The organism is uncultured Marixanthomonas sp., from assembly GCF_963974425.1.
In the GTDB taxonomy this organism is placed as follows: Bacteria; Bacteroidota; Bacteroidia; order Flavobacteriales; family Flavobacteriaceae; genus Marixanthomonas.
Window position 1 is genome coordinate 1 of the sequence record NZ_CAXBCK010000017.1, and the last position, 57,671, is coordinate 57,671.

Genomic DNA, 57,671 nt, shown 5'->3' on the forward strand with positions numbered 1-57,671 from the left:
AAGAGTACCTAAAACCAAAATTTGATCTTTCTGAATTTGCCGATTGGTATCAAGAGCGGAGGATAAATATAGAAGAAGAAGGCTACGATTTTATCCCAGAGGTAACTCAATACTTTCAAAAATTGCCCATACCCAAATCACTGGCCAAGTATGTTACCGAGATTAACCAAGATGGAGGGAATGATATATATTTTAACCTGTTGCATTTTCATGATGGAGAAGGAGACGGATTTGATATCGAATCTACGGAAGATGCTAAACACTTTCCTAACTTAAAAAAAGTGACGCTTTGTTATGCCAAAGCGGATACAAAAGAACAATTTAAGACTCTCGGGATTGAGGTTATTGAATTTTGAGAACCAAACAAGTAGAATAAAAATTAAAATCCCTGAAAACAGGGAATGCCCCTCTCTTTAATCCCCATAGGTTTGTACTAATAACACAAACCTATATCCTATGAAAAAACTAAACGCATTAATTTATGTTGCTTTGGCAATCCACCTTATTTTACTACTTCTTATTGGTATTGAAGGAAGCGATGATGAAGACGTTATAAAATTTTTAGCGATTTTTATTTCAATTCCGGTCTCTATAAATTGTATTGGCTTTTGTTTACTACAATTTACCAGTAATTCCAAGTTAGGGGCCAAGATTTTTATGTACTCAAGTTACGTTTTTGTGCCAATAGGGTTGATTGGGGTAACAGGGGCAAAAAAAATATTGGACGATATAAACAAAAAATCAATGACCAATGAAAACCTATAAAATCAAAGAAAAAGGACAAAAAAATTCTATGGTAGCCATTCTTGTTATAGGTGCCATTTTATTGGTGTTTTTTATAGCTACAGGCTACATATTGTTTCCTGTAGTGCCTGCATTAATACTATTGATTTTTTCATATTACTGGCATAAAAAAAATGATGTGCTGGTTTTTGATGTAAATCACCTAGAATTTAAATTTTCTCCATTTCAAAGTAAAAGATTCATAAAATATAAAACGATAACAGATCTTAAATATAGCTCCAAAAAAAAAGTAGCACTTCTTTTTACTGAAGGGAAAAAAGTGAAACTCCCTGTCGGAGGCTTAGAAGAGCAAGATGCAAAAGAAACCCTATCTTTTTTAAAAGAACAAGTGCAACAAAATACTATTGCAGCTTAAAATAAAGTCTATGAACAAATTATATTTAGCATTTGTTGTTATGTGTGTTGTTTTAATTTCCCAAGCGCAAACTAATGAAATTAATAAACGAGATTTGGAACAACTTACAGAACAAATTCTTAAAAAGCATTATAAAAAAGACTATACTTCTCACCAAGTGAGAAAATCTAAAAGTCTTTTAGATAGTATCTTTCTTCATACAAAAGCTTCCCATAGTATAGAAATAAAAGCAGATTACACTACTAAGACACCAAGTATTAAAACGGTAGTTTCGAAAGATAGAAATGTACGGGTAGTTATGGCTTACCCACTCAACCTACCCGAAATAAAGATTGTTCAATATTCAAAAAACAAAGAACAGTTGTTTCTTTTTTCAGATTATGTAGCACAATTAAAATTAGAAGGTGAGGTAAGAATGCAACTTGATGCTGCTTACAATCTAAAGGAAGATGCTTATCTATTTAGTTGTACCCGTTTTGGTTTTTGGACTAGCCCAGAAGATGTTCACGCCTTTGTAGTCAATTTAAGTTCTGGCGAATTTAATACTAATCCTAGCATGGTGTTTTCTGAAAAACTAGAGGCGAATTACACTCACTTTGCCCCAGAAATTGATACGAAACCCTATTTTAAGATAATTTATAATAAAGAGGATAATATTCTTACCACACCTATTCATATAAATGGGGAAATAAGAGGAATACAACTCTATGAATATGATGAAAAAAAGGAAAAGTTTACTTCTTTAGCAATGGAAGAAGCCCCAGCACAACAAAAAAAATAAAATATGAAAAAAATAGTATTGATACTTGTCGCCATCCAGTTCTTGACTTCTTGCTCAAAAGATAATGATCCTCGCCACGATTACCCTAAAAATATGAATATTGTCTTTCAATTAGATGCTACCGATGTGGATAGAAATATTCAAATTAAATCGTCTATTATTGGAAAGGATATAGAAATTATAAATAAATCTAACGGTAGTACAGTATTGCCCTATAAGAAAGAATACATTCATCAAAAAATCCCTTTTTGACACAAAGCTGGTTTTAGAATATCAGGATTATTCTACTGTAATGATAGGGGAGTCTTTTCAGCCCTATACCATCACATTATATATAAGAGTAAACAATAATATTGTTTCTCAAAAGGAAGTAGAGGTTCTTGAGTCTGGACAGGTTGAATATATCTTATTCGATATAGAATAACATAATTATGAGAGTTTTTTTTTTATTTAATTTATTTTTTGTTGTTCTTTTTTTAGGTTGTAAAAAGAACACTCCTACCGCAGAACAATTAAAAACATATAAAGAAGTAAAACATAGATTTCCGAATAAAGTTACCAAAAAGGAAAATGTTACGGGGTTGGGTTTAAACATCCCTTTTCATTACGTTATAGAAAACGTGAACGCTCGATTTAGAGAAGAGTTAAGAACAAATACCACTCCTTCAAAAATTTTTGGATTAGGATCAAACCTAACAACCTTTAACGGTTTTGATGGGAGTGTCTATTTAATTGAAAATAGTCAAGCTGATGCTTTTTCAATGGACAAAATCTTCAAAAAACATTCGTCTCGTATAAAATCCATAGAATATCAAGATGCAGAAAGTATCGTTTTTCGTGATCGATATATGGTGTACAAAACAGTATTTTATCGTTATATAGCAAAAGAAAGGGTTCACATTATCTTTGAGAGCACCAATGTCATGCAAGGAAACGATATATTTAATACAGACGGTACTAACCCATCATTATTATCCCAAGGGGTATATGATTTGCAGGTAGCTAAGACTTTGTTTAAAGAAAGAGCTCAGGTAAAATTGGATACGGTATCCTGGAAATCGTTTAAAAATGATTTAACCCGCAATCAACTTCAAACCTATAAAAATGTTGCCTCCCAAATAGCAACTGTTGCCGATACGATATCTTTAGATTGCGATATTGAAAGACCTTATGAGGATATAGTTCCTTATATAGGAATGATCAAGGTTCAAGAAAAAAGCCCTTTGCTAACAATTTTTAATACAACAAGCTCTGATAAAGAGATAAGCCGATTGCTTTCAAAAGAGGCTGAAATTATTGATTATTATACAGCCAGAGACTACGGCACACTACTAGTAAAGAAAGATAAAAAAAACGTAGTTATAGCTTTAAGCCCCATTTATTTATCGGCACCGAGTGATTATGTTTATGTTTCCCTTAGTTTATACACCAATAAAAGGGGAGAACAGGTTTTAATATATGTCTTTCCGCAGAATGAAGCCATGGCTTACTTTTATTCAAAGTTCTTCACAAGTATTAAAAATATAAATGTTGGTAATGATTAGTACTACTGACGAGGAATATAAAGTAGCTAAACAAGTAAAAAATGGAACCCTCCGCTTGAATGAAAAAATACCTTCCTTTTACAACTTGGATATATGAAACATTTGGGTTTAAACCGTTGCATATAATGACTTTTGAACTACCCGATGCCATTCGGTTAGAGATAATTTTTGAATATGAGAAAGAAATCCGGTTTTTTGAAAGTTTCGGTATTACCGATAGCTTGTACAATAAAGAATATGCAGCACAGATTAGCAATACGTTTTCTTCCATGTACCTGCCTAAGGGTCATAAAAGTCTCTTTGTTACTTTTAGCAGCTTTGCTCCGTTTGCTATTTCAGAAGCCAATCAAAAAATGACTGTTGGGGATATTCAAAGCATAGAATGCAAGTATAAAATAGTATGGAAAATACATAATGGATATGTATTGTTCTATACCATCTGGCAACAAAACGATAGTCGCAACAATGCCATAAAAAAACAAATTATAGAAGATTATTACAGATGTATAAAACCCTATGATGAGTTTGATTATATAAGCTTAGACAATGTGCCAATCCATTTTACCAGTAAAGAGCATTTTTACAAAAACTATGATGGTAATTGGTACAACTTATACAGATAAGTTGTTAAACTAGAAATTATGAAATCACTAACCAACCTGTTTCCAATAGTCGATGAAATAAGCAAGTTATTGTTTCGGGAACACTATCAACCAACAATAGCGATGCAGCTGTATTATTTGCTTACAGATACGGAAAAATCTGAATCAGAAAAAACAGATAACTTTACTTATGCGGTAATTGAACTGTTAAAAAACCTGAACCTTGCTTATGTCAACGATTTTTCACTTGATATATACGACGTATCTTCCATATCCATATTTTTTTTAGATGAGCCTATTGATTGTGATGAGGGTACTTGTGAAGATGAAGAACTTGACGATCTTTACTTAATTTTAGATGACCAATTTAAAAAGTACAATCAAAAAACACTTCTTATTCACACTTCTGGCTGTGAGCTTATATTTTTACCATTACCGATTGAGACTGCCAAAAAACTTCAAAAAATCTGTTTACATTTTGATTACTTCAAAGTATCGGATTATATTTATGATACCAGTATTGTTTTTAAAGACTCTTTCGAGGTTTTATCTATCATATACGACAAACAAGTTCCAGAAACACCTGTACTTTTTAAAGATAGAAAAATAACCTTCGATCTTTTTTTCAGGATTTTAGAAACCCCTTTATTATCAAGTGATACTCTTTTTTCAACTTGGAACACCTTGGAAGAGTCGGTTGAACTTTTAAAAGATGAAGGTGAAAATAGGTCATTTTTAGAAAAAATATTAAATAAAAGAAAAGCAAAAACGTACTCTATCTTTATTAACAACAAAGCCAAAGAGTTGTCATTGGTATGGTCGTCTAAAGACCCAGATGAATTGTTGGTGTTTTATACATCGTTAAAAGATGAAATTTCAGAAAAAACAGAACAGCCCTATTTTTTAACAAAAGGGACTACAGAAACCTACACCATACCAGAAAAACATCCTATGTATATTTTATGGGAGAGAACCTTAAAAGGCCTTGAGAATTTTGAGTACTATAAACCTCAAATAAATTATAAAGAGTTATGGCAATTAGTAAATAGCCCTAGATTTTCTGAAACTGATTACGAAACAGTTTTTAAACACCCTAGTAAACCCATTCAACACCACGTTCGTCACGTAGCACATACAAACCCTGAAAAAGAGCTTTATCCTATGCTGGCGATTCAGGTGGGGAGCGATTATTTTTATTATCGTGCTTATAAAAAGGGATATCATGCTTTTTTTAGTCCCGATGATGGTGACTATGAATTAATCTTGACACAACAAAATGAGCGCTATTTTTGGGCCGTTACGTTATTTACTGAAATATATACCCTAATCAAGTCAGAATCTATAATAGAATTTCCCTGTATATAGGGATATATGGTTTGCTTGATAAGTATAGTTTTGTTTTAACTTACTAAACCAATATCGATGAAACAAAACAACTACTTACTACTGTTACTTGTATTTATTGCTTCTTGTCAAGAAATGGACAAATCCAATTCGGCTGAAGCTTCAGATAAATCAACAATAACGACGACGCAGTATGACGAAGAAGGGAATATACGGGATATTAAGTATGATGATATGACCGATGAAGAATACAGGGAATATCGCCTTCAAATTCAAGAACAAAATGTCTTAAAACAACAAATAAGGGAAGCAGAAAAACAAATTACGTTTAGCATCTATACCTACAATGTCGGGGGCATAAAAAAGGTGACAGTTTTATTGGATCAAAAAAATAATAAAGGAGAGGTTTTAAAACGGGGCTCACTTGCGATTCCCGTAAAATGGGAGGAAAAGGATTGTATTATTACCATAGCTCCCATAGAAAACCATAAAACTCAATACAGAAAGTTTAAGCGCATAGATTATAAAACCATTCAGCACCTTCCCAACGATAGTACTGAAGGGAAATTATTTTATGGAGAACTTGGATATCAAGATAATTTGAAAATTTTGAACATTTTAGAAAAAATGGAGGCCGAAGTGGGTTCTTGATAAGGAAATTATAAAGTAAGCAGGGCTGATAAGAATATGTTTGGTCTTGTAAAACCTATCAAACAGATTTTTTTCAGTTTTAAATAAAAGCAATATCTTCGATTTTTTCTTTTGAAACGACTTAAAACAAATACCAGTTTTATATTATTTTTATTGCTAGCTGTGCAGGTATCCAAAGCGCAAACTGCAACAAAAGCAACCTCTTTATTTAAGAAAGGAATTTCATTAATCGATACGGACCAACAATATGAAAAAGGGATTAAACTCTTAGATTCGGCTTTACTCTATTCGCCCTCTAAGTCCATAGAAATCCAAATAAATTTTGCGAAAGGGGTTGCTTTAAACTCACAAGGGAAACTGTCGTTGGCAGCACTGAGTTTACAAAAAAATATTCCGCTTATAAATACATTTGGCCCAGGTTTAAAAAATAAATTCCATGCCAATAATTATAGGGTCTTGGGCGATATTTATAAAAGCAAGGGAGAACCAGTAAAGTCAATGGAATTTTATCAAAAAGCCCTTCGTTATGCCGAAAAGCACAACAAAGCGAGTAAGGCTATTGTGTTGCATCAAATAGCGGTTCTCTTATTAGAAAAAGAAGAATACACAGAGGCAGAACGCTATCTTAACCTTGCAACAGATCAATATTTAAATGAGTCGTTACGATTGGGTAAATACTTGAACTTAGGCGAAGTTTATGTAAAAACCAATAGGTATATAGAGGCCGAAAAACAATATGCGGCTGCGAAAGAATTAGCGATTAAAACCAATAACAATAATGCGTTGAGTTATGTTTATTTGGGGTTGGCCACCATACATTTTGAAGAAAAGGAGTACATCCAGGCGATACGGTTTTACGAGCAGGCCAATACTTTATCGGAGCAGTTAGGCACAAAACAAACAGAGGTTTCTTCTTTGTTGAATTTAGCACTTTCTTATGCTAAAACCGGGCAACACTTTAAAGCATTGCCTTATTTAAAAGATGCTGAAACTATGTTGGGTGAATCCTCTTCCAAAATGCTCCAAATGCATCTGAACGCTATTTTTGCTTCGGTTTATGAGAACATGGGTTCCTATGAAAAAAGTATTGTTCATTTAAAAAAAGAAGCTCAGCTAAAAGATAGTATTTTCAGTGCTGAAAAAAACAAACAGTTTGAAGAACTTAAAATAGCCTATGAATCAGAAAAGCAACAACAAGAAATCGAATTCCTTACGCTTCAAAAAAAGAAAAATGAATTAGAGCTTTTTAGGCAAGAAGAAGCTTTAAAAAACCTGACATTAGAAAAAGAATTGGAAGGGGCACGGCAGGAAAATACTATTTTACAACTGCAGCAAAACACGACCAAAAGTGAGAATAAAATTGCATTATTAAAGAAAAGCCAAGAAGTAACAAAGGCAGAAGCAGAACAGTCCAAACTTATAAAAAATGCTTACCTAATTGGTTTTTTTGTATTGTTAATTCCTCTTAGTGGATTGCTGTTTGTATATTATCAAAAACTGCATGCCGAACGTGAATTGTCTAAAAAACAGAAAGAATTAAATCAGCAACAGATAACCGAACTAGTGAAAGATCAGCAGCTTAATACAATTAAGGCATCCATAAAAGGACAGGAGTTAGAAAGAGAACGTATTGCCCAAGAATTACACGATTTTATTGGAGGAAACTTGGCTGCTATAAAGTTACAATTAGAAAATTTCAAATTAGATACCCCTAAGTTACAAACGGTCCTAACCCACTTAGATGAAACTTATGAACAGGTACGCCATTTATCACACGACTTATTATCAAAAAAGATTAAAGAAAATTTATTTACTGATTTAGCGGATGACTATCTAAAAAGTTTATCTGCCTCAAGTGATTTAAATATTAACTTCATACCCTTTAATGAACATCTTATTAACCAATCTGATATTAAAATTCAAACTACATTATATAAGATATTACAAGAATTAATTAATAATACAATTAAACATGCAAATGCCACCGTTATAGATGTAAATGTGAGTGCTTCAAGTAATTTTATCAATCTTCTTTTTGAAGATAATGGTGGAGGTTTTGAAAAAGAAAATTCTTTAAAAGGAGTTGGTTTAATTAATATTGAAAAAAGAGTGAAAAAAATAAATGGAACATTAAATATCGATACTGTTTTAGGTAGAGGAACCTTAATCGATATAACCATACCTTATAAATATGAATTATGAAGCATAAAATAATTCTTGTTGATGATCATAAAATGTTTTTAGATGGACTTCTCAATATTTTAGAAGAAATACCCTCCATTGAAATAGTACTAAAAACTGATAATGCTAAAACTGTAATAGCTTACTTAGAGAATCATAATCCTGTTGATTTAATTGTGTCAGATATTAGTATGCCAGATATAAGTGGAGTAGAATTGAGTGCATACGTCAAGAATAAAAAACCGGATACTAAAATGCTAATTGTAAGTATGCATAATAACCCTTCTATGTACCATAAATTGAAACAAATTAATGTAGATGGATATATTCAAAAAAATGCTTCAAAAACTGTACTCTTAGAAGCTGTAAAAACAATTTTAGGAGGATCTGTATATTTTTCTGAAATGATTAAACAATCATATAATGAAAGTTTGTTTCAAAGTCAAAAAATAAAAGATGCTCCTCTTAGCGATCGGGAATTAGAAGTACTTAAATTAATTGCTCTTGAAAACACAACTAATGAAATAGCAAAGCAACTCTTTATAAGTAGGCATACTGTTGAAACTTACCGAAAAAACCTGTTATTAAAATTGGACGCTAAAAATCTAGCAGGTTTAACTAAGCATGCGATTTACCTAGGCTTGGTATAAATATTATTACTGAAGAACTTATATTTAATTCTGATAGAGGAATTTACTATGCTAGTTATAAATTTACCAATATCTTAAAAATCTATAAGGGACTTATACAACAATCTATGAGCAGCAAAGTAAACTGCTGGGAAAATGCAGTAGCTGAAAGTTTCTTTAAAAGCTTAAAGGTAGAAGGGGTATATAAACACAATTACTGGCTTAGGTTAGAAGCTGAGTTATCTATTTGTCCACTTTTTTATTGCAAGTCCAGAGATATAATTCTCGTGTTTGGGCACTTGTTCCACGCATTTTGTTCGTCCGAGCATCCCATCTTTCAGGGTCAACTTTGCGTGAAATGCTTAGTCCGGCTCGCTTGCCATTTACAGTTAAACGCAAGTATATCGGGACTTTCAGGCCTTTATCGGTTTTTCTGGATTTCAAGAAAAATAGCTGTGTGAAGGAAGTGTTCATTTTAGGTGACTTTTTATAGGGTATTATTTGCCATTAAATGACATCAGTAAAAATGAAAAACCCTGTAAATCATAGACGTACAGGGTTTTTGGAATGACTTGGTAGTCAAAAAGTGGAGCCGGAGGGATTCGAACCCTCGTCCAAACGCGCAATTATACTGCCTTCTACATGCTTAGTTTCCATTTGAATTTTCGTGGGATTGCCGGTCGAAAACTACCAACGTACCCCTTATCTTCGCTTAAGTTTCGCAAGTGCATCAAAGCCCTACACAAGCTAGGTTTACTTTTACGAAGCCACTAAGTCAAACGCCGTAAACCAAGGCCTTTGAGTGACTTCCTGCATGCCCGTCTTACGGGCCGAGGCATATCCTACTATAATTCAGATTATGCTGCTAGGGCGTAGTTATTCTCGCCGTTTAAAAAAGTTTGAAACATGATATTTACGAGCTGTGTCCCGGCGCTCGGCATGCTTACAATACAATAAGACCCGCTGTCAAAACCAGTCGGCCCCTTTTTGTAGTAAACTGTTGCCAGTATGTAGTAATTTACAATCACATTCTACTAGCTACGAACTAACAAAGATACATGAAAATCCATATCTTTGAAGCTGTCTGTTCAAAAATGAAAAGACATTTATAATTATACAAAAAGCATTCCATATGGCAATAACCTTTGCACTTATCAAAGAACGTAAAAATCCACCCGACCGTCGTGTCGTTTTTTCACCAGAAATGTGTCAAGAAGTCATAAAAGAGTATCCAGATGCCCGAATTATTTCTGAAACATCAGATATTCGAATTTTTAAAGATGAAGCATATAGAAAAGCAGATATTGAAGTACAAGAAGATATTTCAGAAGCTGAAGTGCTATTAGGTGTAAAAGAAGTGCCAGTAGAGGCATTAATACCTAATAAAAAATATTTTTTCTTCAGCCACACCATAAAAAAACAACCCTATAACCGAGAGTTGTTGCAAGCCATTCTTCAGAATAAAATAGAATTATACGATCACGAGACCATTACTAAAGAAAATGGAAGTCGCTTGATTGGTTTTGGACGTTATGCCGGTTTAGTAGGTGCCTACAATGGATTTAGGGCCTTGGGTCTTCGAGATAAGCTTTTCAACCTAGAGAAAGTGGATGTCTTACCAGATTTGGATGCTGTAAAAAATGAATTGGATAAAATAGAAGTCCCAACCATTAAAATAGTACTCACCGGAAGTGGAAAAGTGGCTTATGGTGCTAAAGAAATTTTAGATTATTTAGAAATAAAAAAAGTAACCGTTACCGATTACCTTACCAAAGATTTTGACGAGCCGGTGTACTGTATGATTGATGTGCTAGATTATAATAAGCGTATAGATGGACTACCTGGTGATAAACATGAGTTTTACAATGACCCTTCTGGTTATGAAAGTGACTTTATGCGGTTTGCTACAGTAAGCGACTTCTTTATAGCTGGTCATTTTCATGGAGAAGGCGCTCCTTATCTATATACAAGGGAAGATGTTCGCCACCCACACTTTAATATTAATTTAGTTGCAGATGTATCTTGTGATATCGATGGTCCTGTAGCTAGCACCATACGACCTTCGACCATTAAAGATCCGTTTTATGGGTATGACCCAATTACAGAAAAGGAAACCTTTTACGATATTCCCGGTTCGATTACTGTGATGGCCGTAGATAATTTGCCCTGCGAGTTGCCAAAAAATGCAAGTGAAGGTTTTGGAGAGATGTTTTTAAAAAGTGTTATTCCTGCCTTTTTCAATAATGATAAAGATGGAATTTTAGCTCGTGCTAAAATGACTACCAATGATGGAAAGTTAGCCGAAAACTTCAGCTATTTACAAGATTATATAGATGGGAAAGATTAAACTTTCTTCAGGAGTATAGGATCTTGTTTTTGAAAATCGATCATCGCGGTGAAGAACTGTTTGATTCCCGGATATACATCAGCAATAAAATTAGATTCGGTTAGCTGAAAACTAAAGCGAATATTAATTTTCCCATTATTTTCGGTGTATATAACAGTACATTGGCCAATATTGTCAAAAAGATTTAAGGTTTTATTTTCAGGAAGCTGTTCCACTGTGTATTTGTCTTCTAAATCTATTGACATTAAATAAGTTGTTGTAATGGGATATCCAAAGTTGATAGGGAAATTTCTTTCGTCAGATTTGAAAGGATTTTCTGAAAAATAAGTATTAAAAAAATAAGGATTTATATATACCTTGTCTCCTATTAATTCAGTTTCTAAAGCAATATCGTAATCTATTTTTAGTGGTTTTTCTAGATTGGTTTTATTTTCTATGGTAAGATTACTTATTTTAATAGAAGCATTTTTCTCTTTTTGGTTGATGTAGTCTCGATAGTTAGAATTTTTTATATGCTTTCTTTCCTTAATTGCTACATAACCAGTTTGTATTTCATTAATTTTTCCAGTAAAAAGTCCTTCTTCTGAAGCTTTTAGTTGGGCGTTTATATAATACATATTTTTTTTATGAGGGGTTAATGGGTACCAATAGCTTCCGTTTTTAAAATCCATAACCCGTCCTTTTCCATTTAAATCCTGAAAAGGTATGATGCCAAAAGGTGTCTCTTGTTCAACCGCGTCTAAAAGTATTTTTTCATCATTAACAGTTAGTAGAACAATAGCATGATTAAAATCTGTTAATACTGGATACGTAAAGGTGGGTAGCCCATTCTCCCTTGTTGAAATGAGTACTAATTTTGCGTCTAGGTCTGCAGCTTGAAGGGCGTTTATGAGCGCTAAATTAATTTCGGAAGTATTTCCTACTTTGCTTTCAAAAGCATCCCGTACTCGAACATCATTAAAAAGGCGTTGTTTTTCGTTCCATTTAAAATGTCCTTGAATGAATGTGTAAATAGCTTTAGCTTTATTTAATTCATCAGAAATATTTAAGATGTTTTCAGGTAAGTTTCTTTTTAAGAAATTATTATTGTTCAGTTGGCGACCAATATCTTTATCTGTCTTAAACTCATCGTCTACATCTTCCCAGGTTTTTGTAAATTTATTGTTTAAGCCACTATAGTCAAGAAACTCTTTTAATTCATATTCAACACTGGCCAAATAATTGCTCTTAGCCAACATATAGCTTTCATTTTTAAAAGCAGGAATATTTTTCATAACATATATGGTAGACTCACAGTCGGCAGGGGTGTATCCCTCAATGTAAAAACAATTTTTTTTGATACTTGCTTCGTCGATATCTAATTTTCTGCCACCTTTTAAAACCCGATTATATTTAAAATTTCCAGGTATTTCGTTAAGAAATTCACTGTATAACGTTGGTATATTGTGTTGAAATTCCCACCCATTAAGATTAAAAAAGAAAGGGGATTCAATTACGTATTTATATTCTAAAATACTACCATCTTTAATATCTGGAAAAGTAAAACGCGTAAGTTTAATATCTTTAGATTGATTTATGTTAAAAACATCATTGGTAGATACATATTTTTTCAACTTATCATTGTGAGTAATGGCTTTTAATTCAGATAGTTTTTCTTCGTCCTTTTTGCCAATAAGTAAAGGAATCTCAATAGTAGCACCATCAAACTTTTTTGCATCTATTACTTTTATTTTTCTATGAACTTCTTTATAAAGTCTAATGTATCGGTTATTGACTTGCTTAAAAAAATACTTTCCTTGCTCAAACAAAATCACAGCAGCCGCTTCTATATCTTCTGGGAAGGAGGTCATTTGAAGTTCTTTATCTGTTGGCTCTCCAAATTCGGCTGTTTCACGTTCTTGTGCAGAAAGCACTAACATGTTTAATAAAAGTAAAAGAATACTGAGGCAATTTTTTTTGTACATATTTTTTATTTCTTTTTCAATACAATAGGTTGTTGGTTTTGAATGGTCACGACTTGGGTGAAAAATTCTTTTAATCCTTTATATGCTTCGGCGGGGAAGGAGTGGTTATTTAGTTTTAAGCTTAAACGTATATTTACTTTCCCACCTGCTTCATTGTAAACAATGGAAACCGCACCGTCTCCGTTTGGCAAGTTTAAAGCCGTATTAGTTGGCAGTTTTTCAACAGTATACAAATTGCTTAAATCTATAGATATTAAATAGGTATTGGTCAATGGAAAACCAAAATCGATTGGATAGTTTCGCTCTTCGAGATTAAATGGATTTTTAGTAAAATATGTATCCATATAGAATGGGTTAAGTACTATTTTATCGCTATTTCCTTTCTCCAATTTTGTGGAATAACTTTCTTTGAAAGGTTCTTCAATATTGTTTTGATTTTCAATAGTATAATCTGAGATTTCAAGCAGCGGAAGTACTGTTTGTTTCTTTTTAAGAAATTCTTCTTTTGAAAGATCTTCCAAAGCTTCTCTTTTATTCCAACCCATATAGCCCGTATTAATTTCATTAACAATGCCGGTAAAAACCCCACCTTCCTTAGCGGTGAGTTTAGTGTTTATATAATGCACATTTTTTGCATAAGGAACAATGGGTTGCCAATAACTGCCCTTTTTAAAAGTCATAACCCTTCCTTGAACATTTAAATCTCGATATGGTAACAATCCAAAAGGAGTATTTTTATTCGTGGCATCTAGTAAATAGTTAGTATCGTCTATATTGAGTTTCACAATGGTGAAATTAAAGTCAGTCATTACTGGATAATCTGTTGTTGGAAGTCCGTTTTCCCGAGTTGACAATAATACTAAGCTTCCTTGTAGGCCAGCAGCTTCCAGAGCGTTTAGGAGTGCTATGTTAATTTCAGAATTATTCGCCGATTTTTTTTCAAAAGCATCTTTTACTCGAATATCTGAACGAACACGGTAGTTACCGTTCCAGTTAAAGTGATTTTGAATAAAGTAATACACTGCTTTAGCCTTTTCCATTTCATCGGTAATGGATAAAATGGATCGAGGGAGTTTATCTTCAAAATAGTTGCCGTATTTAAGTTGCCTACCAAAATCTTTGTCATAGCGAAATTGCTTATCTACATCGTCCCAGCTTTTTGTAAACCGTTCTATAATACCAGACAAATCAGTATATTTCATGAGTTCAAAATCTAAACGTGCTATGTAGTTTTTTGTAGCCAGCATATATTTCTCTTCTTTAAATGCCGGAATATTAAATATGGCGTAAGTTGCAACTTCACAAGCTGCAGCTACTTCAAAGCCAGGAACGTTAAAACAGTGCTTTTTTACTTCGGCTTCGTTAATATCTAGTTTTAAACTTCCATATAATGTTCGGTTATAAGTAAAGTTACCTGGTATTTTAGACTCAAATTCACTATACATTTTAGGTAAAGGACCTTGAAAATCCCAACCATCAAAATTTGAAAAATAAGGAGATTCTATTCTATAGGTATACTCTAAAATACTTCCATCTTTAACGTTTGGGAATGCAAATTTTTTGAGTGACCAATTTTGAGTTTCATCTGTTGTATAAAAAGCATCGGCGGCTACATAGGTTTTAACTTGGTCATTATGTGTAATAGCTTTAAGTTTTGCAATCTTTTCTGTGATATCGCCATCGTGATAAAAAGGGATCTCTACAGTACCGTGTTTAAAGTTTTTAGCATCAAATACCTTTATTTTTCGGTGTACTTCTTTTATTAGCAGGATATTATTGTCAACGATTTCTACATAATTTTTCCCACTTTCAAAAAGAACAACCCCGTTTGCAGTAGGATCTTTATGGTATTTAAAAAGTAAAAATTCTGATTGGGTTGGTTTCCCAAATTCTGCTGTTTTACGTTGTTGTGCTTGTAATTTAAAACTATTAGCGAAGATGATGCATAAAAATGCGACAATAAACTTAGAATACATGCTCCTTATTTTTGGTAGTTAGCTGTTTTGCAAAATACATGAAAAATTAATTTTTAAAAGTTTTGGACTTTTTTTTCTGAAATAGCTTGTCAAGGAACCCGCTAGCTAGAAACCCTAAAAAATAGGCAGCAAAATCGGTAAAGTCAAAGGTAGTCCCCATAATTATTTTGATGAATTTTGATTGTATGTGCAGCCGTTTTGTGATTTCAAAATATTGAAGAAACTCAACACCAAAAGCAAATAACAAAATGGCTATCAATACTTTTTTTGATGTGATATTAAAGAGGGTTTTTATAAAGGCGAACAGTAAGATTACCACAAGCACATCTCCTACAAACCCTCTAATAATTGTATTTGAACCAAATAAAGCAATTAGTGTTTCTATAAGTAATAATAGAGCAAAAAGGATAAAATATGTTTTATTAAACCGTAGTTTCATAATTGGTATTATTAAATCACGGACATATCTTTATAGAGTATGTCCGTGATTGTTTATCAGTTATTCCCCCAATCAATTTTACGGGAAGCAAACATAATTATAGCAAGAATTGCAAAAAGACCGATGCTGCCTACTAAAAGTGCATAGCTTTCCAATTGAATAATTATATAGATAAACCCATATAATGAAGCAAGTGAAACAGAAATAAGCAACGGAAATTTGTATCCCTTTAAAATAGCTCTTGAATATGCACCAATAAGGATCAATACCGAAGCTGCTGCAATAAGGTATGCTTTTAAGAAAGTACTGTGTTCAGAAATTGAAATCAACAAGGTGTAAAACATGACCAGTGCTAGCCCTACCATAACATATTGAAAGGGGTGAATATAGATTTTTGAAACCAATTGAATCATTAAAAATACCAATAGCGTAAGACCAATTACTAAAAAACCATATTTAGCAGTACGTTCACTTTTTTGATATTCATCGACTGGGATAATGAGTTTGGTTCCAAAGGAGAACTCTTGTAAATCGGGTAAATATCCAAAAAACGCCTGTTCAAACTGACGATTTATTTGTAATACTTTCCAAGAGGCGCTAAAACCACTGGGAGTAATTTTTCGTGAGCCGTCTTCTGGTAAAAATAAACCGTTAAAACTGGGGGAGTGCCAATTAGATGTCATTGTTGCGGAAGTTTCTTTACCTATAGGGATAAACTGTAAACTCTCGCTACCATTCACGTTTATAGTAAAGGAAAAAGGAGTAGGGGATAACATATTTTCTGCTATGTGTGGAATAGCACCACTTTGTATGGTGTTCAAACTACTCGTATCGTACTTTGGATTCATATTCAGTTTTTGGTTTCCTAATTGTACTTCTATGGTATTGCGAATTCCTTTTAAATTTGAAGTTTGTAGTATGATAGAAGCCTTTTTCCAATTTATTGATTTTGGTTTAACAGCTTCCGAAGAGAAGTCTATTATAGGAAACTCACCAGAAACTTGAATATCTGAGTTATATACCACCGATTTATAGATACTTCTATTTAAGGGTTTTGTTTCAACTTTTGAGTCAATATGGAGCTTTTCAGGAAAGAAATAAGCGAATTTTGATAGCTCTTTAGTGGTCGTAAAATAAGATTCAGTTTTTTTGTTATATGATTTTTCTTCTTTTTCAATAGTGTAAGGTATTTTTAAAATAGGACCAGAAAGTATAACCTCGTTTCCCCATTTGCTGTTTATTTCGTTAACGACTTCCTTTTGTCTGTAGGACCGCTCTGTTATTAAATCCTTTACAAATGATAAGGGTATTAGTAAGACCAAAAGTAAAACTCCAACCACTAACATACGGGCCGTGATGGAATTGCGAATCCAATTACTAAATTTGTTTTTGTTCTGTTCCATAGTATAAATTTAAAGTACTTTGAATTTCAAAGTTAATTAATAAAAAAATTAGTTGTTTATTAGTTTTTCCAATGCTTCAATATGCTTTTTGAATTCAGTTTTCCCAGTTTTTGTGGCACTGTAACTTGTATTGGGCTTACGACCAATAAACTGTTTTTGCACGGAAATATAATCTTCCTTTTCTAACGTTTTTAAGTGGCTGGCAAGATTACCATCAGTCACGTTAAGTAGCTCCTTGAGACCAGTGAAATCAATAGCCTCATTTACCATGAGAATGGACATGATTCCGAGCCTGATACGGTGATCAAACAATTTGTTTATGTTATCGATAATGCCCACAGTTATTGTTTTTTCTCTTGTGCAAACATAAGGCTTCCATAAATAATGTGAAGTACTCCAAAACCAAGTATCCAAAACCAAAGTCCGTAACCAGGAAAAGCTGTGCAAATAAGCCCTGTTATAATTTCGGCATATCCCAAGTATTTTACATTTCCGAGCGTGTATTTTGAAGCGTTCACCAGTGCCAGTCCGTAAAATACTAGCATTAAGGCACCAGTAAGGCCATAATGCTCGTTGCCTAATTTAATGAGTATATAAATACCTCCAGTAGCTAATGGAATTAGAAAGTTAAGGAGCAATCGTTTAGTGGTGGCATCCCATATTTTTTCATTGTTTTTTGTTGCTTTTCGAGTAGTTAATAAATACGCTGTAACCACACTTAATATCGCCACAAGTGCTAAAACAAGAATAAGTAATTTAAAATTTTGGCTATGAAGCGTTAGGTACTCCCCAGGTTTAGGGAATAAAAATATATAAGCAACTAAGGCTCCTATTATAGCATATACTCCTGCGAATATACCTGATAATCCGCTTAGTGAGATAAATCTGGAAGAGCGGTTCATTAGCTTTTTAATCTCACTTATGTCTTTTAAATAATCTTTTTGTTTCATTTTTAAAGAACTTTGAAAAACAAAGTAAGTGTAATTTTCTGATATATAAAAACCAAATGTTTGTTAAAACGGAGGAAAATAGGAAAAACCCTATGTAAAAAACAGGAAAAACCCCCTTGAAAATTAAAACAAATCCTCGCATCTTTACTTTATAATTAATCAATGCTAAATTAATTGGGGAGTTAATAAAGCGATTATATAAAAGGACCACTTTTTTGAGTGGTTTTTTTTTATTGCACTTTTTTAAATACAGGAAAAACCCTCTATTAAATAGGTGTTTTTACCTATTGTTTGAAGCGTCAATTCATGCCATCTTTGTGATAGCTTAATTAATTGGGGAGTTAATAATAGCGATTACAAGGGCTGCCAATTTATATTGACAGCCTTTTTTTTTATTTAGAAACTTATAGTTTATTTTTAGCCAAATAATATAGTTTAAAAAGAAAACCTGCTTGAAAAAGGCAGGTTTTTTTAGTGTATAATTGATGTTTAAAACCTCCGAGATTTGCCTCAAAATATAGAATATTTTATCTTCATAATGCCTTATAGGGTTGCCCGAGCTAATTGACATAAAATATGAAGCCTGCCGAAAAATATATATTGGATAAACCGGAGCCTTTCCGTGCTATACTTCTATACTTGCAAGCACTTATAGAGCGCGAAATAAGTGAAGTGAAATTGCTGTATAAATGGCATCTTCCCTTTTTTTATTTAGAAGGAAAACAGCCTTTTTGTTATCTTAATCAAACAAAAGGATATGTAGATTTAGTTTTTTGGCACGGAACTCATTTGACAAAGCACACAGAAAAGCTAGTTTCTGATGGGAGAAAGCATATGAAATCATTGCGCTATTATACCTTGGAGGAAATCGATGAGAATATCATTGTAAAAATTTTACAAGAAGCATACTCTGTAAAAGGTAAAAAATATTACAAGTGATTGATTGTTTTACGAATCGCAACTAAATCAGTTAATAATTTTTCTAATTTTGCCAAATCAAGCATATTAGCTCCATCACTTTTGGCATTGGCAGGATCGAAGTGGGTTTCAATAAATAGGCCATCTACTCCTGTTGCGATTCCAGCTCTAGCAATAGTACTTATCATTTCTGGACGACCTCCAGTAACACCTACACTTTGATTGGGCTGTTGTAAGCTGTGGGTAACGTCTAGAACAGTAGAAGCATATTGTTTCATAGTTGGAATGCCTCTAAAATCTACCACCATATCTTGATAGCCAAACATCGTTCCACGATCTGTAATCATAACTTTGTTATTTCCGCTATCAGTAACTTTTTTTGCTGCGTGTTGCATACTTTCAGGACTCATAAACTGCCCTTTTTTCAAGTTGACTACCTTTCCTGTTTTGGCAGCCGCAACGACTAAATCGGTTTGACGCACTAAAAATGCTGGTATTTGTAATACATCAACAAATTCTGCAGCCATAGCAGCATCGTTATTTTCGTGTATATCAGTAACGGTAGGGAGATCAAAAGTTTCTGAAACTTTCCGAAGGATTTTCAATGCTTTTTCATCACCAATTCCAGTAAAACTATCAATTCTACTTCTGTTTGCTTTTTTAAAACTGCCTTTAAAAATATATGGGATTTCAAGCTCATCAGTTATTGAACCAACCTTTTCGGCAATACGCATTGCCATATCTTCTCCTTCAATAGCGCAAGGTCCTGCTAGAAGGAAGAAGTTGTTGGAGTTGGTGTGTTTTAGTCTTGGGATTTCGTTAAGATTCATAGCTTTCATTTGTTATGCAAAGATATGAAATATAGATTTTAAGAATCAATCTCATTACTTACTAATTCAGAAATTTATATGATAAAACTATAATTAATTTCATAAAAATATAACATTAATTATAGTGTGATATTCCATTAATAAACAGTACTTTTGCACGCCTAAAAATTGGTAACATTATGACAATTAAAAACATCGCCATTATTGCCCACGTTGACCACGGTAAAACCACCTTGGTAGATAAGATTATGCACCACTGTAGTTTGTTTCGTGAAAACGAACAAACCGGGGAGCTAATTTTGGATAATAATGATTTGGAACGTGAGCGTGGTATTACCATTACGTCTAAAAACGTTTCGGTTACATATAAAGACACAAAGATTAATATTATCGATACTCCAGGTCACGCCGATTTTGGTGGTGAAGTAGAGCGAGTATTAAATATGGCCGATGGGGTTTTATTATTAGTCGATGCCTTTGAAGGGCCGATGCCACAAACACGCTTTGTGTTGCAGAAAGCAATCTCACTAGGTTTAAAGCCATGTGTTGTTGTAAACAAAGTAGATAAAGACAACTGTACTCCAGATGAGGTACATGAAGCTGTTTTCGATTTAATGTTCGAACTTGGTGCTGAAGAATGGCAACTTGACTTTCCAACTGTATATGGTTCAGCTAAAAATAACTGGATGAGTGACGATTGGCAAAAGCCAACCGACTCTATCGAGCCAGCTTTAGATATGGTATTAGAGCATGTTCCTTCTCCTAAAATTGAAGAAGGTACAACTCAATTATTGATTACTTCATTAGATTATTCTTCCTTTACCGGGCGTATTGCTATTGGTCGTTTACAGCGTGGTACATTGAAAGAAAATATGCAAGTTACTTTGGTAAAACGTGATGGCACCAAAGTGAAATCTAGAATTAAAGAATTACATACGTTTGAAGGCTTAGGCCGTATAAAAGTTGACGAAGTTCAGGCAGGTGATATTTGTGCCTTGGTTGGCCTTGAAGGATTTGAAATTGGTGATACCGTTGCCGATCTTGAAAATCCAGAAGCATTAAAAACCATCGCTATTGATGAACCAACAATGAGTATGTTGTTTACTATTAACGATTCTCCTTTCTTCGGAAAAGATGGAAAGTTTGTTACTTCTCGTCACGTAAGAGAACGTTTGGAGCGCGAATTAGAGAAAAATTTAGCGTTGCGTGTAAACTCAACAGATAGTGCCGATAAGTTTTTGGTATTTGGTCGTGGGGTATTACACCTTTCAGTATTAATTGAAACCATGCGTCGTGAAGGATACGAACTTCAAATTGGACAACCACAGGTAATCATCAAAGAAATTGATGGGAAAAAATGTGAGCCAGTTGAAGAATTAACAATCGATCTTCCTGAAACCGTAAGCGGTAAAGCTATCGAAATGGTAACTTTACGTAAAGGTGAAATGTTAAGTATGGAAGCCAAAGGTGAACGTATGGTATGTAAATTCAATATTCCTTCAAGAGGAATTATTGGTTTGCGTAACCAATTATTAACTGCAACAGCAGGTGAAGCTATTATGACGCACCGTTTCTTAGAATACCAACCCTTAAAAGGAGGTATTCCTGAAAGACAAAACGGTAGTTTAGTTTCTATGGAAAAAGGAAAAGCAATCCCTTATTCTATCGATAAATTACAAGATCGTGGTCGCTTTTTTGTGGATCCGGGAGAAGATATTTACGAAGGTCAAGTTATTGGAGAAAACTCTCGTCAAGACGATATGACAGTGAACATTACAAAAACTAAGAAACTAAGTAACGTACGTTCTTCTGGTGCAGATGATAAAGCCAAAATTGTACCGGCTATTAAATTCTCATTAGAAGAAGCGTTGGAATATATTCAGAAAGATGAATACGTTGAGGTTACACCAAACCACCTTCGTCTTAGAAAAGTATATTTAAAAGAAGTGGATAGAAAAAGAAATAAGATAATGTAATTTATTTCTGAAATTTTATAGAAAGAACCACTGTCATTTTTGATGGTGGTTTTTTTTATTGGTGTGATTTTCTTTGGGACATATAATGAATGCTTATACTGTTCAATAAAATAAAAATCACAAAAAACGGCACCCAATCGTTATAAAAAGTAAACCGTTTTAAGGTGTGCATTCCCACAGCTACAATAGCTATATTGCTTAAAGTGATACACGTTACAAAAGCAATAGCTTTAAATCGGTTGGTATTTGAGACGTTTATTTTACTAATTCCGAAGAGAAATAAAATAACAAATAACAACACGTATTTTGAGTTTTCAAATCCGTAACTGAAATTTTTAATATACAGCGAAAGCCATTTTTTAAAATTGTCTTTTATTAATGGTGTGGCCATTGCCGTAGTCGTTTCATCAACTTTAATTAAGGCATCATCTTCCGAAAGTTCTTTCTCGTATCGCGCTTTCCCGATAGGATAAATTGTACCATTTGCAATTTTTGCAAAATTGGCTATATAGTGTGAGATAACATCTTGCCCTTCAGAAATGGCAGCAGCTTCATTAAAGTTATTTTCTTCAATTTCAGCGTAAATAGTATTGAAATAGGCTTTTTCTTCTTCCGAAGTATAAATAGAAGCATCGTCTTTATCTGCAACATACATCGCAGGCGCTAAAAGATGGATGCCGGTCCAAGGGGTATTGGTAAAATGACCGTGCACGATTTTATGGTAGGTGCTATCCGTCAGTGAAACCAGAAAGGGCAGTAGTACCAAAACAATAAAATGTAGAATGTGGTTTTTAAACGTTTTTGATTTGTAACTTATCCAAAATAGGATTACCAAACCAATAGGTACAAAATACAAAAACTGTTTTCGCGTTAATAGAAGGAGGAACAAGAAGATGAGTGCATAACTTAAGTGTTTAGTACGTTCCTTAAAAAAGAATAATAAAAAATGTATAGTTATCAATAAGTACAACGGATAGGCAATTGCTTCTGTAAGTATGTTATTTGCAATTTTATGGTTGTACACATATGGAATTAATAAAATACCAGTCAATAACAAATACCAAAATGCTTGTAAAGAAATGTGTTTTCGTAGCTGATTGACAAAAAACCAAACCGATGCCAGACCTAAAAGTAATTGTAGAACCTTTAAAGCTGGTTTGTAATAATCACCAAAAATAGCTTCTACAGCATTTACAAAAAGAGGATACATTGGCGTTCGGTTAAACCAAATATCAATATAACCTAAGGAGTCGGGTTGTAATGCAATGGGAGTAGTTAATACAAGAATGGCAACCACACAAAATAGGGTGCTCACACAAAGTTTAAAGTGCTTCTCAAAAAAAGTAAACAACGCCATATAGTATATACTTGTAAAACCGTTGCTAAAAGTAAAAATAATTTTAGTTTTACATGGCGTAACCAATATTAGTTTCTTGAATACACCGAAAAATAAAAACAAACCTGAATTTCAGGTGCAAAAATATACTGCTTCGCATAAAGCGGAATGGAACGATTTTATCGCTTCGGCAAAAAACGCCACTTTTTTATTTGACCGTAATTTTATGGAGTACCATAGTGATCGGTTTGAAGATTTTTCATTGATGGTGTATAAAGATGAAAAGCTCTACGCTGTTTTACCGGCTAATAAAAAGGGAGATACGGTTATTTCGCATCAAGGATTGACCTACGGAAGTTTTGTGCTTCAGGAAAAAGGGAAACTATTGGCTGCTTTTGAAGCATTTAAAGCAACACTCGAGTTTTTATATGCTGAAGGAATTAAAACTATGGATATTCGTATCATCCCGACATTTTACAATACACTTCCGGCAGATGAATTATCGTACTTTCTTTTTAAAGCAAATGCAACTTTGGTGAAACGTGATGTATTGATGGTAATCGATTATGCAAATAAATTACGATTTCAGAAAAACAGAAGAGAAGGTATTAATAAAGCGGTTAGAAATGGATTAACCGTACAGATAGATGATAATTACGAAGGATTTTGGAATGAAATTTTAATCCCGAACCTACAGAAAAAACACGGAGTGAACCCCGTTCATACACTCGAAGAAATTAAATTATTGGCTTCCCGTTTTCCGAAGAATATCAAACAAGTAAATGTTTATAAAGACAAAAGAATTGTCGCTGGGACAACGGTTTTCTTGACAAAGACAACTATTCACCCGCAATATGTTTCCGGGAATGTAGATAAAAACACCTACGGAAGTTTAGATTTAGCGTACGATTTTATTATTAATCAGTTTCAAACTGATAAGCGGTATTTTGACTTTAATATTTCAAGCGAAGAAAACGGTAAACATTTAAACCAAGGGCTTATTTTTTGGAAAGAAAGCTGTGGCGCACGTACGTTTACTGCAGATAATTACGTTGTAGAGACTGCTGCGTATAAAACTTTAGACCTATCATTGATATGATTCCATTTTTAAACTTACATAAAATCAATGCCCGTTTTGAAGCCGAATTTCAGTTGCGGTTTAAAGCATTTTTAGATTCTGGTTATTATATTTTAGGGAATAATGTCAGTTCTTTTGAAACCAGCTTTGCTGAATATTGCGAAACCAAACATTGTATTGGGGTTGCAAACGGACTAGAAGCTTTGCGGCTGATATTAGAAGGCTATAGAGTATTAGGAAAACTAAAAGAAGGCGATGAAGTTCTGGTAGCTTCAAATACCTATATCGCTACCATTTTAGCCATTAAACAAGCTGGAATGACTCCAGTTTTGGTTGAAGCCGAGCTAGACACTTATAATTTCAATAGTAAAACGTTGGAAAAAAGTATTTCTGAAAAAACAAAAGCCATCATGCCCGTTCATTTATATGGGCAATTGGCACCGATGGCTGATATTTCAAAAGTGGCAAAAGAAAATAATCTATTAGTGATTGAAGATGCCGCACAAGCGCATGGAGCAAGAGATACAAATGGCAAACTAGCTGGAAATTTGAGTGATGCTGCTGGTTTTAGTTTTTATCCAACAAAAAACTTAGGTGCTTTGGGTGATGGTGGAGCGGTTACAACAAACGATGATGAATTGGCTGCCGTATTGCGAAAACTTCGCAACTACGGGGCTTCTTCAAAATATGTAAATGAATTAACTGGCTTTAATTCTCGGTTGGATGAAATACAAGCAACCTTTTTAAATATAAAACTACCCAAACTTGATGCTGATAATGAACGCCGACGCGGGTTGGCAAGAAAGTATATTTCTGAAATAAATAATAAAAAAATCACTCTTCCAACTTGGGATGACAGTGAAAATCATATTTTTCATTTGTTTGTGGTTCGGGTAAAAGACCGCACCGATTTTATAGAATACTTAAAGGAAAATAAAATAGGAACATTAATTCATTACCCCATCCCACCGCATCAACAAGAAGCATTACCGGAGTTTAATGATTTATCATTTCCAGTCACGGAGCAAATTCATAATGAAGTAGTGAGTATTCCAATAAGTCCGGTGATGAGTGATGAAGAGGTAGATGAGGTTATTTTAGCAATCAATAACTACTAATTGAAAATCCCAAAATTTATACGCGACAACCTGCTTTTAAAGATGACTTCTTTAAATGCTGGGGTTATTGTAATACGGTTGTTTGTCGCTTTTTTTCTACAGCGTGAGTTGACAGATATTGTCGGGAAGGCTGGATACGCAAAAATTGGTTCGTTGCGTAACTTATTACAAATGTTAACTTCTATCACCTCGTTTGGTGTTTTTAATGGCGTAGTAAAATATGTAGCCGATTTCAAAGAAGATAGCGAGCAACTTCAAAAACTTTTTTCAACCACGTTTGTGTTTACATTGATAGGAAGTGTTACTTCTTTTTTAATACTTTTTTTTGGTGCTGGGTTTATTAGTGAATATTTTTTCTATACTACAGACTTTGCCTACATCGTGAAAATTGTAGCCGTGGTAGCACCTTTTATTGCGATACAACGGGTGTTCAATGGTATTGTAAATGGTTTATCCGATTATAAAAAATTCGCAAAAATAGAATTAGTTGCTTATTTGTTAGGAGCCACCTTAACATTGTTTATGTTGTATAACTATAACATAGACGGAGCGTTGCTTGCTATTGCGCTAATTCCGGTTATTCAGGTTGCTGTCATGCTTTTTATTTTTATAAAAGTACTGCGGCGCTATGTTCGGTTTTCTGAAATTTCCTTTAAAGCACCTTACGCTAAAAGTCTATTAGCCTTTTCATTAATGTCTTTTGTAGCTACCGTTTTAGTAAATTATGTTGAGATAGATATTCGTTCTATGTTAGCCAAGCGAATGAGTGAAGACGATGCAGGAATTTGGACAGGTATGACCACGCTTTCAAAAAACTATATGGTATTTTCTGGGGCTATATTTACGTTGTATGTAATTCCGAAATTTACTGGAATAAAAACCGAAACGGGTTTTAAAAAAGAACTCTTTAATATTTATAAAACATTATTACCGTTATTCGGCATTGGGATGTTGGTCATTTATTTTCTGCGCTTTCAGTTTATAGAATATGTCTTTATCGATTTTGATGAAATGGCACCACTGTTTAAATGGCAGTTATTAGGCGATTTTATTAAATTGGCTGCTTTGGTATTGTTACACCAATTTATTGCGAAGAAAATGGTGCGTAATTTTATTTTTACTGAATTGTTTTCACTAGTCTTGTTTTACGTGTTTTCGTATGCATTGGTTGCTGAATATGGTGTAGAAGGGGTGGTGTTTGCCCATTTTATTCGGTATGTGTTATACTTTTTCTTAGTATTTTTCTTGGTACTACGCTATTTCAAAAAACAAAAAAACAATCCTGAAACCTTAACGCCTTAACCATGCAGCCGTATAGAAATTCATTTAGGCATGTTATGAAAGCCACTTCGTTATTTGGCGGGGTGCAGGTTTTCAATATTCTTATTTCTATTGTGCGGTCTAAGTTTATTGCATTGTTTATCGGCCCTACGGGAATGGGGATTGCCAGTTTATTCAACACGACACTTAATGTGGTGGATGCGGTTACCAACCTTGGCTTGAACCGAAGCGCGGTCAAAGATATTTCGTATGCGAAAGAAAATTACGAAGCCAGTAAAGTAGCCCGGACCATCCACGTTTTAAAACGCTTGGTTTGGTTTACTGCAGTCATTGGAACCGTTTTAATGATGATAACATCACCTTGGCTTAGTGAAATAGCATTTGAAAGTAAGGAATATACCATTTCGTTTATTTGGCTTTCTGCAGCACTTCTTTTTAAGCAATTTACGCATAGTAATTTGGCTATTTTGCAGGGCTTGCAGAAGCTTGGCAATCTGGCGAAGGCTAATTTAGTAGGAAACACGGTTGGACTTCTTATAACCGTGCCGTTGTATTACTTTTTTAGAATAGACGCTATTGTTCCCGCAATTATCATTGCATCGCTTATCAGTTTTGCGATTACGCTGTATTATACAAACAAAACGAAAGTTGAAAAAGTTGCACTGACCAATAAAGAAGCTTTTTCTGAAGGGAAAGAGATGATTAATTTAGGCGTTACGTTGAGCGTAAGTAGCGTAATTACCTTACTTGCCGCTTACGTTATTCAGATTTATATAAGTAATGAAGGAGGAGTAGATGCTGTAGGTTTTTACAATGCTGGGATGGTAATTTTAAATACCTACGTAGGTCTAGTATTTAATGCGATGAGTACGGATTATTTTCCACGTCTTTCGGCAGTTTCCAATGCCATTGAAAAAGTACGAAACATAGTTTTTGAACAAGCTTTTATAGCTGTATTGTTAATCCTGCCTATCATTGTTATTTTTGTTGCTTTTGCCCCGTTTATTATCACATTGCTGTATAGTCAAGAGTTTTCGCCGACGGTGCAATTTGTAAGTTGGGGTATTTTAGGGATGTTGTTTAAGGCCGTTTCTTTTTCCTTGGGATATATTATTATTGCCAAAGGCGACTCAAAAGTATTTATTAAAACTGCTATTGGTTTCAATATTACATTAGTTGTCATGAATATCATTGGTTATACGTATTGGGGGCTTGAAGGATTGGGGATTAGCTATTTTATCTATTTTCTCATTCATTTTATAGTAATTTGGTTAATAACCTATTACCGCTATAATTTTACATTTAAAAAGGAGTTCTATTACATTTTCGGAATTTCTATTGTACTTTGTTCTCTTGCATTTTTATTATCAAATATAGAAGATGATGTACTGAAATATGTATCATTGAGTGTTATGATTATAATTTCTAGTATCTTTTCAGTCTATCATATCGATAAAAAAATTGAGATACGGGATTTGATTCAAAACTTTTTCAGAAGAAAAAAATAATGGCCGGAGTAAGGATAACTTATAGAAAACTTAAAAAGAAATTCAAAGTTTACCTCACAGTAAACTGGTTTGCTACTTGGTATTTTAACTTAAAGATGTTCCCTTTTTCTGTTGCCAGAAAACTTCCTGTTTTTTTCTACGGAAGTGTTCGGTTTCAAAATTTAAAAGGTAAATTCAAAATAGAAGCACCAATTGAAAGGGGAATGATTGGTTTTGGGCAGGCTTACGAAAAAACCACTAGGCACCTAGGCTTATCCGAATTATCACTAGAAGGAACAATAGTTTGCCATGGTCGAGTACAGTTTGGTAAAGACTATTTTATCCACGTGAGTGAAGAGGCTATTTTAATACTAGGGAATATGGCGGGAATGGCTACCTTGGGGAAAATTATTTGTACTAATAAAATTACTTTCAGTACTTATGTCAGAGTGGGGTCTGAATGCCAGATTATAGATACCGATTTTCACCAAATGATAGATACAAGGACGAATAAAAAGTTACCTATCTCGCAACCAATTGTCCTTGGCGAGTATAATTATGTAGGAAGGTGGTCTTCTGTTATGAAAGGAACCAAAACACCAAATTACTGCACCATAGCATCAAATACCCTTTGCAATAAAGATTATACTTCGTATGGTAACAATATTCTTATAGGAGGGATTCCTGCAAAACTTTTAAAGGAAAATATTTCAAGAGACTGGGAGGGCGAGCGTGAGATGATGGAGCGTTCTCTTGTTTTAAATTTATAACTTTTATTAAGTTACCAGAATCACCAAGAACATCCATTTGATCCGTCTAAGGCTATTCTTCTATAATGGATTAATGGATACCACCATTTCGCATCATTAAATTGAGAGTTTTTCAAATCGTCTACATGGATGGATTGCCCATTATATATTAAAATACATTCAATAGGGCCTTCATATTTTTGAGACCACTTTGCTACTTGGGTTTTAAATTCAATTAAAGGAAGCGCATACCCATCTAGCGTACCAGCCCCTTCCCATTTATACTTGTCAGATATTTTAATTATGGTAACCAGATTTTCTTCAAACCCCCATATTTTGGTTTTCTGTGTGTCGATTAGGTAATGGTTGCTACGATTTGCTTCGGTAACTAAATTACTGAACATGGTTAAGTTTCCAGAATTGGAGAGACCTAAGTATGCTTGTCCACTCCATAGTATTATAAACAATACTGGGATAAAGGGTAGTAAGGTGGGCTTTATTTTCTGTTTTTTGTAAGTAGTTTTTGTAATTAAGAAATAGAAAAACAATAGCCACCCCAGATTAAAGATTACTCCATTGCAAAACCGAATCAAGGTGTTTTCAACTAAATTAAAACGGGTTATAAAAAAAGAGGTTAACACGGCTAGCATTGAAAAAAATACGTATAATCGAACTGCTTTAAAGGCTTTATAATTTTTTTCAATTTTATTAAAATTTATTAGGCTACCCGTAAGCAAGAAGCCTGCTAATGCACTAAAGTTAGAAAATCCACATAGTGTAAGGTAAAAATGGAACAACACCAGGGCCCAAGCAGAAATTTTTCTGGTTTTATAATGTAGTAAACCAAAAGGAATCAACATTTCAACAATAATGGTTATAATCTGTGACGAACGGATTAAAAAAAGTGAGGGTTTAAAATTCTCCCCAAAGAGGAGAGTGTTTAAGTTATTACTTACATATAAATTACAGGTTTCAGAAAGACTAAAAAAACCAGCGTTCAGCTTGTGAAACCCTGCCATAAAATATACTGCGATAAGTGTATACCTGAAAACATACGAAATGTTCTTCGGCCGAAAGGTGTTTGCTGTTATGCTTTTAAACTTATAGACTAATAAAAACAAAAGAAAAAGCCCAATAAATATTTCCAAGTTGCCATGGTTGGTAATCCTTGGAAATATAGGGATATAAACTAGCAAGAGACTTATAATAGATAAAAAAGTAGTCCACCAAAATTTAGGACTTAAAAATTGTAGCCCTACCATTGTCAAAATAAATGCAATGGTATAGGGCTGAGACCAATATCCACTTCCAATACCTATCAGTATCGCACAATTAAAAAGAACCGAAAGAGTAAAAAGCGGTTTATTTATCGACTTGAACATATGGATTCAAAACTATTATACTTTTTTAAATATTTTTCTGCAATTTTAATAAAGTTATGTTCTGTATCAATAAATTCCCGAGCATTTTTGGAAATTTCTGCAATTTTTGATGGGTTTAATACTAATTGTTCCAAATCATTGTAAATAGCTTGGGCATCGGGCACTGCATTAATGGCCACTGTCTTTTCTAAGTTGTAATATTCAACAAATTCCTTTTCAGCACCAGTAAAAACTACTTTTCCCTTGGCCATTGCTTCGAGCGCATTGTACCCTTGATCAATACCCAATACTTGGTCTAATACAATATGAGCTTGGTTGTACAACTCAATATATTTTGCATAGGGAACACTTTCAACCGTGATAATTTCGATTTTATCGCTATACTTTTGTTCAAGCATGGAAAGTGCTTCTTCAAAATAATCACTACCTTTTTTATAATAATTACCACGGTTTATACCGTGAAAGATTATTATTTTAGATTGAGTATTAACTGGAATATAGGATAGTTTTTCAGTATTTATTGGATTTGGAATCAATCCTAAATACAATGGATGTCCTTTCATAGGGATGTGATAATCCATATCGGTGGCAATTACTCCTGAAATATATTGAAATACAAATTCATGCAATGACTTAAACTTTGGCTGAATATATTTTAGAGCAGGATCAAATTCTTTTTTGGACACCTTTCCATTAAACAATGGACTTAAAATAGAGTAATTGAACTTTTTATCATAAGCATATCTTACACTTATATAATCTGTGCCACAGGACAATAAAAAAAGTTTTTTATTATTTTTAGCTAAAAATAAAATAATTTCCTTTTCAATTTTCGGTGTGACACCCAAAGGGCTTTCATTAATAAGCTGAACCACATCATAATTTTTCAGTTTTTCAGAATGATTAAAAAATTGTTTTTTAATGTTTTCTGAAGCTAAATCAAGACTGAACAACTTAAAAAGTAATACTTTCCATTTTTTTGTAAGTCCCGAAGTGTATTTTCGCTTCAGTCTAATATCAACTGGATAGTTTTTAAAGTGATCGCCACAGCCAATAATGGTAACCTCGTGTCCTAACGCAATTAACCCTTCTTTTAAGGAGTTGTGTAACCTGCTGTATTCGCCGACAAGGAGTATCTTCATAAATGCGTTATATTTGCTGAAACAACCTTTCAAAAGTACAATTATTTATGGCCAGTAAACAACCGTCAAAACAATTTAAAGTCTGTTTGGTTGCAATTTCACTGGGTAAAGGAGGAAAAGAGCGATCTACAGCCTTGCTGTCCAGAATGCTCACAAAAAGTGGTTTCAACGTTTTCATCGTTATATTAAACAACAAAGTGGATTATTCTTACGCAGGAAACTTGTTTAACTTAGGAACTTTCAAAACAGACAATGATACGCTCTCAAAACGATTGTCAAGATTTAAAAAACTAAAGCGTTTTTTTAAAGAAGAAGATTTTGATTTTATAATTGATACTCGCAGTAGAGGCTCAGCGATAAAAGAATTATTTTACCTTCATTATTTATATAAAAAGCAGCATATAATTTATTTAGCTCATAGTTTTAATACCCCCCAGTATTTTACAAAACGATTTTGGATTGGAAAAAAAATGGTGGATAAAGCAGTAGCCATTGTAGGAGTTTCAAAAGCAATTACTAGAAAAATAAATGAAGAGTATGCCACAAATAAGGCAATTACTATATATAATCCTTCTGAACCTTTTACTGAAACGGAAAAAGAAAATCCTTTTTCAGAAAAATACATTCTATATCTTGGACGTATTGAAGAAAAAGTTAAAAATTTCACGCTACTTTTAGCAGCTTATAAGGCTTCTAACCTTGTTAAAAATGGAATTTATTTAAAAATTGTTGGTGATGGATCTGATACTGAGTTTGTTAAACAAAAAGTAAAAGATTTAAAACTATCTAATACAGTAGATATCTATCCCTTTACACCAGAAATTGTGCCTTATTTAAAAAATGCACTATATTTAACCCTAACAAGTCGTTACGAAGGGTTCCCAATGGTCTTGATTGAATCCCTTTCTTTAGGAACGCCTGTCCTTTCGGTAGCTTGCGAAAGTGGTCCGGATGAAATTATTATTCATAGAAAAAATGGATTGTTGGTCGAAAATTTTTCCGAAAAAGCACTAGCGGAAGCGATGAACAACTTAGCTTTTAATGGTGAGCTTTACAAAACCTGTAAGCTAAATGCCAAAAAAAGTGTTTCGCATTTAAAAATGGAGACTATTGCTGCACAATGGACCAATTTATTGAACTCAAAAAAACATAAACTTGAAAAGTAGAATAATTAACATACCTAAGATAGTAGATAAAGAAGGAAGAGGAAACCTTTCGGTAATAGAGAAAGACGTCTTGCCATATCCCGTAAAACGAGTATATTACCTATACGATGTCCCTAGCGGTTCCAGTAGAGGCGGTCATGCGCATAAAGAACAATTAGAATTTTTAATTGCTGTAAGTGGTAGCTTTGATGTTGTTCTTGATGATGGAAACGAAAAACAAAAAGTAACGCTAAATAAACCCGATAAAGGGCTATTGATTGCAACAAACACATGGCGCGAACTTGAAAATTTTTCTTCAGGATCTGTATGTGTTGTTTTATCTTCTGGAGAATTTGATGAAACGGATTATATTAGAAAGTATGAAGATTTTATAAAATAAAAAATTGACTTATTAAATGAGCAATTTTTACAAAAGGATTAAATTATTTATATGGATTAATGGCATAGCGAGCTGGATTTTTTACCCACTTTTAAAAATAAAGGATTTTAGAAGCAAAAAATATCCAGAATGTTATGTGAAGGAAATTTCAAAACCTATTTCTGTAAATCTTTCGAATTATTTTTTTAACGGAAGTGCTTATTGGAAAAATTTTAAAAACCTTAAAAGTGACGGCCTTTTTTTTGCAGAAATACCCAATGCAACTATTATAAGTAAGGGTATTTTACTCGACTCTAAAAATAGGGTTATTTTGGAAAGTACTATTTTTCAAACAGAATATTTAAATAGGTTAAACAGTAATCACTTAGTTTTCTTAAAAGGTTTTTTACCCAAGAAAAAGGGAGCAAATGTAGTGTCTTTATTAAATAAATTAGATAATAATTACTTTCACTGGACCTTAGAATCTCTTACTAGGGTATTATTAATACATGAAGAACCTTTTTTTAGAGATTATAATATACTTATAAAAGATGGGGCACTACCTTTTGTGAAAAAATCACTTAAATTTCTTTTTAATGTGCCTGAAACAAATATTATTACAAAAACCCTTGGAGAGAAACTTGAAGTAAAGAAAGCTTTGGTTGTTTCATTTCCCCATATTCGGAATGTAAATACTCGAATGACGAATGTTTATATGCCAAGCGTTATAAAAAGACTCAATGAGCTTGCTCATAAAAGAGTGAATGCGGCTAAACTTAAATTTGAAAGGCTACCCAAAAACTTTATTATTTCAAGAAAAAATGCCATTTCGAGACGTATTTTGAATGAAGAGAAGCTAATTGAGAGTCTTTCTTACTTGAATTTTGAACAGGTTGTACTAGAAGAGCTTTCCTTTGAAGAGCAGGTAGTACTTTTTGTAGGTGCAAAAAAAATAATTTCGTCTCACGGAGCAGGTATTACAAACATTATATACGCCCATGATCCTATTTTGATAGAAATTTTTCCAGAGGAAAGAAGTATTCGAGATGCCTATTATTTTGTGCAAATAACTGGAGCTTTAGAGATTGAGCATCATCTTTTTAAACATAAAACCCAAAATAAAAAAGAGGATATGGTTATAGGTAATACAATGATTGCTACGTTTAAAAAAATATTTGAGGCATCTATTTAAAAGTACCAATAGAAAATCCATTTTTTGCCATAACCGATTGTAGCTTTAACAGTATTTCAATTGTTTTAGGATTCTGTTTTAAAATAAACCGTTGTAATTTAGAAAGGCTGCTCTGATCAATCTTTTTTAAATTATCTTGAAAAGCATTTTTATCACCTATTCTTTTTGCAAAAATGCATAAAGAGTATCGGTTTAAATCTATAAATTTTTTTAAGGCTTTATTGTTTTTCTCCAAAGCTGTATAAGAATCTAGATTTAATTTGTCAGTAATTTTCTTAGATGACCGGAAGAGACTATTCTCTATGTATTTGTAATAAACACAAATTTTTGAACTGAAAATCACTTTGAACTTTACGCCAATACGGATGTAGAGATCTGTATCTTGGCCACTTTTAATATTGGGATCGTAATAACCTACAATATCAAAAATTTCTTTTTTTAAAACTGTGGTAGAACTTTGCAAAATGGAGTCTTTAAAACTTGCTTCAAAATAATCAAAAGCTCCATCTTTTTGATTTTCAAAATTTATAGAATAGCTCCTATGAAATATCTCATCTCTTTTTTTTATTGCGCTTGCTGTTGCAAACACGCTTTGCTTTGGGTACTTTTCTATTAACCTCTCTTGTTCTTCCAAATAAAAAGGAAGCCACAAATCATCCGCATCTAATAATGCAATATAATTATACTTTGCCTTTTCAATTACAAAGTTGCGTGCGGCTCCAGCTCCTTGGTTTGCTTCTGAGAAATACCGGATACGAGAATCCTTAAATTGTAAGATTTCTGCTTCACTATTATCAGTAGAACCATCATTCAAAATTACAATCTCAAACTCCTGAAGTGTCTGGTTCAAAACACTCTGTATTGTATTAGCTATATACTTTTCTTTGTTGAAAACCGATATTACGACTGAAAACTTAGGCATCTTTTTTCAATTTTATGTAGTAGGTAAGACGGTACAAATCGAATAAAAATAAAGATGGGGTTTTTGATTTTAAATTTTTAAAAATTTGCTTTTCAAATATATTAAGAATCCAATAAATTAGTAGATGTATTCTGTATTGCTTTAATTTTAAATACGTTTTTTGCAATGGTCTTTCTAGTTTAATTAAGTTTTTATTCTCTAAAAAAACAGTGGTTTCCACAGCCCTAAGCGCTTTTGAAATATAAAGTTCATTTTTTTCTAATCCTAAATGATAGACAGGGTTATCTATGTGTAATATAGAAACTTTCTTTTCTTCTAAAAGTTGTTTGAATACATTATCAAGACCATATTTATTAATAGTAAGGTGTTGATTTATTGAAATAAAAATATCTTTCTTTATAAAAAAACAGCCTGATATAATTGTTAAATACGGTTCCTTATTTCGCTCCTTTAAGGTTAAGGATTCTCTTGAATGTCCATATTTCCAACGTAGCATAAGTTCTACACTGGGTTTTGTCTCAGTATAAGCTATTCCTCCAAAAATAAGTTGAGCTTTATTTAGATTTTCAACAAAGCGATGTATGAAATTTTTATATTTTGGCATCACATCAGCATCTAAAAATAACAGCCAGTCATACATAGCTTCTCTTGCTAAAAAATCTCTTGAGGCGGTTCGGCCCCTATTTTTATCGCTTTCAATATACTTGCACCTATCAAAACTGTTTATAGAATGATTATGGATTTTAAGTTTTTTATTTGAGGAAGAATCATCCAAAACAATGATTTCATAATCGATTGATTGCTCGGCACATTGCTTTTGTAAGTTGGTGACCAACTTTACAATGTTGTAATTATATGTGGGAATGAGTATTGAAATCATCGTTTCTTTCAGAAGAAAAGTATAATTTTAAGATTTTAAAAGCGCCTTTTTAATCATTTTATGGTAATTTAAACTTCTAAGTTTTGTTTTTGAATATGAAAGGACAGGACATCGCAAATATAATCTATAACCGTATCAAAGAAGATAAATTCCAGCTTATTTCCAATTCTGAAAAAAGTAAAGAAGCGATAAGCTATTTTTATAAAGATAACTTATTACCTAAAAAAATCGCCTTACAAATAAGGAATGTTTTTCTAAAAAAGGAAATTTGTATTTAAAGTAAAGTTTATGTAAGTATAAATATGTAGTGGTACAGATGGATCAATATAATTGTTCAAAGTTGCCTTTAACTAGTGAAGATGTAATTTTTCAAACTAATGCATTTTTTCGAATGAGTTTACTAGAAGTGTTTTAAAAAGTAATTACTGAAACCCCACATGTTTTAAAAAAGAAAGATAAATATGAAGTATAGCTTTTTTGTTTTAATTTGTTTTGTGACACTTTCTTCTTTCTCACAGGAAAAATCTTGGATTTATCTTCGGGCAAATGACTCACTTTTCAATCCAGAATTTTCGGAAGTAGATGATTATTTGATTTATTCAGGAGACGATACAAAACTTAAAAACATACTGCAGAAATATAAAATCTACGAGTTTAAAAAAACCTTTAAAAAAGCGAAAAAAGAAAACTTAAAAAAAACCTTTTTCGTAATTGCAGATACCGAATATATTCTTGAGGATTTACTCCAAAAGGCTCCCCATCTTTTCGATTCTGGCGAATTGATTGCTTCTGAAGATAAAAAAATATTCGAACCTAACGATTACGGATTAACCAGTACAATAGGAGCCAATAAAGGACCGCAAGCAAACTTAGATTATTTCGATTTTCTTAAAATGCCTAAGGCTTGGTACTACACAACCGGTTCTAAAGAAATGATAATCGGCATTTCTGATGCTGCCGTAGATACAACTAACGCAGAGTTTAAAGGAAAAACAAAAGTGTTTAGGGAATCTCCCTTAGCCAGTAGTCATGGCAATGGTATTTCGGGGGTTGCAGCAGCACAAGGGGACAATAGTTTTGGAATACCTGGTGTGTGTTATGATTGCTCTATATATGCAACAGATTATGGACATTTTAAAAATTTTGATCAACTGTTAGAGCTTTCTAGGGCTGGTGTAAAAGTGATAAACTGTAGCTGGGTAAGTTCTAGATATTACCAAACCGCCCAAGATGCTATAAACGAGATGTACCAAAACGGAACCATCCTTGTTGCAGCAGCAGGAAATACAGACTGGTCCAAGGCCAAAGGAGATAAACTGTATTACCCTGCTTCTTATGATCATGTAATTTCAGTGACTTCTGTAAGTTACAAACATGAAAATGTGGAAGACAACATCCTATTAAGTGAAACAGGCAATTATTATGGCGAAAATATTAGGGGGCATTTAAGTAGAACGCTGGGTTTTAAAAACAAGGAAGATTTAAAAGGGGCTTATAATTACGCTGTCGGTATGACTACGCTCAATCCAAAGGTAGATTTAGTAGCCCCGTCCAGTGGACAATTGCGTACCTCTAGTTTGATAATTAATAATAAAATTGAATACATTTGGGAAGCAAGTTCTCCCACCGCTCCCTTGGTTACGGGAACTATTGGCCTTATGTATTCCTTATATCCATGTTTGCCTACGGATGAAGTAGAAAGTATTTTAAAACTCACCGCTTGGAATATAGATGCTATTGGTGATAATATAAAATATAAAGGAAATTATGGAGCGGGTGCCTTACAAACCGGGGATGCGGTAGAAATGGTATATCAAATGGTTGCTGATACTGAAACAGTAACGATCGATAATCAAAACTTCTCGCGGTGGGATTTTAAACTGACTACCTATTCAGAAAAAACAGTTTTGAAAAATCAACAATTTACAGATGCTTCTACACTTGACTTGACATCAAAAAATCAAATTATTTTGTCTGAAAATACAATATTAAAGCCAGGTAAGAACGGAGGTATTCATCTTAAAATTAATCCAAGGCTAGAAAAAGAATGTGAATTGAAATTACGTGATCCAAATATTAAAAATTAACTTTATCTAGCATCTAGCATCTAGCATCTAGCATCTAGCATCTAATTAAACCGTTTTCTGCACCACCTCAAAAATTTGATTTTCGTCACATTTCAAGGTTTTGGAAGGATATTTTAAAAGCAAAGCATAATCGTGTGTGGCCATTAAAATAGTGTTGCCATTTTTATTGATTTCTTGCAATACTTGCATGACTTCCACACTAGTTTGTGGATCTAAATTTCCGGTTGGCTCATCTGCCAAAATTAATTCTGGGTCATTTAATAAGGCTCTAGCGATAGCTACACGTTGTTGTTCGCCCCCAGAAAGTTGATAGGGATATTTAAACGCTTTGGTTTTCATATCTACTTTTCCTAAGACCTCGTCAATTTTGGCATCCATTTTCTTTTTGTCTTTCCAGCCGGTTGCAGTTAAAACAAAGTGCAAGTTCTTTTTTACGGTACGGTCGTTTAGTAATTTAAAATCCTGAAACACAACACCTAGTTTTCTTCGTAAAAATGGAATATCTTTTTCTTTTAAAGTAGGTAAATCGTAACCTACAATTTCGCCTTTTCCTTCTTGTAGGGGTAGATCGCCGTAGAGTGTTTTCATAAAACTACTCTTTCCAGTTCCAGTTTTTCCTATTAAGTAGACAAATTCACCTTTTTCAACCCGTACGGAAACATCAGATAAAATGAGGTTTTCTCGTTGGTAAATGGCGGCATCTTTTAATTCTAAAACCGGTTGCGACATAATAGAGTATGATTTTTATTTAAGTTAAAACTTCAAATGTAATTTGAAATAGTATAAAGTACAATAGCTATGTAATTAATATTTAATACAAAGAATTATTGCTGCTTGTTTACCTTTTCTTTTAGTTTTTCAATCTCCTTTTGTTGCTGAAGCGTATAAATAGTAAGCTCTTCAACCTTTTTCAATAATAACAAGTTCATTTCTTTCAACGACATTCCTTCATTTTCCATTGTTTCAGCAGAAGGGATTTCTGGTAAATGGTTATGCTTTTTTAAATAAGCTTCCAGTTCGGGTAAGGCAAGAAGTTTGTAGGTTGGCATCATTTCCGAAGTGCCATTAAAAAAATATTCAAACACATAATCGGGGGCAACGGCGCCTTGTAAGTCGACCAAAACCTCTTGGGTGTGTATTTTACCTTTTACGGTTAACAACTCATCTGGTTGCTCGGTGCCAATACCAATCTTTCCATTTTTTTCGGTCATGTTTTTAAATGGATTGCGTTGGGCGTTCATAGTGAGTGCCGTAGCGGTTATAATCAATAAGATACATGTGTTTTTCATTATGGATTGTTTCTGAAATGAATCTTAAAAGTAATTGAATTTTTTTTAGGGCGTGCTAAAGGTTTCTTAAAAACATAATTATCACAAGCAAGTTTCGTTACAGATTAAGAGAATGATGTAATTTTGTTATCAAAAACCTCAAGCCCATGCGCAAAACCTTGCTCGCCTTTATCGCTTTTCTATTAATTTATACCGTAACGTTTTCACAGCAAACCGCTGTTTTAACTAACGGTTTAGTGGATTACAACAAAGCGATTGAATTGTACAACAACAACCAGTTTTTGGCTGCTCAAACGTTGTTTTCTAAAGTTAAATCTGCTACTGATGAAGAAACCATTGAAGGGGATTGCGCGTATTACGTTGCCAATTGTGCTGTGCGTTTGAATCAGCAGGATGCTGACCAGTTAATGGAAGAATTTGTGGAAGACTACCCCACCAGCATTAAGCGTAACGATGCATACATTAACGTAGCCAACTACTATTTTGAAAACGGAAAATACTCTCACGCCCGCAAATGGTATGATAAAGTAGATGAAAGTAGTTTAAGCCGAGGGGAAACAGAGAAATACAATTTTAATAATGGCTATGCATATTTTAAAAACAAGCGATATAGCGAAGCAAAAAAATATTTAAATCGTGTTTCAAATTCTCAAAAATACGGTTCTCAAGCGAAGTATTATTTAGGATATATCGCTTACGAAGGCGACGATTACGAACAAGCAAATCAGCAGTTTGAAGAAATTAAAGGTGATGAACGCTATTCAGAAGACTTATCCTACTACCAAGCTGATATGAATTTTAAATTGGGAGATTTTCAAAAAGCGATCGATTTAGGAAAAGAACAATACGATACTTCAAGTCCGCAGGAACGCAGTGAGCTTTCTAAAATTATCGGCGAAAGTTATTTCAACTTAGGGCAATATGCTGAGGCGATTCCGTATCTAAAAGAATATAAAGGCAAACGTGGTAAGTGGAACAATACCGATTACTACCAACTGGGCTATGCATATTACAAGCAAGGCGATTACCAGAGTGCGATTAACGAATTCAATAAAATTATCAACGGAAATAATTCCGTAGCACAAAATGCCTATTATCATTTAGCAGAAAGCTATTTAAAGTTAGACCAGAAACAGCAAGCGTTGAATGCCTTTAAAAATGCTTCGGAAATGAATTTTTCCGCAGAAATAAAAGAAGATGCTTTTTTAAATTATGCAAAACTGAGTTACGAAATAGGAAACAGTTACCAAAGTGCACCGCAGGTTTTACTGTCGTTTATTGAAGCTTATCCAGACAATAAAAATAACGAAGCCCTGCAAAACTTGTTGATCGATTCATACATCACATCAAAAAATTATAAAGCCGCAATGGAGCTGTTGGAAAACAACAAAGCGTTTGAAAATAAGTTGGCGTATCAAAAAGTGGCTTTTTTCCGTGGTGTAGAATTATATAATGAAGGGAATTATACCGAAGCGAAAACATTATTCAATAAGTCCTTACAAGAACCTCGCGATGCAAAATATACTGCAAGAGCTACCTACTGGAAAGCTGAAAGCGATTATCAATTGTCCGATTTTGACGAAGCATTAATTGGTTATAAACAATATCTACAACTACCGGAAGCAGCTTCCACACCAGAATATGACAATGCTCGGTACAACTTAGCGTATAACCAATTCAAGTTGAAAAACTATTCCGAAGCCATAACCAATTTTAAAGGATATTTGGAAAGTTCATCTGCAAACGGCGCTCGAAAACAGGATGCGTATTTACGATTGGGAGACAGTTATTTTGTGACCAGCCAATACTGGCCAGCGATGGAAAATTATAACAAAGCCATTGAAGTTGGTGCTGCGGATGAAGATTATGCCGCGTTTCAAAAAGCAATTAGTTATGGTTTTGTGGATAGAACCGAAGATAAAATTGAAGGGTTACAAAACTTCTTACGCACGTATGTGAAATCGGTTTACCGTGATGATGCTTTATATGAATTAGGAAACACCTACGTATCTCAAAATAAAAACAACGAAGCGTTAAGAACCTACGACAACTTGGTTCAAAACATCCCGAAAAGTATTTATAAACCAAGGGCCTTAATGAAAAAAGCGTTGATTTTGGACAATACAGGAAATAGTAATGAAGCGTTGGCTATTTTTAAGCAGGTAGCCAGTGAGTATCCTTCGACACCTGAAGCTGTGCAAGCTGTTTCTTCAGCAAAAATTATTTACATAGATCAAGGGCAAGTAGATCAATATGCCAATTGGGTGAATACGTTAGATTACGTTTCAGTAGAAGATAGCGAATTGGACGATGCTACTTACCAAGCTGCTGAAAAACCGTATTTGGAAAATAAAATCAGTCAAGCGATTAGCCGTTTTGAAGCGTATTTAAAAGAATTTCCAAATGGAAAGAATGCGTTAGACGCACACTTTTATTTAGGTCAGTTATATTTTGCTGAAACAGAAAAAGAGAAAGCCATTCCGCATTATGAATATGTGGTGTCTAGAGAGCAGAATGAATTTACAGAGCCAGCTTTGGCCCGAGTTTCAGAGCTGTATTTAGGAAAGAATAATTACGAAAAAGCTCTCAGTTATTTGAAGCGCTTGGAAATAAGTGCCGATTCACAACAGAATATCATATTCGCACAGACTAACAGCATGAAAGCTAGTTACGAGTTAAAACAATATGCTGAAGCGGTTGGGTACGCTGAAAAAGTGCTTCAGAATTCAAAAATCGACAACAGTATTAAAAGTGATGCGCAAATTATCATTGCACGGTCAGCGATGAAAACCAATGACGAAGCAAAAGCCAAAAAAGCATATGCTGAGGTTGGTAAGATAGCAACGGGCGAATTGGCTGCTGAAGCGTTGTATTATGATGCCTATTTTAAAAGAAAAGAAGGAAGCTTGAAGGCTTCGAATGAATCCATACAACAATTGGCAAAAGATTATCCGGGCTACAAATTATACGGTGCAAAAGGATTATTGCTAATGGCGAAGAATTTTTACGACTTAAAAGATGCGTATCAAGCCACTTATATTTTAGATAGCCTGATAAAAAACTTCAGTGATTTCACGGAAATAGTAGACGAAGCGAAAGCAGAACTATCCAAAATAAAAAATGCTGAGGCAAAAACAAACGCTTCGGTAGAAGCCGAAGAAAACTAATAACATCAATCAATTAAACAAAATTGCTACCTATGCAAATAGCTTCTAGTAACACAAAAAGTGTTTCATTTTTAAATAACTTTCAAAGAACAAACTCCCCCTTTGAAGGGGGATTGAGGGGGATGTTTTTCCTTGTTTTAGTCATGCTATTTTCTAACCTTTCTTTGTTAGCCCAAGATAAAGACGGGGAAGAGCAAGAAGATGATTTAGATACCGAAGTGGTAAACATTGTAAAACCATACACGCCAACAATTTCCGATGCTTTTAAGGTGAAAGAAACACCAATGCTGAATGATTCGGTTACTACACAGAAAAAAGAGGTGAAATACGAGATTTTTTCTGTTCCCGTAGCTTCCACTTTTACACCTGCTAAAGGAAAAGCGGAAACGGTTGAAAAAGCGAAACCGATTAAGTTGTATGACAATTACGCAACTTTAGGGTTTGGTAATTACACGTCTATTTTGGGTGAGCTGTACAGTAACTTTCAAATAAGCCGTACTGATAACGCCGGTTTTTATTTTCGACATAATTCCTCACAAGGTGATATTGATGGTGTTTTATTGGAAAACAAATACTATGACACCAAGTTAGATGCCAATTACAGCAGCCGACAGCGTTATACAAGTTATAAGCTAGATGCTGGAGTAGAGCATCAACTGTTTAATTGGTATGGTTTAAATGATTTTTATACACAAAACTTCGAAACAATTGGTTCTGAAATCGATCCACAGCAACAATATTATAGCGGGTATGTAGGTGGAAGTATTTCGGTAGACGATTCTTTTTTTGAAAAAGCCACAGCTAATATTCGATATACTGGCGATGCGTTTTCTTCTTCTGAAATCAATATTAATGCACAACCAGAGTTTTCATTTCCATTAACTGATTTAACTTTGAAAGTAGATGGAGATGTGGATTATCTAACGGGAAGTTTTGATAAGGGCTACCTCTCTTCCGAAGGAATTGATTATAGCTATTTAAACGCAGGAGTGATTCCTTCGTTAGTGTATGTAAATGAAGATTTATCGGTTTCCTTAGGGGCAGCTGCTTATGTAAGTTTAGATACTGAAAACAGTGAAACCGACTTCTTCTTGTATCCACGAATCAACGCTTCGTATCGTCTAGTTGATGAATTATTAATTGTCTATGGCGGGGCAGAAGGCGATTTAAAACAAAACACGTATTACGACTTCAAGGAAATCAATCCCTATGTGTCGCCTACTTTATTCATAGCACCGACGAGCCAGTTGTATGAAGGGTTTGCTGGTTTAAAAGGGAAGTTATCTAACTCTTTAGGTTATAACGTGCGCGCTTCTTACGGGAAAGATGAAAATAAAGCATTGTTTAAAGCCAACCAGTTTTCAACGGGAGCAACCACTGGAGAAGGATATGAGTACGGAAACTCTTTTAATGTAGTATATGATGATGTAAATATCTTGTCCGTTTTTGGAGAATTAAAAGTAGATGTTAACAGTGCATTTACATTAGGAGTAACGGGAGAATATTTTAGTTATGATACAACGAATGAGGCCGAGCCTTGGAACCTCCCAGAATTAAAAGCATCCTTATTTTCAAACTTCAAAATTACCGAACAGTTATATGGAGGCGCCTCATTATTTTACGTAGGGGAGCGTAAAGATTTGTATTCAAACATTTCATTACCATTTGAACCCATTATTTTAGAAGAACGAACGTTAGATGGGTATCTTGATGCAAACATTCATTTAGGATATAATATCAACGAACGATTATATGTTTTTGCGAAGGGAAGTAACTTGTTGAGCGATAATTACGAAAAATGGCTCAATTATCCGGTACAAGGAATTCAAGCTTTGGTAGGTGCTACCTATAAGTTTGATTGGTAATTCTTCTAAACTAAACCTTAAAACTGAGTTTATAACTATATAAATTTTCATAATAAAGAAAGCAGCTGCATTTACAGTTGCTTTCTTTATTTTTGCAACATATTTTAAAAATAGATTATGAAAAAATTATTCCCACTCTTTCTTTTAAGTTTATTAATTGCTTGTGCTCCGGAGAAAATACCTGCAGACCTTTTGGTGAAAAATGCCACTATTTATACAGTAAATGAAAATTTTGATACCGAAAATGCGTTTGTAGTTAAAGACGGAAAAATATTAGAAATAGGTATAAAACCTGAATTAGAGTTGAAATATAACATTGCTGAAACATACGATGCCAAAGGAAAAACAATTGTTCCAGGTTTAATTGATGGACACGCACACTTATATGGATTAGGATTGAATCTGCAAGATGTAGATCTAACCGAAACTACTAGTTATGATGAGGTTTTGGCGCGAGTGATAACTTTTCAGAAAGAAAAAAATAAAGACTACATTATCGGTCGCGGTTGGGATCAAAACGATTGGGAAGAAAAAGAATTCCCAACCAATAAAGAGTTAGATTCTCTTTTTCCTGAAACTCCTGTCGCACTTACTAGAATAGATGGTCACGCAATGATTGTAAATAGTAAAGCTTTAGAATTGGCGGGTATTACAACTGAAACTAAAATGGACGGAGGTGTCATTGGTGTAGAAAGTGGAAAACTTACTGGAGTTCTAGTTGATAGTCCTATGAGTTTGGTTGAAGAGTCTTTCCCTAAGCAGAATAGAAGTTATAATAAACAGGCTTTACTGGATGCTGAGCGTATTTGTTTAGAGATGGGATTGACAACTATTAACGACGCAGGGCTAGATAAAGAAGTAATAGAATTAATAGATAGTTTACAGCAACGTGATAGTATGGCATTGCGTGTATATGCTATGGTGAGCAATAAACCTAAGAACTTAGACTATTACCTAAACAACGGAAAAATTAAAACCGAGCGGTTAAATGTTCGGTCGGTAAAGGTGTATGCAGATGGAGCTTTAGGATCTCGAGGAGCAGCTATGCGAGACTCATATAGTGATATGCCGGGACATTTTGGTGCTATGATAACACCTGCCGATAGTTTACAAACGCTTGCCGATAAAATTGCTGCAGCCGACTTTCAAATGAATACTCATGCGATTGGCGATTCGGCTAATATTTCAGTTTTAAGAGCGTATAAAACGGCTTTAAAAGATAAAAACGATACTAGATGGAAAATAGAACACGCTCAAATTGTAACTGAAAAAGACTTTGATAAATTTTCAAAAAATATAATTCCGTCTGTACAACCTACACACGCTACAAGCGATATGTATTGGGCAGAAGACAGAGTAGGGTCAGAAAGAATAAAAGGCGCATACGCATATAAAACGCTACTGGAAAACGCAGGGATTGTTGTGTTGGGAACAGATTTTCCTGTTGAAAAAGTAAATCCAATGTATACTTTTTATGCTGCTGTAGCCCGTAAAGATTTGGAACACTACCCTGAAAATGGATTTCAGAAAAAAGATGCTTTGTCTAGAGAAGAAGCCTTAAAAGGAATGACCATTTGGGCAGCGTATTCTAATTTTGAGGAAGATGAAAAAGGTAGTATTGAAGAAGGTAAATTTGCTGATTTTACTGTCTTAGACCGGGATATTATGAAAGTTGAAGAAGACAGTATCCCTAATACCAAAGTAATAGCCACATTTATAGATGGTAAAAAAGAATTTAGTTTAGAAGAAGAATAAGTCTTAAGGCTTAGAACATATTACAGGTGTTTAAAAGAATTTAGAATATGGAGTATAGAATATAGCGAAAATGCTGAAGTATTGTAAAAAGTTTTTATTGACTCTAGCAGACTATTTTTCTAGTTTGTATTTCAACTTTTATGATTTTGCCTAAAGCCTAAAGCCTAAAGCTATTTCCCTCCTTTAGCTTGTAAGTCAGCAATACAAAGTGAGTCTAACTGTGGGACTGTTCCTCTACGCTCTAGAAAACGAGCCACTTCTCTGCGTTCTGTATTGGTAGCTTGAAAGTACATTAAACAATTTTCAACTACACAATGGCGAGAATTATCTAAGTCCTCGTGATTTTCAGGATGAATGTCATCATCAGTTATATTTACAAGTCCCAAAATATGTCCAAATTCGTGTTGCAAGGTCGTAATTTCAAGAGTTGTCAAGTCTGACCCTTGATTGTTGTCAATTAAGTCTTGAAGTGTTTTTTTGTAGATTACAATAGACGTGTTCTGGTAAGCCGTACCTAATGTTACCGTTTTATCAGTATCTTTGTTCGAATTTCCATTGGAAAAGAAAACATATACGGCCAAATCATCATCTGTTGTATAAGCAGTTCTGTTGTTTTCTTCAATTTCCTTTACTTCATCTATATCAAAAGGAGCACCTGTTGGTGTTTCAATGACGGTTTCTTTAATTATAATACCATTGGGTTTTGTAGCGCGTTCGTTTAAAAAAGAGGTTATTGCAATTTTGGTTTCTTCTGTTGGCTCAAAACCATTTGCGTAAACAAATTCAATGGTAAGACTATTATAAATATCGTTGGAAAGTATATCCTCTGCCGAAGTTCCTAAAGATTTTCTGTTCTCGGCGGTAGGATCATTTACGTTATCTGAGTCGTCATCCTTACAACCAGTAAATAAAAGCACTGAAAAAAAGAAAAGGAATAGGGTAGTAAGGGGAAATTTCATAATATAATCATTAATATTTATAGCAAACATACCCTTAAAATGAATATTTTAAAAATGGGTAGCTTTATTTTAACGCTTTTACTTGTAATTCAGTATGTAGCCGAAATAGTTTAAAAACCCTTTCAATCTATATATCTTATTTATTTGTGAGTTTTGCCAAATAGTCGTGGTGCTCTCCTCTATGTACAACCTTAAAATTAAATCCATTCTCTTGGCACTTTTTTTTAAAAAGAGCTTCATCTAAGTAAATCCAACTGAATGGAGCACTTTCCTCACCTTTGTATTTCATCACAAACTCCAACTCGCCGTAATAATGCGCTTCTGAAATATCTAAACCTTCTTCATCTGCAGCATCCCAAAGGTACTTTAAATCACTACTATCAATTAAAATTTGGCCGTCGGAAGTAAGTAACGATTTTAATTTCTGAAGATATTTTGAAACAAATTCCAGTTTCTGAAAAACACCGGTGCCGTTCATCAACAATAATATGGTGTCAAATTTTTTATTTTCCAGTTCAAGTAAATCAATATGCTCCACATGATCAACGCCTCGAAGTTTACAGACTTCAATGGCTCCTTTTGAAGTATCAATTGCGGTTACATTTAATCCCTGTTCCTGAAGGTATAGCGAATGGCTGCCTGCACCACACCCAACATCTAATGTTTTTCCATACGATAAATCGAGCGCTTTTTGTTCAACCTGTGGCATTTCAGCATAACTTCGGAATAAGTAGGGAAGAGGCATAACGTCTTCTTCAGTGATATTGGTTTCGGTTAGTATATCTTCCGTATAATTTCCGTGGTAATAATCAAGTAGTGCGGTGCCTATAATATCAGTCATAATGAGTTGCTGGGTTGTGAGTTGATGAGTTGATGAAATTTGTGAATATTATTATTTTCATCAAATATCATTTAACATTTAAAAATCGTAAATCGTGGCTTCGATACAATTTTATGGGTCAAAGCTTTTGCTGTTTTCTAATAAAAGTTTTCCCATAAAATCACTCAGCCACCGTATCTATATTTCGTCATTCGTAAATCGTACCTCGTACTTCAAAATTTGTACTTTTGCCATTGCTATGGAAGAAATCCTAAAACAACTCCCGCAACGCGCCAAAGATACACATAACGAGAACAAAAAGTTCTTTAAAAAACTGAAGCGTAAACCGCCAAAAAACTTAGATTCATTCATGCAAGAGTTGCACGATGAAGAGTTTGAACGTACCGATTGCCTTACTTGCGCAAACTGTTGTAAAACGACCGGCCCGCTTTTTACCCAAAAGGATATTGAGCGAATTGCCAAGCACTTTAAGATGAAACCAAGCAAATTTATTGAAACCTATTTGCAGATGGATGAAGAGAACGATTATGTGTTACAAAGCGTTCCGTGTACGTTTTTAGGCGAAGATAATTACTGCAGCATTTACGACGTTAGACCAAAAGCTTGCAAAGAATTCCCGCATACGGACCGGAAGAAATTCCAGCAAATTTCAAATTTAACCTTAAAAAATGTAGCCATTTGTCCAGCGGCGTTCAATATTGTGGAAGAGATGAAAAAACGATTGCCTTAGTCATTTCGAACGAAAGGAGAAATCGCATCCTGCTTGTTTTTATAAAAGAAACATCTCTTTAAATAAGAATATGCAGCCCAAGGCTAAGATTTATATAATTGGCCGACTTAAAGAAGGAGTCTAGTTGCGCTGGAGTTTTAATATTCATAAAGTCTCTTCGATAAGAACTTGAAAAATAAACTCCTACGGTTTTGTTGAGGTGATAGCTCACCGTCGGGATTATCCACAATGTAGTTGCAGTATCATTAAAATTATCACCTGAATTTCTATTATGATAATGTGTAATACCTACACCAGAAGCTATATTAGCGCGCCACGTATTGGTGTACAATAATTGGTATCCCAAAAGCGGTCCAAAGGAATGAATCTTGGAGTCGTTATAAGTACCAACTAACTGCTGGTTTGTTACATTACTGTGAAAATAGTTGTATTGCAGCCCGATTAAAAAAGGAGTATCAAAAAGATTCGCTAGAAACGAAAACTCTACACCACCTTTTTGTTCAAGAGCTTCATTTGCAAAATTATCCCCGAAGGCAATTGGGTTATAATAGCCAATTTTAAACATAGCGTAATGGTCGTCTTGTACAATATCACTCTTTTGTTCTAGAGGTTCCTCTTCTTCTTGGGCCTTGGCAACGGTGATAAAACCAATGCATAGCGCAATTAAAAGTAGCTTAGTATTCAAATTCATAGAAATTGGTTGCTTCAGTAAGTTCTATTAAAATAGTTTGAGGTTCCGCATCATTAAGTTGATACGTAAATTGTACAGTTGAGTTTTGTACCGAAAAAAATTCAGATTCAAAATTTGGATTTGTAGTATCTAAAACCTCAATTAAAGAGGTGGTTTCGTAGCATCTACTTGTATTTTGACTGGTTTCTTCGTCATCATAAATTTCACAAAAGGGTTCGGTATATTGAAGGGACCAATTTAATGTATTGTTTTCGCTACTAGTTTTTTCAATATTGAAAAGAAGTGTTGCTTTTCTACGTAAGGTGATATCTGAAAGGTTATAACCTTGTTGAAGTCGCTTATTGCTATAAATAATAGAATATGTCCCAAAGGAAGAGTTACCTCCTTCTGTATTCACATTAATAGTTAATTCATCAAATTTGGATTGTAGGGAAGTAAATTTAAAACTTCCAATGTTATCAGTACTACCTTCTCCCAATAGCAAGTTTTGGGTTTTAACCTTTATAGGGGTATTGGGAATCGCATTTCCTTCAAAGTCTATAACAGTACCTTCAATGGCAGTCCGCTCGTTTTCTTTAATTTCTGGTTCACAAGAATATAATATTATACTTATTAAAAAGAAGAGAAGAGGTATTTGTACTTTCAAATCGTGTGTATTTTTTACTAAAATATAAAAAGTATGCTTCCTTATTCAAAAAAGAAGTTTTTTATTCATAAAGTGTGTATTGTTTCCGCATCATATCATACTTTTCAAGATCTCTTAACCAAGTGGCCCTAATTTCAGGATACGTATACCCATTCTCTATTTGTTCTTGTAATTTGGTCGTACCGGCAAGATTGGTGAAAAAGTTATTGAAAAAGTCTTTTTTCTTTCCGAAGCCTACATACGCTTCAATAAGCCATTCTAGATTCAGCTTATCTAGATTTTTTTGTTTCCGAAGATCTAATCCATTGCAAGTTTCACCTTTAAACTTAGGGTGTTTCGCTCCATCATTAGCTTGTGGCGTAAACGTAAAAGGATAAAATTTTGAAGGCAAAGAAGGTGCGCCAAAAACCTGAAACTGCATATCGGTACCACGACCGGCGCTAACAATGGTTCCTTCAAAAAAACAGAGACTGGGGTAGAGGCTAATGGCCGTGTCGTTCGGTAAATTGGGAGACGGTTTTACGGGTAACGAATATGCTTTTTGGTGGTTGTAATTCTTAACTTTAATTATTTGAAGTTCAGCTTTTACATTGTTTTTTAACCATCCTTGACCATTAATCATTTTTGCATATTCCCCAATCGTCATTCCGTGAACAACTGGTACAGGGTGCATACCAACAAAACTAGAGTGTTGAGGTTCTAAAACAGGACCGTCTATATAATGTCCGTTAGGGTTTGGCCTATCTAGAATAAGGACAGGAATATTCGCTTCGGCACAGGCTTCCATCACATAATGCAAAGTTGAAATATAGGTGTAAAACCGCGCGCCTACATCTTGAATATCAAAAATCATGATATCAATTCCTTCTATTTGTGTAGGAGATGGTTTTTTGTTTTTTCCGTAGAGCGAAATAATGGGCAATCCAGTTTTCGTATCAACACCATCTTTAACTACTTCGCCGGCATCTGCTTTTCCTCGGAACCCGTGTTCTGGGGCAAATACTTTTTTTAAATTGATGTTTTCAGAAACTAAAAAATCCACTAAGTGTTTAGAATTGTTATCCACTCTCGACGTTTGATTCGCAACTACACCAACCGATTTATTATTTAGCATTTCAGAATACAATGAAAATTGATCTGCACCAACCATGATAGACTTTTCAGCTAGCGTTCCGTCTTCTGTTTTAAGGGTTCCAACTTCTACTTCATATTTTTTGTTGTTTTCAGCTCTTTTTCTCTTTCGTTCCAGATCTCGATCGTTATCTTCTTTTATATCTGCTCCTACTTCAATATATTGTTCGAGTGTACTTTGTTTTACAGGCTCTTTTTCGGTAACTGAAGTTCCGCAGGAAAAAAAACTGAAAAGCAGAATGAAAACTGTATTTTTGAGTACTAATAACTGCATAACCCAATTTGTGAATTTCGAATTTTTCATCGCCCGGCGCATAATTGCTTCCAAGGACTATAAAAGTAGTATTTCGGCACCAATAATAAAAATTGCCATCACGGCAATTGCTATTGGCATTATTATGATGTTGGTTTCTATTGCCACGGGGGTTGGGCTTCAGGAAAAAATTCGCGAAAAAGTTTCTGCTTTTAACGGAGATATTATAATCACCAATTTTGACACTAATTTCTCCAACGACTCGCAAATTCCTATTTCAAAAAATCAAGATTTTTATCCTAACTTTCCGAGTGTTGACGGTATCGACCATATACAGGTTACTGCTTTAAAAGGTGGTGTGATTCGAACTGCCGAAAATTTTGAAGGTATTGTGGTAAAAGGTGTTGGTGATGATTACAACTGGAATGCTTTCAGTGATTTTATAATTGAAGGTAGGTTGCCTAATTATTCTGAAAACCTAAACGATGAAATTTTAATTTCACAATATCTGGCTAATCGATTGACCTTTAAGGTTGGAGATCGAGTAAATACTTTCTTTTTACAAGATGCTGAAAATAAGAAAACACGAAGCCTTGGCTTACAAATAGTCGGAATCTATAATAGCGGTTTTCAGCAGTTTGATGAGCAATATTTAATAACAGATATTCGCCACATTCAACGCCTTAACAAATGGGACGATGACCAAATAGGTGCTTTTGAAGTTTTTGTTGATGACTTTGATAACATTCAAGAGGTAGGAAATGCGGTATATAACGAGACTGCCAGCACACTCGATACACAAACCATTCGGCAAAAATATGGGGCTATTTTTGAATGGCTCGATCTGTTTGATTTCAATATTTTTCTTATAATCGGAATCATGATTTTAGTAGCTGGAATTAATATGATTACCGCTTTACTAGTGTTGATTTTAGAACGCACTCAAATGATCGGTATTTTAAAAGCATTGGGCAGTAACGATTGGAGCGTGCGGAAAGTGTTTATATATAACGCCATGTACCTAATTGGCGTGGGGTTATTTTGGGGAAACTTAATAGGATTGGGACTTTTATTTATTCAGAAATATTTTAAACTATTTCCATTAAACCCAGACACGTATTATGTTACCGAAGCACCTGTATATATTGATGCTGGGTACATTTTACTGTTGAATGGCGGTACTTTTCTTTTATGTTTATTGATGCTGTTAATACCATCTTATATTATTGCTAAAATCTCCCCAGTAAAAGCCATTCGGTTTGAATAATATAAAATCTTGTAGTTCATTTGGCTAAACCGTACCTTTGCCCCGCATAAAATACAGCTATGAAATACGCAGAAAATATATTAGGGACTATAGGCAATACGCCATTGGTGAAAATTAATAAACTAGCGGAAGAAATCCCTGCTTTAGTCCTTGCAAAATACGAAACATTTAACCCTGGAAATTCGGTGAAAGACCGAATGGCAGTAAAAATGATTGAAGAAGCCGAAGCCGATGGTCGCTTAAAACCTGGCGGAACTATTATTGAAGGAACTTCAGGAAATACTGGAATGGGTCTGGCACTGGGGGCAATCGTGAAAGGTTATAAGATGGTTTGCGTAATCAGCGATAAGCAGAGTAAGGAGAAAATGGACATTTTACGAGCTGTAGGAAGTGAAGTAGTGGTGTGCCCTAACGATGTAGAACCAGACGATCCTCGTTCGTATTACTCTACTTCTAAGCGTTTAGCTGAAGAAACTCCAAATAGTTGGTATGTAAATCAGTATGACAACCCAAGTAATGCCAAAGCACATTACGAAAGCACCGGACCAGAAATTTGGGAACAAACCGAAGGGAAAATTACACACTTTGTAGTAGGTGTTGGAACTGGCGGAACCATTAGTGGTGTTGGTAAATATCTAAAAGAAAAGAATCCTGACATTAAAATCTGGGGTATCGATACCTACGGAAGTGTTTTTAAAAAATACCACGAAACCGGAGAATTTGATGAAAATGAAATTTACCCATACATCACCGAAGGAATTGGCGAAGATATTCTTCCAGCCAATGTAGATTTTGATATTATTGATGGCTTTACCAAAGTGACGGATAAAGATGCAGCGGTTTATACACGAAAATTAGCGGAAGTAGAAGGTATGTTTTTAGGAAATTCAGCCGGGGCAGCTATGAAAGGCTTGCTTCAGTTAAAAGAAGAATTTACCAAAGACGATGTGGTAGTTGTTTTATTTCACGACCATGGAAGTCGCTACGTAGCCAAAATCTATAATGACGATTGGATGCGTGAGCAAGGTTTTATTGAATAATTTTTCAGAAATTTATATTTATAAATCCCGTTCCATTGTATTTGGAGCGGGATTTTTTTACTTTTAGAGAGTCATGAAACGTGAAGCACAAAAATTGTTTAAATATTTACGCACCAAACCAGTGCCTGTAAACACGCGCGAAATACTCGCTTTAGAGCGTACCAAGCTTGCGAACGAACGAACACTCCTAGCTTACATAAAAGCTTCTTTATACCTATTGTTAGGTGGCTTGGCATTATTAGGTCTTAAAGATTTTCAAAGTATTCGCTGGTTAGGGTATGTCGCTCTGGTGGTTTGTATCGTCTTTTTGGGGGTTGGTATTATGCGTTACATTGTCTTAAACAGAAGGCTTTATAAATGGCATCGGGTTTTGTTTACCGATACCATTCCTGAAGACTCTGGTAAAAGCTCAGATAGTACAGCTTCATAATAAAGTGTATATTCGTTACTGAAACTCCCCGTAACTTTTTCTAATCATGAAAGAAGATTTTCTGCATTACTTGTGGAAGTTTCAGAAATTTACCACCACTCAACTAAACACTACAGACGGACAGCCTGTGAAAATACTTTCTGTAGGGCGGCATAATCACGATTCTGGCCCCGACTTTTTTAATGCGAAACTTTCAATAGGAGATCAATTATGGGCGGGAAATGTTGAAATTCATATAAAATCTTCAGATTGGTATGCGCACCATCACGAAAAAGATACGGCTTACGATTCTGTAATTCTACACGTGGTTTGGGAACACGATGCTGAGGTTTTTACGAAAAATGACGCCTCGATTCCAACAGTAGAGATTAAGAATGTTATAAACGATTACACGTTACAAAAGTACCGGAAACTAGTTTCGAAAAGAAATCAATGGATTCCTTGTGAGCAAGATTTTTCAAAGGTTGATGATTTTACAATAAACAATTGGTTAGAACGCTTGTATTTTGAACGACTCCAACAAAAATCTAAGTTGATTTTAAAAGAATTGAAAGAATCCAATAATCACTGGGAAGCTGTTTTATTTAAATTGCTTGCAAAGAATTTTGGTTTAAAAGTAAATGGCGACTCTTTTTATAGCATAGCACAATCGATTGAATTTTCAGTAATAAAAAAGTGTGCGGAAAAACCGTTGGAATTGGAAGCTTTACTTTTAGGGCAAGGAGGTTTATTACATACGAGTAATGAAGACCCTTATCTTAAAGAGCTCTATAAAACGTATAGTTATTTGGCGCATAAATTTCATCTTTCAAATGCTGAAGTTGTAGCGCCTAAATATTTTAGGTTACGGCCTCCAAATTTTCCTACAATTCGTTTATCGCAATTGGCGATGCTGTATCGAGAGCAACAGCAATTGTTCTCAAAACTTATTTCTATTTCAGAAAAATCAATGTTTTATGAGGTTTTCAATGTCACTGCTTCAGAATATTGGAATACTCATTATAACTTTGGAGTGGTTTCAACAAAAAGAAAAAAGAAACTCACTAAATCTTTTATCGACTTACTGCTTATCAATACGGTTATTCCACTAAAGTTTTGTTACGCGAATTCTATTAAAAAAGATATATCCGAAGAGCTTATCCAGCTTACTTCTTCCATAGATAAGGAAGAAAATAATATTATTAAAAAATTCAACCAATTAAAACCAATTGCAAAAAACGCATTAGAATCGCAGAGTTTACTTCAATTAAAAAACGAATATTGTGATAAAGTAAAGTGTTTACAGTGCGCGGTAGGTAATGCCGTTTTATCTACAAGAAAAACTTAATTTGGTATGATTACACCCTAACTTTAAGAATGTAGCGAAAAAATAGTATTTTGCAAGTATGTTAAAAGCAATATACCGCATACGGTATTTTTTTGAAAAACGTGGTTTTTATGTAAGCTCACGTTTGGCCGATCGTTTAGGAATACGAGTAAAAAATGTACGCCTTTTTTTTATCTATCTTTCCTTCGCAACATTAGGCGTAGGGTTTGCAATTTATGTAACATTTGCTTTTTGGTTGCGTTTAAAAGATTTAGTGTACGCTAAACGCACCTCGGTTTTCGATTTATAATATCTTTTATAAAGTGAAAATAAATGATGATGAAAAATCTAAGATTTACTTTCCGCTTTATTAAATAAACTATACGGATGAAAAGATTAGTCAATTCAAAAATATACGGAGCGGTCTTTCTTTTAATCTTTGTTTTTTCAATAGGGATTTTAGCGTTCAGGTTCTTCTCCGGTTATACTTGGATTGATGCTATTTACATGACCGTAATAAGTATTACTACGGTTGGTTTTCAAGAAGTTCGCCCATTAGGGCCTTTTGAAAAAATGTTTACCTCTCTTCTCATACTTTCAAGTATATTTATAGTCGGGTATGCAATTTCAGTAATTACGGAATATATTTTAAGTAAAAATAATATTGGTAACTTAAAACAAAAACGAGTGCAAAAACAAGTAGACTTACTTCGTAACCACGTCATCGTTTGTGGTTATGGGCGTAATGGAAAGCAAGCTGTTGAAAAACTAAATGATTATAAAAAAGAATTTGTAGTTATTGAAATTGACGAACAGATAGTGGAGCGTTTTTCTGAAACTGATATCTTAGCTATAACTGGAAATGCCAATGAAGATAAAGTTTTATTGCAAGCCGGAATTGAAAAGGCGTCTACTATAATATGTGCATTGCCTAGTGATGCTGATAATCTTTTTATTGTGCTTTCTGCAAGGCAGATGAATCCAAAATTAAAAATAATAAGCCGTGCTAGTGAAGAAACCAGTTACCAAAAATTAAAACTCGCAGGAGCTGATAATGTAATTATGCCCGACAAAATAGGGGGTGACCATATGGCGAACTTAGTTGTAACCCCAAACTTGGTGGAATTTTTAGGTAACCTTTCGGTTTCAGGAGAAAAAGATAGTATTAATGTGGAGCAGATACCTTTTGAAAACGTTTGCCCAGACGGCATTCAAAAAGCAATTCTAGAATTAGATATAAGAAATAAAACTGGCTGTTCAGTAATTGGATATAAAGCTTCAGGAGGAGAATATATCGTTAATCCTGAGCCATCTATGAAACTTGAAAAAGGTTCTAGTTTAATACTGATTGGAAGACCTGATCAAATTAAAAACCTAAAAAAATTATACAACGTTTAAGAAACTGTTAATTTTTTAACGTATAAATGTTTGAAATACGCCATTTTTTTTAGCATATTGCCAAGACAAATTTTTTTCAATCGAATAGTAATTAACTAAAAACAAAAATGAAGAAGCTACTTCTTTCCTTATTTGCAATTTTAACCCCATTATTAACATACGCTCAAGATTCTAGTACTTCAGCTAATATAGATGCTACTTTTAAAAAGTATACAGGATGGTTTGTAGAGTTCATTTTTTATGAAATTCCTTTTTCTGAAGAGTTTCAAATTCCATGGGTTTTAATTGTACTAATAGGAGGAGCTACTTATTTTACTATTTATTTTAAGTTAATAAACTTCACAGGGTTCTGGACAGCAATTAAAGTTGTTCGGGGAAAATATGAAGATATTGAAAAACACGGTGCCGATACTTTATATGGTGATTCTACACCAAATGAGGGTCAAAATATAATTGAAACGATGAGAGATGATAGTGCAGAAGGAGAGGTTTCTCACTTTCAAGCACTAACCGCAGCGCTTTCCGCCACAGTAGGATTGGGTAATATTGCCGGTGTTGCTGTAGCATTATCCATAGGAGGGCCTGGGGCAACATTCTGGATGATATTAGCTGGTCTTTTAGGGATGGCTTCAAAATTTGCAGAATGTACACTCGGTGTAAAATATAGAGATGTAGGACCAGATGGCACTGTGTATGGAGGCCCAATGTATTACTTGAAAAAAGGGTTAGGTGAAAAAGGAATGGGCGGATTAGGTAAAATACTTGCCGTTATATTCGCAATTTTTGTAATAGGAGGTTCTTTTGGTGGTGGAAACATGTTCCAAGCAAATCAAGCAGCCGCACAATTTGTACAGCTTTTTGAGTTTTCAAACCCTAATGCAGGTCTGTACTTTGGATTAGGAATGGCATTTTTAGTTGCCATTGTAATTATTGGAGGAATTAAAAGGATAGCATCTGTAACCGAAAAGATTGTTCCATTTATGGCTGGTGTCTACGTGTTGGCTGCAGTTATAATATTAGTTGCAAACTAT

Annotated in this window: 52 protein-coding genes, 1 other RNA gene and 2 pseudogenes (1 of these 55 running past the window's edge); 35 read left to right on the forward strand and 20 right to left on the reverse strand. The window is 34.1% G+C overall.

Features of this window, described 5'->3' with window-relative positions; translation table 11 throughout:
• From AACZ92_RS06425 to AACZ92_RS06480, 12 genes and pseudogenes are all read left to right on the forward strand, one after another.
• Nucleotides 1-356, forward strand: a pseudogene (locus AACZ92_RS06425) (hypothetical protein); the annotation flags it as partial.
• Nucleotides 357-456: 100 nt separating this feature from the next.
• A complete protein-coding gene (locus tag AACZ92_RS06430; RefSeq protein ID WP_339698606.1) occupies nucleotides 457-765 on the forward strand; it encodes a hypothetical protein in 309 nt (102 codons plus the stop codon).
• Nucleotides 752-1,159 (forward strand): hypothetical protein, encoded by a 408-nt coding sequence (locus AACZ92_RS06435; protein ID WP_339698613.1) that lies wholly within the window; start codon nucleotides 752-754, stop codon nucleotides 1,157-1,159. The genes AACZ92_RS06430 and AACZ92_RS06435 overlap by 14 nt, the downstream gene beginning before the upstream one ends.
• Nucleotides 1,149-1,940 carry a hypothetical protein gene (locus AACZ92_RS06440; RefSeq protein WP_339698616.1) on the forward strand — a complete coding sequence of 264 codons (792 nt, stop codon included), beginning with the start codon at nucleotides 1,149-1,151 and terminating at the stop codon, nucleotides 1,938-1,940. The genes AACZ92_RS06435 and AACZ92_RS06440 overlap by 11 nt, the downstream gene beginning before the upstream one ends.
• Before the next feature lie 3 nt (nucleotides 1,941-1,943).
• On the forward strand, nucleotides 1,944-2,192 hold the full coding sequence (locus AACZ92_RS06445) for a hypothetical protein (protein WP_339698619.1): 249 nt from the start codon (nucleotides 1,944-1,946) through the stop codon (nucleotides 2,190-2,192).
• A gap of 179 nt (nucleotides 2,193-2,371) precedes the next feature.
• Nucleotides 2,372-3,484 (forward strand): hypothetical protein, encoded by a 1,113-nt coding sequence (locus tag AACZ92_RS06450; protein ID WP_339698622.1) that lies wholly within the window; start codon nucleotides 2,372-2,374, stop codon nucleotides 3,482-3,484.
• 59 nt (nucleotides 3,485-3,543) lie between these two features.
• On the forward strand, nucleotides 3,544-4,107 hold the full coding sequence (locus AACZ92_RS06455; RefSeq protein WP_339698624.1) for a hypothetical protein: 564 nt from the start codon (nucleotides 3,544-3,546) through the stop codon (nucleotides 4,105-4,107).
• Nucleotides 4,108-4,125: 18 nt separating this feature from the next.
• The gene (locus AACZ92_RS06460; protein ID WP_339698626.1) at nucleotides 4,126-5,451 is read left to right on the forward strand and encodes a hypothetical protein; all 1,326 of its coding nucleotides are present in this window, start codon (nucleotides 4,126-4,128) and stop codon (nucleotides 5,449-5,451) included.
• 57 nt (nucleotides 5,452-5,508) lie between these two features.
• Nucleotides 5,509-6,081, forward strand: coding sequence for a hypothetical protein (locus AACZ92_RS06465; protein ID WP_339698628.1), 573 nt, complete (start codon nucleotides 5,509-5,511; stop codon nucleotides 6,079-6,081).
• A 111-nt stretch (nucleotides 6,082-6,192) separates the two neighbouring features.
• The gene (locus tag AACZ92_RS06470) at nucleotides 6,193-8,283 is read left to right on the forward strand and encodes a tetratricopeptide repeat protein (protein WP_339698631.1); all 2,091 of its coding nucleotides are present in this window, start codon (nucleotides 6,193-6,195) and stop codon (nucleotides 8,281-8,283) included.
• Nucleotides 8,280-8,912 (forward strand): response regulator transcription factor, encoded by a 633-nt coding sequence (locus tag AACZ92_RS06475; protein ID WP_339698634.1) that lies wholly within the window; start codon nucleotides 8,280-8,282, stop codon nucleotides 8,910-8,912. The genes AACZ92_RS06470 and AACZ92_RS06475 overlap by 4 nt, the downstream gene beginning before the upstream one ends.
• Before the next feature lie 5 nt (nucleotides 8,913-8,917).
• Nucleotides 8,918-9,139, forward strand: a pseudogene (locus AACZ92_RS06480) (IS3 family transposase); the annotation flags it as partial.
• Between the two features lie 336 nt (nucleotides 9,140-9,475).
• On the opposite strand, the gene ssrA reads toward AACZ92_RS06480, so the two are convergent.
• Nucleotides 9,476-9,875, reverse strand: a transfer-messenger RNA (tmRNA) gene (gene ssrA / locus AACZ92_RS06485).
• A gap of 154 nt (nucleotides 9,876-10,029) precedes the next feature.
• On the opposite strand from ssrA, the gene AACZ92_RS06490 reads away from it, so the two are divergent.
• Nucleotides 10,030-11,238 carry an NAD(P)-dependent oxidoreductase gene (locus AACZ92_RS06490; protein ID WP_339698778.1) on the forward strand — a complete coding sequence of 403 codons (1,209 nt, stop codon included), beginning with the start codon at nucleotides 10,030-10,032 and terminating at the stop codon, nucleotides 11,236-11,238.
• On the opposite strand, the gene AACZ92_RS06495 is transcribed toward AACZ92_RS06490, so the two are convergent.
• The 6 genes from AACZ92_RS06495 to AACZ92_RS06520 are packed head-to-tail and all read right to left on the reverse strand — an operon-like array spanning nucleotide 11,235 to nucleotide 17,970.
• Complete coding sequence (locus AACZ92_RS06495; RefSeq protein ID WP_339698637.1) at nucleotides 11,235-13,202, reverse strand: transglutaminase-like domain-containing protein; 1,968 nt, start codon at nucleotides 13,200-13,202, stop codon at nucleotides 11,235-11,237. The genes AACZ92_RS06490 and AACZ92_RS06495 overlap by 4 nt on opposite strands.
• A gap of 5 nt (nucleotides 13,203-13,207) precedes the next feature.
• Nucleotides 13,208-15,178, reverse strand: coding sequence for a hypothetical protein (locus AACZ92_RS06500; protein WP_339698640.1), 1,971 nt, complete (start codon nucleotides 15,176-15,178; stop codon nucleotides 13,208-13,210).
• Between the two features lie 46 nt (nucleotides 15,179-15,224).
• On the reverse strand, nucleotides 15,225-15,617 hold the full coding sequence (locus AACZ92_RS06505) for a DUF2809 domain-containing protein (RefSeq protein ID WP_339698643.1): 393 nt from the start codon (nucleotides 15,615-15,617) through the stop codon (nucleotides 15,225-15,227).
• A gap of 56 nt (nucleotides 15,618-15,673) precedes the next feature.
• Nucleotides 15,674-17,020 carry a cell envelope integrity protein CreD gene (gene creD, locus AACZ92_RS06510; RefSeq protein WP_339698646.1) on the reverse strand — a complete coding sequence of 449 codons (1,347 nt, stop codon included), beginning with the start codon at nucleotides 17,018-17,020 and terminating at the stop codon, nucleotides 15,674-15,676.
• A 48-nt stretch (nucleotides 17,021-17,068) separates the two neighbouring features.
• On the reverse strand, nucleotides 17,069-17,359 hold the full coding sequence (locus AACZ92_RS06515) for a transcriptional regulator (RefSeq protein WP_339698649.1): 291 nt from the start codon (nucleotides 17,357-17,359) through the stop codon (nucleotides 17,069-17,071).
• 2 nt (nucleotides 17,360-17,361) lie between these two features.
• The gene (locus AACZ92_RS06520; protein WP_339698652.1) at nucleotides 17,362-17,970 is read right to left on the reverse strand and encodes a hypothetical protein; all 609 of its coding nucleotides are present in this window, start codon (nucleotides 17,968-17,970) and stop codon (nucleotides 17,362-17,364) included.
• Nucleotides 17,971-18,546: 576 nt separating this feature from the next.
• Here AACZ92_RS06520 and AACZ92_RS06525 point away from each other — a divergent pair.
• Nucleotides 18,547-18,909 (forward strand): DUF1801 domain-containing protein, encoded by a 363-nt coding sequence (locus AACZ92_RS06525; protein WP_339698655.1) that lies wholly within the window; start codon nucleotides 18,547-18,549, stop codon nucleotides 18,907-18,909.
• Here AACZ92_RS06525 and kdsA read toward each other — a convergent pair.
• The gene (gene kdsA / locus AACZ92_RS06530; protein ID WP_339698658.1) at nucleotides 18,900-19,718 is read right to left on the reverse strand and encodes a 3-deoxy-8-phosphooctulonate synthase; all 819 of its coding nucleotides are present in this window, start codon (nucleotides 19,716-19,718) and stop codon (nucleotides 18,900-18,902) included. The genes AACZ92_RS06525 and kdsA overlap by 10 nt on opposite strands.
• A gap of 179 nt (nucleotides 19,719-19,897) precedes the next feature.
• Here kdsA and typA point away from each other — a divergent pair, with 179 nt between their 5' ends.
• Complete coding sequence (typA, locus tag AACZ92_RS06535) at nucleotides 19,898-21,694, forward strand: translational GTPase TypA (protein WP_339698661.1); 1,797 nt, start codon at nucleotides 19,898-19,900, stop codon at nucleotides 21,692-21,694.
• A gap of 55 nt (nucleotides 21,695-21,749) precedes the next feature.
• Here the strand turns inward: typA and AACZ92_RS06540 are convergent, their stop codons facing one another.
• Nucleotides 21,750-23,009: a hypothetical protein gene (locus tag AACZ92_RS06540; RefSeq protein ID WP_339698664.1), complete on the reverse strand. Its 1,260-nt coding sequence runs from the start codon at nucleotides 23,007-23,009 to the stop codon at nucleotides 21,750-21,752.
• A 118-nt stretch (nucleotides 23,010-23,127) separates the two neighbouring features.
• Here AACZ92_RS06540 and AACZ92_RS06545 point away from each other — a divergent pair, with 118 nt between their 5' ends.
• Genes AACZ92_RS06545 through AACZ92_RS06565 form a run of 5 tightly spaced genes read left to right on the forward strand, consistent with a single transcriptional unit; the run spans nucleotide 23,128 to nucleotide 28,764 of the window.
• Complete coding sequence (locus tag AACZ92_RS06545) at nucleotides 23,128-24,129, forward strand: GNAT family N-acetyltransferase (protein WP_339698667.1); 1,002 nt, start codon at nucleotides 23,128-23,130, stop codon at nucleotides 24,127-24,129.
• Nucleotides 24,126-25,226 (forward strand): DegT/DnrJ/EryC1/StrS family aminotransferase, encoded by a 1,101-nt coding sequence (locus AACZ92_RS06550; RefSeq protein WP_339698670.1) that lies wholly within the window; start codon nucleotides 24,126-24,128, stop codon nucleotides 25,224-25,226. Before AACZ92_RS06545 ends, AACZ92_RS06550 begins: the two co-directional genes overlap by 4 nt.
• 42 nt (nucleotides 25,227-25,268) lie before the next feature.
• On the forward strand, nucleotides 25,269-26,528 hold the full coding sequence (locus AACZ92_RS06555) for an O-antigen translocase (protein ID WP_339698673.1): 1,260 nt from the start codon (nucleotides 25,269-25,271) through the stop codon (nucleotides 26,526-26,528).
• A 2-nt stretch (nucleotides 26,529-26,530) separates the two neighbouring features.
• Nucleotides 26,531-28,015, forward strand: a complete 1,485-nt coding sequence (locus AACZ92_RS06560; RefSeq protein WP_339698676.1) for an O-antigen translocase — start codon at nucleotides 26,531-26,533, stop codon at nucleotides 28,013-28,015.
• A complete protein-coding gene (locus AACZ92_RS06565; RefSeq protein ID WP_339698679.1) occupies nucleotides 28,015-28,764 on the forward strand; it encodes a transferase in 750 nt (249 codons plus the stop codon). Before AACZ92_RS06560 ends, AACZ92_RS06565 begins: the two co-directional genes overlap by 1 nt.
• Before the next feature lie 20 nt (nucleotides 28,765-28,784).
• On the opposite strand, the gene AACZ92_RS06570 is transcribed toward AACZ92_RS06565, so the two are convergent.
• Nucleotides 28,785-30,125: an HTTM domain-containing protein gene (locus tag AACZ92_RS06570; RefSeq protein WP_339698682.1), complete on the reverse strand. Its 1,341-nt coding sequence runs from the start codon at nucleotides 30,123-30,125 to the stop codon at nucleotides 28,785-28,787.
• Nucleotides 30,110-31,267, reverse strand: a complete 1,158-nt coding sequence (locus tag AACZ92_RS06575) for a glycosyltransferase (protein ID WP_339698685.1) — start codon at nucleotides 31,265-31,267, stop codon at nucleotides 30,110-30,112. Before AACZ92_RS06575 ends, AACZ92_RS06570 begins: the two co-directional genes overlap by 16 nt.
• 47 nt (nucleotides 31,268-31,314) lie before the next feature.
• Between AACZ92_RS06575 and AACZ92_RS06580 the strand changes: the two genes are divergently transcribed.
• From AACZ92_RS06580 to AACZ92_RS06590, 3 genes are all read left to right on the forward strand, one after another.
• Nucleotides 31,315-32,433, forward strand: a complete 1,119-nt coding sequence (locus AACZ92_RS06580) for a glycosyltransferase (protein WP_339698688.1) — start codon at nucleotides 31,315-31,317, stop codon at nucleotides 32,431-32,433.
• Nucleotides 32,423-32,812, forward strand: a complete 390-nt coding sequence (locus AACZ92_RS06585) for an FdtA/QdtA family cupin domain-containing protein (protein WP_339698690.1) — start codon at nucleotides 32,423-32,425, stop codon at nucleotides 32,810-32,812. The genes AACZ92_RS06580 and AACZ92_RS06585 overlap by 11 nt, the downstream gene beginning before the upstream one ends.
• A 310-nt stretch (nucleotides 32,813-33,122) precedes the next feature.
• A complete protein-coding gene (locus AACZ92_RS06590) occupies nucleotides 33,123-33,983 on the forward strand; it encodes a glycosyltransferase family 61 protein (protein ID WP_339698693.1) in 861 nt (286 codons plus the stop codon).
• Here AACZ92_RS06590 and AACZ92_RS06595 read toward each other — a convergent pair.
• The gene (locus tag AACZ92_RS06595) at nucleotides 33,976-34,905 is read right to left on the reverse strand and encodes a glycosyltransferase family 2 protein (protein ID WP_339698696.1); all 930 of its coding nucleotides are present in this window, start codon (nucleotides 34,903-34,905) and stop codon (nucleotides 33,976-33,978) included. The genes AACZ92_RS06590 and AACZ92_RS06595 overlap by 8 nt on opposite strands.
• The gene (locus AACZ92_RS06600) at nucleotides 34,898-35,785 is read right to left on the reverse strand and encodes a glycosyltransferase family 2 protein (RefSeq protein ID WP_339698699.1); all 888 of its coding nucleotides are present in this window, start codon (nucleotides 35,783-35,785) and stop codon (nucleotides 34,898-34,900) included. Before AACZ92_RS06600 ends, AACZ92_RS06595 begins: the two co-directional genes overlap by 8 nt.
• A gap of 461 nt (nucleotides 35,786-36,246) precedes the next feature.
• On the opposite strand from AACZ92_RS06600, the gene AACZ92_RS06605 reads away from it, so the two are divergent.
• A complete protein-coding gene (locus AACZ92_RS06605) occupies nucleotides 36,247-37,872 on the forward strand; it encodes a S8/S53 family peptidase (RefSeq protein WP_339698702.1) in 1,626 nt (541 codons plus the stop codon).
• Nucleotides 37,873-37,917: 45 nt separating this feature from the next.
• On the opposite strand, the gene AACZ92_RS06610 is transcribed toward AACZ92_RS06605, so the two are convergent.
• Nucleotides 37,918-38,601 carry an ATP-binding cassette domain-containing protein gene (locus AACZ92_RS06610; protein ID WP_339698705.1) on the reverse strand — a complete coding sequence of 228 codons (684 nt, stop codon included), beginning with the start codon at nucleotides 38,599-38,601 and terminating at the stop codon, nucleotides 37,918-37,920.
• 95 nt (nucleotides 38,602-38,696) lie between these two features.
• Nucleotides 38,697-39,161, reverse strand: a complete 465-nt coding sequence (locus tag AACZ92_RS06615; RefSeq protein ID WP_339698708.1) for a hypothetical protein — start codon at nucleotides 39,159-39,161, stop codon at nucleotides 38,697-38,699.
• 146 nt (nucleotides 39,162-39,307) lie between these two features.
• On the opposite strand from AACZ92_RS06615, the gene AACZ92_RS06620 reads away from it, so the two are divergent.
• The 3 genes from AACZ92_RS06620 to AACZ92_RS06630 all read left to right on the forward strand — a co-directional run bounded on the left by AACZ92_RS06620 (nucleotide 39,308) and on the right by AACZ92_RS06630 (nucleotide 45,948).
• Nucleotides 39,308-42,328 (forward strand): tetratricopeptide repeat protein, encoded by a 3,021-nt coding sequence (locus AACZ92_RS06620; protein WP_339698711.1) that lies wholly within the window; start codon nucleotides 39,308-39,310, stop codon nucleotides 42,326-42,328.
• Between the two features lie 143 nt (nucleotides 42,329-42,471).
• Entirely contained in the window at nucleotides 42,472-44,193 is a 1,722-nt protein-coding gene (locus AACZ92_RS06625; RefSeq protein WP_339698714.1) for a TonB-dependent receptor, read from the forward strand.
• A gap of 117 nt (nucleotides 44,194-44,310) precedes the next feature.
• Nucleotides 44,311-45,948, forward strand: coding sequence for an amidohydrolase family protein (locus AACZ92_RS06630; protein WP_339698716.1), 1,638 nt, complete (start codon nucleotides 44,311-44,313; stop codon nucleotides 45,946-45,948).
• 170 nt (nucleotides 45,949-46,118) lie between these two features.
• Here AACZ92_RS06630 and AACZ92_RS06635 read toward each other — a convergent pair whose 3' ends face one another.
• Nucleotides 46,119-46,907, reverse strand: coding sequence for a membrane metalloprotease (locus AACZ92_RS06635; protein ID WP_339698719.1), 789 nt, complete (start codon nucleotides 46,905-46,907; stop codon nucleotides 46,119-46,121).
• 136 nt (nucleotides 46,908-47,043) lie between these two features.
• Entirely contained in the window at nucleotides 47,044-47,748 is a 705-nt protein-coding gene (locus AACZ92_RS06640) for a class I SAM-dependent methyltransferase (RefSeq protein WP_339698722.1), read from the reverse strand.
• A gap of 238 nt (nucleotides 47,749-47,986) precedes the next feature.
• Between AACZ92_RS06640 and AACZ92_RS06645 the strand changes: the two genes are divergently transcribed.
• On the forward strand, nucleotides 47,987-48,478 hold the full coding sequence (locus AACZ92_RS06645; RefSeq protein ID WP_339698725.1) for a YkgJ family cysteine cluster protein: 492 nt from the start codon (nucleotides 47,987-47,989) through the stop codon (nucleotides 48,476-48,478).
• A 58-nt stretch (nucleotides 48,479-48,536) separates the two neighbouring features.
• On the opposite strand, the gene AACZ92_RS06650 is transcribed toward AACZ92_RS06645, so the two are convergent.
• The 3 genes from AACZ92_RS06650 to AACZ92_RS06660 all read right to left on the reverse strand — a co-directional run bounded on the left by AACZ92_RS06650 (nucleotide 48,537) and on the right by AACZ92_RS06660 (nucleotide 51,220).
• Nucleotides 48,537-49,169: a hypothetical protein gene (locus AACZ92_RS06650; RefSeq protein ID WP_339698728.1), complete on the reverse strand. Its 633-nt coding sequence runs from the start codon at nucleotides 49,167-49,169 to the stop codon at nucleotides 48,537-48,539.
• A complete protein-coding gene (locus tag AACZ92_RS06655) occupies nucleotides 49,153-49,815 on the reverse strand; it encodes a hypothetical protein (protein ID WP_339698731.1) in 663 nt (220 codons plus the stop codon). The genes AACZ92_RS06650 and AACZ92_RS06655 overlap by 17 nt, the downstream gene beginning before the upstream one ends.
• A gap of 61 nt (nucleotides 49,816-49,876) precedes the next feature.
• Complete coding sequence (locus tag AACZ92_RS06660; RefSeq protein ID WP_339698734.1) at nucleotides 49,877-51,220, reverse strand: DUF1343 domain-containing protein; 1,344 nt, start codon at nucleotides 51,218-51,220, stop codon at nucleotides 49,877-49,879.
• Between the two features lie 10 nt (nucleotides 51,221-51,230).
• Here AACZ92_RS06660 and AACZ92_RS06665 point away from each other — a divergent pair, with 10 nt between their 5' ends.
• From AACZ92_RS06665 to AACZ92_RS06695, 7 genes are all read left to right on the forward strand, one after another.
• The gene (locus AACZ92_RS06665) at nucleotides 51,231-52,466 is read left to right on the forward strand and encodes an FtsX-like permease family protein (RefSeq protein ID WP_339698781.1); all 1,236 of its coding nucleotides are present in this window, start codon (nucleotides 51,231-51,233) and stop codon (nucleotides 52,464-52,466) included.
• 59 nt (nucleotides 52,467-52,525) lie between these two features.
• Complete coding sequence (locus AACZ92_RS06670) at nucleotides 52,526-53,506, forward strand: cysteine synthase family protein (protein ID WP_339698737.1); 981 nt, start codon at nucleotides 52,526-52,528, stop codon at nucleotides 53,504-53,506.
• Nucleotides 53,507-53,579: 73 nt separating this feature from the next.
• Complete coding sequence (locus tag AACZ92_RS06675; RefSeq protein WP_339698740.1) at nucleotides 53,580-53,936, forward strand: DUF202 domain-containing protein; 357 nt, start codon at nucleotides 53,580-53,582, stop codon at nucleotides 53,934-53,936.
• 46 nt (nucleotides 53,937-53,982) lie between these two features.
• Nucleotides 53,983-55,263 (forward strand): DUF2851 family protein, encoded by a 1,281-nt coding sequence (locus AACZ92_RS06680; RefSeq protein ID WP_339698743.1) that lies wholly within the window; start codon nucleotides 53,983-53,985, stop codon nucleotides 55,261-55,263.
• 58 nt (nucleotides 55,264-55,321) lie between these two features.
• Nucleotides 55,322-55,552 carry a PspC domain-containing protein gene (locus AACZ92_RS06685; RefSeq protein ID WP_339698746.1) on the forward strand — a complete coding sequence of 77 codons (231 nt, stop codon included), beginning with the start codon at nucleotides 55,322-55,324 and terminating at the stop codon, nucleotides 55,550-55,552.
• A 77-nt stretch (nucleotides 55,553-55,629) separates the two neighbouring features.
• Nucleotides 55,630-56,640: an NAD-binding protein gene (locus tag AACZ92_RS06690; protein ID WP_339698749.1), complete on the forward strand. Its 1,011-nt coding sequence runs from the start codon at nucleotides 55,630-55,632 to the stop codon at nucleotides 56,638-56,640.
• Between the two features lie 107 nt (nucleotides 56,641-56,747).
• Nucleotides 56,748-57,671, forward strand: the 5' portion of a protein-coding gene (locus AACZ92_RS06695; RefSeq protein WP_339698752.1) for an alanine/glycine:cation symporter family protein. The gene runs 702 nt beyond the window's last position; the window shows 924 of its 1,626 coding nt (coding positions 1-924); it begins with the start codon at nucleotides 56,748-56,750; the stop codon falls past the right edge of the window.

Coding starts and splice junctions, on each gene's coding strand:
- AACZ92_RS06430 (WP_339698606.1), top strand. CDS start 457: ATGAAAAAACTAAACGCATTAATTTATGTTGCTTTGGCAATCCACCTT.
- AACZ92_RS06435 (WP_339698613.1), top strand. CDS start 752: ATGAAAACCTATAAAATCAAAGAAAAAGGACAAAAAAATTCTATGGTA.
- AACZ92_RS06445 (WP_339698619.1), top strand. CDS start 1,944: ATGAAAAAAATAGTATTGATACTTGTCGCCATCCAGTTCTTGACTTCT.
- AACZ92_RS06450 (WP_339698622.1), top strand. CDS start 2,372: ATGAGAGTTTTTTTTTTATTTAATTTATTTTTTGTTGTTCTTTTTTTA.
- AACZ92_RS06455 (WP_339698624.1), top strand. CDS start 3,544: ATGAAAAAATACCTTCCTTTTACAACTTGGATATATGAAACATTTGGG.
- AACZ92_RS06460 (WP_339698626.1), top strand. CDS start 4,126: ATGAAATCACTAACCAACCTGTTTCCAATAGTCGATGAAATAAGCAAG.
- AACZ92_RS06465 (WP_339698628.1), top strand. CDS start 5,509: ATGAAACAAAACAACTACTTACTACTGTTACTTGTATTTATTGCTTCT.
- AACZ92_RS06475 (WP_339698634.1), top strand. CDS start 8,280: ATGAAGCATAAAATAATTCTTGTTGATGATCATAAAATGTTTTTAGAT.
- AACZ92_RS06495 (WP_339698637.1), bottom strand. CDS start 13,202: ATGTACAAAAAAAATTGCCTCAGTATTCTTTTACTTTTATTAAACATG.
- AACZ92_RS06500 (WP_339698640.1), bottom strand. CDS start 15,178: ATGTATTCTAAGTTTATTGTCGCATTTTTATGCATCATCTTCGCTAAT.
- AACZ92_RS06505 (WP_339698643.1), bottom strand. CDS start 15,617: ATGAAACTACGGTTTAATAAAACATATTTTATCCTTTTTGCTCTATTA.
- creD (WP_339698646.1), bottom strand. CDS start 17,020: ATGGAACAGAACAAAAACAAATTTAGTAATTGGATTCGCAATTCCATC.
- AACZ92_RS06520 (WP_339698652.1), bottom strand. CDS start 17,970: ATGAAACAAAAAGATTATTTAAAAGACATAAGTGAGATTAAAAAGCTA.
- AACZ92_RS06525 (WP_339698655.1), top strand. CDS start 18,547: ATGAAGCCTGCCGAAAAATATATATTGGATAAACCGGAGCCTTTCCGT.
- kdsA (WP_339698658.1), bottom strand. CDS start 19,718: ATGAATCTTAACGAAATCCCAAGACTAAAACACACCAACTCCAACAAC.
- typA (WP_339698661.1), top strand. CDS start 19,898: ATGACAATTAAAAACATCGCCATTATTGCCCACGTTGACCACGGTAAA.
- AACZ92_RS06550 (WP_339698670.1), top strand. CDS start 24,126: ATGATTCCATTTTTAAACTTACATAAAATCAATGCCCGTTTTGAAGCC.
- AACZ92_RS06555 (WP_339698673.1), top strand. CDS start 25,269: ATGACTTCTTTAAATGCTGGGGTTATTGTAATACGGTTGTTTGTCGCT.
- AACZ92_RS06560 (WP_339698676.1), top strand. CDS start 26,531: ATGCAGCCGTATAGAAATTCATTTAGGCATGTTATGAAAGCCACTTCG.
- AACZ92_RS06565 (WP_339698679.1), top strand. CDS start 28,015: ATGGCCGGAGTAAGGATAACTTATAGAAAACTTAAAAAGAAATTCAAA.
- AACZ92_RS06570 (WP_339698682.1), bottom strand. CDS start 30,125: ATGTTCAAGTCGATAAATAAACCGCTTTTTACTCTTTCGGTTCTTTTT.
- AACZ92_RS06575 (WP_339698685.1), bottom strand. CDS start 31,267: ATGAAGATACTCCTTGTCGGCGAATACAGCAGGTTACACAACTCCTTA.
- AACZ92_RS06580 (WP_339698688.1), top strand. CDS start 31,315: ATGGCCAGTAAACAACCGTCAAAACAATTTAAAGTCTGTTTGGTTGCA.
- AACZ92_RS06595 (WP_339698696.1), bottom strand. CDS start 34,905: ATGCCTAAGTTTTCAGTCGTAATATCGGTTTTCAACAAAGAAAAGTAT.
- AACZ92_RS06600 (WP_339698699.1), bottom strand. CDS start 35,785: ATGATTTCAATACTCATTCCCACATATAATTACAACATTGTAAAGTTG.
- AACZ92_RS06605 (WP_339698702.1), top strand. CDS start 36,247: ATGAAGTATAGCTTTTTTGTTTTAATTTGTTTTGTGACACTTTCTTCT.
- AACZ92_RS06610 (WP_339698705.1), bottom strand. CDS start 38,601: ATGTCGCAACCGGTTTTAGAATTAAAAGATGCCGCCATTTACCAACGA.
- AACZ92_RS06615 (WP_339698708.1), bottom strand. CDS start 39,161: ATGAAAAACACATGTATCTTATTGATTATAACCGCTACGGCACTCACT.
- AACZ92_RS06620 (WP_339698711.1), top strand. CDS start 39,308: ATGCGCAAAACCTTGCTCGCCTTTATCGCTTTTCTATTAATTTATACC.
- AACZ92_RS06625 (WP_339698714.1), top strand. CDS start 42,472: ATGCTATTTTCTAACCTTTCTTTGTTAGCCCAAGATAAAGACGGGGAA.
- AACZ92_RS06630 (WP_339698716.1), top strand. CDS start 44,311: ATGAAAAAATTATTCCCACTCTTTCTTTTAAGTTTATTAATTGCTTGT.
- AACZ92_RS06635 (WP_339698719.1), bottom strand. CDS start 46,907: ATGAAATTTCCCCTTACTACCCTATTCCTTTTCTTTTTTTCAGTGCTT.
- AACZ92_RS06640 (WP_339698722.1), bottom strand. CDS start 47,748: ATGACTGATATTATAGGCACCGCACTACTTGATTATTACCACGGAAAT.
- AACZ92_RS06645 (WP_339698725.1), top strand. CDS start 47,987: ATGGAAGAAATCCTAAAACAACTCCCGCAACGCGCCAAAGATACACAT.
- AACZ92_RS06650 (WP_339698728.1), bottom strand. CDS start 49,169: ATGAATTTGAATACTAAGCTACTTTTAATTGCGCTATGCATTGGTTTT.
- AACZ92_RS06660 (WP_339698734.1), bottom strand. CDS start 51,220: ATGCAGTTATTAGTACTCAAAAATACAGTTTTCATTCTGCTTTTCAGT.
- AACZ92_RS06670 (WP_339698737.1), top strand. CDS start 52,526: ATGAAATACGCAGAAAATATATTAGGGACTATAGGCAATACGCCATTG.
- AACZ92_RS06675 (WP_339698740.1), top strand. CDS start 53,580: ATGAAACGTGAAGCACAAAAATTGTTTAAATATTTACGCACCAAACCA.
- AACZ92_RS06680 (WP_339698743.1), top strand. CDS start 53,983: ATGAAAGAAGATTTTCTGCATTACTTGTGGAAGTTTCAGAAATTTACC.
- AACZ92_RS06685 (WP_339698746.1), top strand. CDS start 55,322: ATGTTAAAAGCAATATACCGCATACGGTATTTTTTTGAAAAACGTGGT.
- AACZ92_RS06690 (WP_339698749.1), top strand. CDS start 55,630: ATGAAAAGATTAGTCAATTCAAAAATATACGGAGCGGTCTTTCTTTTA.